The sequence below is a fragment of the Shewanella sp. MBTL60-112-B2 genome, assembly GCF_019655055.1.
Taxonomy (GTDB): Bacteria; Pseudomonadota; Gammaproteobacteria; order Enterobacterales; family Shewanellaceae; genus Shewanella.
On sequence record NZ_BPFA01000009.1, the window covers coordinates 114,558 to 168,570 of the forward strand.

At 45.2% G+C, this 54,013-nt stretch carries 46 protein-coding genes and 1 rRNA gene (1 of these 47 running past the window's edge); 35 read left to right on the forward strand and 12 right to left on the reverse strand.

Annotated features, from left to right (window positions below; translation table 11 throughout):
* Window positions 1-107: the 5' portion of a 5'-methylthioadenosine/S-adenosylhomocysteine nucleosidase gene (locus tag K5Q73_RS07890; RefSeq protein ID WP_220760927.1), read on the reverse strand. 733 nt of this gene lie to the left of the window's left edge; only the first 107 of its 840 coding nucleotides appear in the window; it begins with the start codon at window positions 105-107; the stop codon falls past the left edge of the window.
* A 468-nt stretch (window positions 108-575) separates the two neighbouring features.
* Window positions 576-3,776 carry a DUF3427 domain-containing protein gene (locus K5Q73_RS07895; RefSeq protein WP_220760929.1) on the reverse strand — a complete coding sequence of 1,067 codons (3,201 nt, stop codon included), beginning with the start codon at window positions 3,774-3,776 and terminating at the stop codon, window positions 576-578.
* Window positions 3,777-4,295: 519 nt separating this feature from the next.
* On the opposite strand from K5Q73_RS07895, the gene K5Q73_RS07900 reads away from it, so the two are divergent.
* Complete coding sequence (locus K5Q73_RS07900; protein WP_220760931.1) at window positions 4,296-4,607, forward strand: helix-turn-helix domain-containing protein; 312 nt, start codon at window positions 4,296-4,298, stop codon at window positions 4,605-4,607.
* On the forward strand, window positions 4,604-5,860 hold the full coding sequence (locus tag K5Q73_RS07905; protein ID WP_220760933.1) for a type II toxin-antitoxin system HipA family toxin: 1,257 nt from the start codon (window positions 4,604-4,606) through the stop codon (window positions 5,858-5,860). Before K5Q73_RS07900 ends, K5Q73_RS07905 begins: the two co-directional genes overlap by 4 nt.
* 166 nt (window positions 5,861-6,026) lie before the next feature.
* Here the strand turns inward: K5Q73_RS07905 and K5Q73_RS07910 are convergent, their stop codons facing one another.
* Window positions 6,027-6,890: a YicC/YloC family endoribonuclease gene (locus K5Q73_RS07910; protein ID WP_220760935.1), complete on the reverse strand. Its 864-nt coding sequence runs from the start codon at window positions 6,888-6,890 to the stop codon at window positions 6,027-6,029.
* Between the two features lie 264 nt (window positions 6,891-7,154).
* On the opposite strand from K5Q73_RS07910, the gene rph reads away from it, so the two are divergent.
* Both rph and pyrE read left to right on the forward strand, forming a co-directional pair.
* The gene (gene rph / locus K5Q73_RS07915) at window positions 7,155-7,868 is read left to right on the forward strand and encodes a ribonuclease PH (RefSeq protein WP_012157036.1); all 714 of its coding nucleotides are present in this window, start codon (window positions 7,155-7,157) and stop codon (window positions 7,866-7,868) included.
* A gap of 109 nt (window positions 7,869-7,977) precedes the next feature.
* On the forward strand, window positions 7,978-8,619 hold the full coding sequence (pyrE, locus tag K5Q73_RS07920; RefSeq protein WP_220760937.1) for an orotate phosphoribosyltransferase: 642 nt from the start codon (window positions 7,978-7,980) through the stop codon (window positions 8,617-8,619).
* Between the two features lie 189 nt (window positions 8,620-8,808).
* Here the strand turns inward: pyrE and folE are convergent, their stop codons facing one another.
* From folE to coaBC, 4 genes are all read right to left on the reverse strand, one after another.
* Window positions 8,809-9,468 (reverse strand): GTP cyclohydrolase I FolE, encoded by a 660-nt coding sequence (gene folE, locus K5Q73_RS07925; RefSeq protein ID WP_220760939.1) that lies wholly within the window; start codon window positions 9,466-9,468, stop codon window positions 8,809-8,811.
* 284 nt (window positions 9,469-9,752) lie between these two features.
* Window positions 9,753-10,346: a nucleoid occlusion factor SlmA gene (slmA, locus tag K5Q73_RS07930; protein ID WP_220760941.1), complete on the reverse strand. Its 594-nt coding sequence runs from the start codon at window positions 10,344-10,346 to the stop codon at window positions 9,753-9,755.
* A 99-nt stretch (window positions 10,347-10,445) separates the two neighbouring features.
* On the reverse strand, window positions 10,446-10,904 hold the full coding sequence (gene dut, locus K5Q73_RS07935; RefSeq protein WP_012275556.1) for a dUTP diphosphatase: 459 nt from the start codon (window positions 10,902-10,904) through the stop codon (window positions 10,446-10,448).
* Window positions 10,904-12,097: a bifunctional phosphopantothenoylcysteine decarboxylase/phosphopantothenate--cysteine ligase CoaBC gene (coaBC, locus tag K5Q73_RS07940; RefSeq protein WP_220760943.1), complete on the reverse strand. Its 1,194-nt coding sequence runs from the start codon at window positions 12,095-12,097 to the stop codon at window positions 10,904-10,906. The genes dut and coaBC overlap by 1 nt, the downstream gene beginning before the upstream one ends.
* A 151-nt stretch (window positions 12,098-12,248) precedes the next feature.
* Here coaBC and radC point away from each other — a divergent pair, with 151 nt between their 5' ends.
* The 5 genes from radC (at window position 12,249) to K5Q73_RS07965 (ending at window position 15,701) form a co-directional block, all read left to right on the forward strand.
* Window positions 12,249-12,926 carry a DNA repair protein RadC gene (radC, locus tag K5Q73_RS07945; protein WP_220760944.1) on the forward strand — a complete coding sequence of 226 codons (678 nt, stop codon included), beginning with the start codon at window positions 12,249-12,251 and terminating at the stop codon, window positions 12,924-12,926.
* 125 nt (window positions 12,927-13,051) lie between these two features.
* Window positions 13,052-13,288: a 50S ribosomal protein L28 gene (gene rpmB, locus K5Q73_RS07950; protein WP_012275559.1), complete on the forward strand. Its 237-nt coding sequence runs from the start codon at window positions 13,052-13,054 to the stop codon at window positions 13,286-13,288.
* A 6-nt stretch (window positions 13,289-13,294) separates the two neighbouring features.
* Window positions 13,295-13,468 (forward strand): 50S ribosomal protein L33, encoded by a 174-nt coding sequence (gene rpmG / locus K5Q73_RS07955; RefSeq protein WP_012275560.1) that lies wholly within the window; start codon window positions 13,295-13,297, stop codon window positions 13,466-13,468.
* 324 nt (window positions 13,469-13,792) lie between these two features.
* Window positions 13,793-15,112: an amino-acid N-acetyltransferase gene (gene argA / locus K5Q73_RS07960; protein WP_220760946.1), complete on the forward strand. Its 1,320-nt coding sequence runs from the start codon at window positions 13,793-13,795 to the stop codon at window positions 15,110-15,112.
* A 79-nt stretch (window positions 15,113-15,191) separates the two neighbouring features.
* Window positions 15,192-15,701 carry a PH domain-containing protein gene (locus K5Q73_RS07965; RefSeq protein ID WP_220760948.1) on the forward strand — a complete coding sequence of 170 codons (510 nt, stop codon included), beginning with the start codon at window positions 15,192-15,194 and terminating at the stop codon, window positions 15,699-15,701.
* Between the two features lie 54 nt (window positions 15,702-15,755).
* Here K5Q73_RS07965 and rarD read toward each other — a convergent pair whose 3' ends face one another.
* A complete protein-coding gene (gene rarD / locus K5Q73_RS07970) occupies window positions 15,756-16,643 on the reverse strand; it encodes an EamA family transporter RarD (protein WP_220760950.1) in 888 nt (295 codons plus the stop codon).
* Between the two features lie 166 nt (window positions 16,644-16,809).
* Window positions 16,810-17,274, reverse strand: a complete 465-nt coding sequence (locus tag K5Q73_RS07975) for a thioesterase family protein (RefSeq protein WP_220760952.1) — start codon at window positions 17,272-17,274, stop codon at window positions 16,810-16,812.
* Between the two features lie 172 nt (window positions 17,275-17,446).
* Between K5Q73_RS07975 and recQ the strand changes: the two genes are divergently transcribed.
* On the forward strand, window positions 17,447-19,270 hold the full coding sequence (gene recQ / locus K5Q73_RS07980; RefSeq protein ID WP_220760954.1) for a DNA helicase RecQ: 1,824 nt from the start codon (window positions 17,447-17,449) through the stop codon (window positions 19,268-19,270).
* A gap of 54 nt (window positions 19,271-19,324) precedes the next feature.
* On the opposite strand, the gene K5Q73_RS07985 is transcribed toward recQ, so the two are convergent.
* A complete protein-coding gene (locus K5Q73_RS07985) occupies window positions 19,325-21,118 on the reverse strand; it encodes a histidine kinase (RefSeq protein WP_220760956.1) in 1,794 nt (597 codons plus the stop codon).
* A gap of 523 nt (window positions 21,119-21,641) precedes the next feature.
* Here K5Q73_RS07985 and leuA point away from each other — a divergent pair.
* The 7 genes from leuA to glpK all read left to right on the forward strand — a co-directional run bounded on the left by leuA (window position 21,642) and on the right by glpK (window position 30,663).
* Complete coding sequence (gene leuA / locus K5Q73_RS07990; RefSeq protein ID WP_220760958.1) at window positions 21,642-23,213, forward strand: 2-isopropylmalate synthase; 1,572 nt, start codon at window positions 21,642-21,644, stop codon at window positions 23,211-23,213.
* A 97-nt stretch (window positions 23,214-23,310) separates the two neighbouring features.
* Window positions 23,311-24,405, forward strand: a complete 1,095-nt coding sequence (gene leuB / locus K5Q73_RS07995) for a 3-isopropylmalate dehydrogenase (protein WP_220760960.1) — start codon at window positions 23,311-23,313, stop codon at window positions 24,403-24,405.
* Window positions 24,406-24,407: 2 nt separating this feature from the next.
* On the forward strand, window positions 24,408-25,808 hold the full coding sequence (gene leuC, locus K5Q73_RS08000) for a 3-isopropylmalate dehydratase large subunit (protein WP_220760962.1): 1,401 nt from the start codon (window positions 24,408-24,410) through the stop codon (window positions 25,806-25,808).
* Between the two features lie 9 nt (window positions 25,809-25,817).
* Window positions 25,818-26,423, forward strand: a complete 606-nt coding sequence (gene leuD / locus K5Q73_RS08005; RefSeq protein WP_220760964.1) for a 3-isopropylmalate dehydratase small subunit — start codon at window positions 25,818-25,820, stop codon at window positions 26,421-26,423.
* A gap of 513 nt (window positions 26,424-26,936) precedes the next feature.
* Window positions 26,937-28,322, forward strand: a complete 1,386-nt coding sequence (locus K5Q73_RS08010; protein WP_220760966.1) for an outer membrane protein transport protein — start codon at window positions 26,937-26,939, stop codon at window positions 28,320-28,322.
* Between the two features lie 272 nt (window positions 28,323-28,594).
* The gene (locus tag K5Q73_RS08015; protein ID WP_220760968.1) at window positions 28,595-29,170 is read left to right on the forward strand and encodes a nuclear transport factor 2 family protein; all 576 of its coding nucleotides are present in this window, start codon (window positions 28,595-28,597) and stop codon (window positions 29,168-29,170) included.
* 11 nt (window positions 29,171-29,181) lie between these two features.
* Complete coding sequence (gene glpK / locus K5Q73_RS08020) at window positions 29,182-30,663, forward strand: glycerol kinase GlpK (RefSeq protein ID WP_220760970.1); 1,482 nt, start codon at window positions 29,182-29,184, stop codon at window positions 30,661-30,663.
* Window positions 30,664-30,685: 22 nt separating this feature from the next.
* Here the strand turns inward: glpK and K5Q73_RS08025 are convergent, their stop codons facing one another.
* The gene (locus tag K5Q73_RS08025; protein WP_220760971.1) at window positions 30,686-31,030 is read right to left on the reverse strand and encodes a hypothetical protein; all 345 of its coding nucleotides are present in this window, start codon (window positions 31,028-31,030) and stop codon (window positions 30,686-30,688) included.
* A gap of 499 nt (window positions 31,031-31,529) precedes the next feature.
* Here K5Q73_RS08025 and mraZ point away from each other — a divergent pair, with 499 nt between their 5' ends.
* The 15 genes from mraZ (at window position 31,530) to lpxC (ending at window position 48,537) form a co-directional block, all read left to right on the forward strand.
* The gene (gene mraZ, locus K5Q73_RS08030; protein WP_220760973.1) at window positions 31,530-31,988 is read left to right on the forward strand and encodes a division/cell wall cluster transcriptional repressor MraZ; all 459 of its coding nucleotides are present in this window, start codon (window positions 31,530-31,532) and stop codon (window positions 31,986-31,988) included.
* 30 nt (window positions 31,989-32,018) lie between these two features.
* A complete protein-coding gene (rsmH, locus tag K5Q73_RS08035; RefSeq protein ID WP_220760975.1) occupies window positions 32,019-32,966 on the forward strand; it encodes a 16S rRNA (cytosine(1402)-N(4))-methyltransferase RsmH in 948 nt (315 codons plus the stop codon).
* A gap of 15 nt (window positions 32,967-32,981) precedes the next feature.
* Window positions 32,982-33,296: a cell division protein FtsL gene (ftsL, locus tag K5Q73_RS08040; protein ID WP_220760977.1), complete on the forward strand. Its 315-nt coding sequence runs from the start codon at window positions 32,982-32,984 to the stop codon at window positions 33,294-33,296.
* Window positions 33,293-35,029 (forward strand): penicillin-binding protein 2, encoded by a 1,737-nt coding sequence (locus tag K5Q73_RS08045; protein ID WP_220760979.1) that lies wholly within the window; start codon window positions 33,293-33,295, stop codon window positions 35,027-35,029. The genes ftsL and K5Q73_RS08045 overlap by 4 nt, the downstream gene beginning before the upstream one ends.
* Complete coding sequence (gene murE / locus K5Q73_RS08050; protein ID WP_220760981.1) at window positions 35,029-36,495, forward strand: UDP-N-acetylmuramoyl-L-alanyl-D-glutamate--2,6-diaminopimelate ligase; 1,467 nt, start codon at window positions 35,029-35,031, stop codon at window positions 36,493-36,495. Before K5Q73_RS08045 ends, murE begins: the two co-directional genes overlap by 1 nt.
* Complete coding sequence (murF, locus tag K5Q73_RS08055; protein WP_220760983.1) at window positions 36,492-37,871, forward strand: UDP-N-acetylmuramoyl-tripeptide--D-alanyl-D-alanine ligase; 1,380 nt, start codon at window positions 36,492-36,494, stop codon at window positions 37,869-37,871. The genes murE and murF overlap by 4 nt, the downstream gene beginning before the upstream one ends.
* The gene (gene mraY / locus K5Q73_RS08060) at window positions 37,871-38,953 is read left to right on the forward strand and encodes a phospho-N-acetylmuramoyl-pentapeptide-transferase (protein ID WP_220760985.1); all 1,083 of its coding nucleotides are present in this window, start codon (window positions 37,871-37,873) and stop codon (window positions 38,951-38,953) included. Before murF ends, mraY begins: the two co-directional genes overlap by 1 nt.
* Window positions 38,954-39,003: 50 nt before the next feature.
* Window positions 39,004-40,323, forward strand: a complete 1,320-nt coding sequence (murD, locus tag K5Q73_RS08065; protein ID WP_220760987.1) for a UDP-N-acetylmuramoyl-L-alanine--D-glutamate ligase — start codon at window positions 39,004-39,006, stop codon at window positions 40,321-40,323.
* Window positions 40,313-41,527: a cell division protein FtsW gene (ftsW, locus tag K5Q73_RS08070; RefSeq protein WP_220760988.1), complete on the forward strand. Its 1,215-nt coding sequence runs from the start codon at window positions 40,313-40,315 to the stop codon at window positions 41,525-41,527. The genes murD and ftsW overlap by 11 nt, the downstream gene beginning before the upstream one ends.
* Window positions 41,528-41,541: 14 nt before the next feature.
* Window positions 41,542-42,639 carry an undecaprenyldiphospho-muramoylpentapeptide beta-N-acetylglucosaminyltransferase gene (gene murG, locus K5Q73_RS08075; protein ID WP_220760990.1) on the forward strand — a complete coding sequence of 366 codons (1,098 nt, stop codon included), beginning with the start codon at window positions 41,542-41,544 and terminating at the stop codon, window positions 42,637-42,639.
* A 1-nt stretch (window position 42,640) separates the two neighbouring features.
* On the forward strand, window positions 42,641-44,110 hold the full coding sequence (murC, locus tag K5Q73_RS08080) for a UDP-N-acetylmuramate--L-alanine ligase (RefSeq protein ID WP_220760992.1): 1,470 nt from the start codon (window positions 42,641-42,643) through the stop codon (window positions 44,108-44,110).
* Window positions 44,111-44,215: 105 nt separating this feature from the next.
* Window positions 44,216-44,980, forward strand: a complete 765-nt coding sequence (locus tag K5Q73_RS08085; RefSeq protein ID WP_220760994.1) for a cell division protein FtsQ/DivIB — start codon at window positions 44,216-44,218, stop codon at window positions 44,978-44,980.
* A gap of 3 nt (window positions 44,981-44,983) precedes the next feature.
* Window positions 44,984-46,219: a cell division protein FtsA gene (gene ftsA, locus K5Q73_RS08090; protein ID WP_220760996.1), complete on the forward strand. Its 1,236-nt coding sequence runs from the start codon at window positions 44,984-44,986 to the stop codon at window positions 46,217-46,219.
* A gap of 31 nt (window positions 46,220-46,250) precedes the next feature.
* Complete coding sequence (gene ftsZ / locus K5Q73_RS08095) at window positions 46,251-47,438, forward strand: cell division protein FtsZ (RefSeq protein ID WP_220760998.1); 1,188 nt, start codon at window positions 46,251-46,253, stop codon at window positions 47,436-47,438.
* Between the two features lie 178 nt (window positions 47,439-47,616).
* Complete coding sequence (lpxC, locus tag K5Q73_RS08100; protein WP_220760999.1) at window positions 47,617-48,537, forward strand: UDP-3-O-acyl-N-acetylglucosamine deacetylase; 921 nt, start codon at window positions 47,617-47,619, stop codon at window positions 48,535-48,537.
* A 7-nt stretch (window positions 48,538-48,544) separates the two neighbouring features.
* On the opposite strand, the gene K5Q73_RS08105 is transcribed toward lpxC, so the two are convergent.
* On the reverse strand, window positions 48,545-48,997 hold the full coding sequence (locus K5Q73_RS08105; protein ID WP_220761001.1) for a DUF721 domain-containing protein: 453 nt from the start codon (window positions 48,995-48,997) through the stop codon (window positions 48,545-48,547).
* 27 nt (window positions 48,998-49,024) lie between these two features.
* Here K5Q73_RS08105 and K5Q73_RS08110 point away from each other — a divergent pair, with 27 nt between their 5' ends.
* The 3 genes from K5Q73_RS08110 to K5Q73_RS08120 all read left to right on the forward strand — a co-directional run.
* Window positions 49,025-49,924 carry a M23 family metallopeptidase gene (locus K5Q73_RS08110; protein WP_220761003.1) on the forward strand — a complete coding sequence of 300 codons (900 nt, stop codon included), beginning with the start codon at window positions 49,025-49,027 and terminating at the stop codon, window positions 49,922-49,924.
* 60 nt (window positions 49,925-49,984) lie between these two features.
* Complete coding sequence (gene secA, locus K5Q73_RS08115; RefSeq protein ID WP_220761005.1) at window positions 49,985-52,708, forward strand: preprotein translocase subunit SecA; 2,724 nt, start codon at window positions 49,985-49,987, stop codon at window positions 52,706-52,708.
* 1,093 nt (window positions 52,709-53,801) lie between these two features.
* Window positions 53,802-54,013 (forward strand): 16S ribosomal RNA (locus tag K5Q73_RS08120); the annotation flags it as partial.

A 54,013-nucleotide genomic window follows, 5' to 3' on the forward strand; every position in this document is an offset into this window, starting at 1 on the left:
AAGATAGGATTTAGCATTTTTGAGGGTAACTTTTCATTGTGTGGCTGTTCAGAGTTTACGTGTTCAGGGTCTAACTTTTCAGCTGTTGGCTGCTCGCAAGTTGGCATGACAAATAACTTCGAATGGAAAGTGCGCGGATGGTAGCAACGAGATTTAGGCTAAACAACGAAATGAAAAGTAAAATACTTGTTGCGGTTTCGGTGGCCTATAAAACGCACAACTTTTGGCTTGGGCAGCTAATTTTTTGGAGCTGTAACCACTTATTTTGTAAGGATATTTCAAAAGGCGTTTATTTGTTGAACACGACAAGAGATTCAATGACTTTAAATTAGAAAACAGTGTTTAAAAAAACACGCTAGTTAGCAGGGCTGGATTGGGGCTGAGCTGGAGCCGAATTGGATCTGAGTAGAGATTTTAACGGGATAAGAGCAAGGCTTTAGCAGAACAAGAGCAGGGCTGTAGCGTGGCGAAATAGCGCTTGCTCAGATGAGCGAATGGCGCACTTCTACTTTGAGAAAGGGCCACTCATTTTATCATTGGGAATAGGCTGGTGGTGTGTTTAGCTAAGCTACCTATCAACCAACAGCGAGCTTAGCTGTGTCATGCCACATATATGCAGGCATAGCTTGTTTTAGCTTCCATGTAATATTCATTGGTTGAGAGCCTTCATACTTAACAAAGTCTACGGGACCAAAATTGACAAATCCCATGGTTTTCCCATATTCATCTTTAGCTTGTTCTCTAACAAATAAGATGAACGTCTTGTTGTTTTCTTGCTGCGTTATATAGCCTAATCCTCTACCTGAGGTTGGCTTAGCACTGTTCTGGGTTTGCCAATGAAATAGCGTGGGGCTGATCGCGTAGTCATGGTACATGGTTGTTGCTGAAAATTGCTTTTCGCATTTATCTAAGGTAACAAATAGCAGTTCAGTATTGGCACCTGCAATATTAAGTACACCTTCTCTACTGGATGATTTCTTATCAAATGTACTATCACCAAACGCGACCAATATGTGTTCTTTGGGATAACGTACATGCATCTTCAATGGCGAGTTATCCACTACTGCATTGCTAACTGCAGACATCTTAAATTCTTGTGTGGTTAAGCGTTCAATAAGCAGTGAAATAACGTCATTAAGCTCGTCTTGTAGTTTCTTATGTTTTAGCGCAAGTAAGCTCTGCTCAATGGTATCAAATCCGGCTTGCTTACCCGTTTTATCCCAAAAGTCATAATGACACATGGTTGAGAAAAGCACATTGTGTTGTTCTGCATCAGACCCTACAGCAGCTTGAGTTGGCAATGAGAAGTTGCTTTCACATAATGCTTTGATGAACCGCAAATAAGAGATAGAAGTGCAGTTTAATAAGCGATTGTTGATAGCACGATAGTAAGCAGCATAAATGTCTAGCTGGTTCTGTTGTATTTCTTCACCATCGCTTGTTTCTACAAGTGCTCGCCAACCACCAAACTTACCTACTTTTACTTTATAGATATCCTCTAATGACAAGTCAGGATAGATATGCAGAAAGTTTGCTAGCGTAAGAGGTAAATCTGTCACGTTAGGGTAGTTTGAAATTAAGCCAAGCAGTCTGTTTTTGTTTAAGGTTGCTAGTGATATGTTCCTTAAGATCATTTGCTGCGTTTTTTCTTGCAGTTCTATTCGGCAGCCTAAAGGCAAATGTGGAAACCCTTGTTTGATCTCCTTTGAAATAGATTGGTTGGTTTTGCCGATAAGCGCTCTAAACTTATGCGAAAAATCATACTCAGGACGAGAGTTACCAACGAAATCAATGACGGTGCAGCACTCTTTATCTTTAGTCAGTCGTAAGCCGCGACCTAATTGTTGAAGAAAGATAGTCAGACTTTCTGTTGGTCTTAAAAATAGTAATGTGTCCAGTTCTGGAATATCGATACCTTCGTTGAATATATCAACCACAAACAAAACGTTAATTTCTTTCGATTTTAAACGTTGCAGCTGAATGTCTCGTTCTTTTGAATTGTCACTGGTGAGTACGCCGCAAGGGATATTGCTTAAAGTGAATTTTTTCGCCGTGAAGTTAGCGTGATCTTTGCTTACGCAAAACGCCAATGCGCGCATCTGCGATATGTCTGTGACAATTTCTTCTAAGCTTTGCAGTATTCGAAAGACCCTTTGGTCATTGTAAGTATAGAGCTTGGTCAGCTCGGCGATATCATAACGGCCTTTTGCCCATGAAACCTTTGTGAGATCGGTGTCATCATCAACTGCGAAGTATTGGAATGGTGATAAATGACGTTGATTAATAGCTTCAGGTAATCTGATTTCAGCTGCAATGACGTTACAAAAATCTTTAAGAATATCTGCTCCATCATGGCGTTCTGGTGTAGCAGTTAAACCGAGTAAAACTTGTGGCGTAAAGTGTTGCAGAATCGCGCGATAACTGTTTGCTGCTATGTGATGGACTTCATCGATAACAATGTAATCGAAGTAATCTTCGGTTAATTGAATGGTCGCTAGCTGATTGTTTAAGCTTTGGATTGACGCGAATAACTGATTAAACCTTTGTGGTTTATTTTGTCCTACGAGTAATTCGCCAAACTGGTTATTTTTTAAAACGCCGCGATACGCACTTCTCGCTTGTTTTAAGATTTCCTCTCTATGCGCTAAAAATAAAAATTTAGCTTCAGGATTCTCTGCATAAAACTCAGCGAAATCAAACGCTGAAATGATAGTTTTTCCTGTGCCTGTCGCTGCAACAACAAGATTTCTATATCTGCCATGTAGCTCACGCTCTACTTTTAGCTTGTCTAAAATGGCTCGCTGATGGGAATGAGGTTTAATGTCAAAGTAAAAGCGAGGTTCAGCTGTGTTATATGTTCCTTTCGCTTCTTGCAAGGCGTTAACTAAGCGTTCTTTGCTTTGGGTCTTACCATCAAAATATTCAAAATCAGCTGACTCCCAATAGGTTTCAAATGTACTGAGAGATTTTTCAATAATATGTGGGATCTCTTGTGAGGTGATCTTTAAGTTCCACTCTAAGCCACTAGTTAAAGCTGAATGTGACAGATTGGATGAACCGATATAACCAGTATGAAAGCTCGAGTTACGCATGAACAAATAGGATTTTGCGTGTAAGCGTTCTCTATTGGTGTTGTAGCTTAGCTTCACTTGTGTGTTTGGTAGAAATGCTAAAAACTCAACGGCTTTAGCATCAGTTGCGCCCATATAGGATGTGGTTATAACCTTTAGCTGTTTACCGCTGCGAGTAAATTCTTCAAGCTCTTTTTTAAAGATCCTGATCCCAGCCCATTTGATAAATGAGACTAGCCAATAGATTTTATCGGATGACTGGATCTCCCGTTTAATCTCAGTTTCAAGAGATACGCCTGCATTGCTTCCACAAAATAACTCGCTCTGAGTGAGTCCTGTTAGTGGCATGATGCCTTCAATATACTTTGGGAAATCTGAGGATATTGGGTTTTGCTTATCTAGCAATGCTGTCAGGATCTTGCCTTGGCTATCAATCAGATTTTCGGTGATGAGCTCACTATCGCCAATATTAGCACTAAGCCATTCAATGACTTTATTGGCTAAACCAATTTGCTCAAAAACGCGATCATTGCCATTAGGTACAGAGTCTATTGCTATTTCGATAATTCGAGTCAAAAAGCGAGAGAGCCAAGAAGCGGCTTCACCATTTTCTAATGAACGTTCGCCAACATAGAAAGCTTTGCGATCTAATTTCTGTTCGACCAATTGAGTTATTAGTTGCTCGTATATGCCGGTTTGGTTCATGAAAAATGCTTTTATCATTTGAAGTTAGCTAAGAGTAACCGAATTGATTAATAGAAATAAGTAGTGATATTCAAACTTATCAATTGAATTATTAATACTGATTAACACCCAGCAAAAAGCCCAGCATTTAGCTGGGCTCTCTTATATTTTACTGCTTGTCTTTTACAGCGACTTTTCCAAACGAAGAAAGCTTATTCTACGTTCTGGATCTGTTTGTAGGGCGCAGGTGTACGACTCGTCACTTATCAGTCTATTACTGTTTTATTTGGAGGTGAATTTTAGTTTTACCCACCGATACCGTCCCCACTAGGTTTATCTGTGAAGGATCACTTGCTTCATTTCATCATTGAGCTAGTCAAAGTTTATGAGCTCTGACTATCGATCCTTCAAGCCAAATTACAACTATTGAGTTGTATTTTCGGCTTGATACATCAGATAAGTTGTTTACAGCTGGTTTTACAACTAATATGTTGTTTATAGGTTTGTGTACAACTTTTCTATTATTTGAGGTTGGGTGTGATGACGATTGAGCAAATTTCCAAACTACTTTCATCTCGACGTAAACAGCTCCAGATGGAACAAAAAGATATGTATATGCGTATCGGTATGAAGCAGCAGCAATATCAGCGTATCGAAGCTGGTAGCGATATGAAGTTGTCTACTCTATTACGTGTTCTAGATGGCTTAAATATGGAATTATCTATTACCCCTAAGGGAAGCAATATTGATCAACCTAGATTAGAAGTCGCTTCAAGTGATGCCTGTGTTGAATCGCTAGAAGATGATTCGGATGATTTAGGGTTTTGGTTTGGATCTGAGGATCAGAAATGAGCAAACAAATAGAGCAAGTAGAAGGATTGAATATTCAGCTACACGGTATCGATATTGGCGTTGTTGCTCATTATGCTGGCGGGAAGAACATACTTAGTTTTAACCCTGAATATATTGCAATGCCCAAGCATGAAAGACCTGTGCTTACACTTAGACAGCTTCAAGATCCTAGTTATTTCTCTAAGCCTCAAATCCGCAGTGACAAAATACCCCCTGTATTATCTAATTTATTACCAGAAGGGATCTTAAGGGATATTGTGGCGAAAGCGCTTCAATGTCACGTAAATAACGAGTTCTCGATTTTGGCCTATTTGGGGACTAATTTGCCTGGTGCATTGGTGGCGACGCCTATCAGAGCAGGTAATATGCCAGCTTGGGCGTTAGAACAACGTTTAGTGACCGAACCACAGCAGATTAACGTTAAACATGCAGATACTAAATTTTCGCTTGCTGGTGTACAGATGAAATTCTCATCTTCTCATGTAGATGGTCGCTATCACATTGATCAGGAAATTTCTGAAGATATGTGGATTATTAAAACGCCTTCAACAGTGCATAAAGGTGTGTCTGTCAATGAATATACCTGTATGAAGTTGGCCGAAGCGGCAGGCGCAAAAATCCCAGATATACGCTTAATCAAACTCAATGAGTTGGAGGGATTACCAAATATCAGACTCCCCTATGAAACATATGCTTATGGTATAAAACGTTTTGATCGTACTCATGAAGGCCGAGTGCATACTGAAGACTTTGCTCAAATCTTTGGCCTATATCCTACAGATAAATATCAGAAAGTTAACTATGAACAATTAGGGCAGGTACTATTCCGTACAAGTTATGATCGCTTGGGTGATGTACAGCAAATGGCGAGAAGATTACTGATTAATATACTGTTAGGTAATGGTGATGCTCACCTTAAGAATTGGACCATCATCTACCAAGATCAGCGCACTCCTCGTTTGTCACCGCTTTATGATGTGGTGTTCACTGCTCCTTACATACAAGATGACAGCCTTGCTTTGAATATGGCCAAGTCTAAACAGTGGTATGAAATAACGTTACAGCATTTTGAGAAGTGGTCAAATACGGTAGGTGTTCCATGGGTGGCAATTAAACCACATCTTCTCGATACGATAGTGAAGGCTCGCTCTATGTGGCCAGAGATGCTCGAAGCACTGCCTATGCTAGATGAGCATAAAGAAGCTTTGCAAAGTCATTGGCAAACGTTATCACCAGAGTTTCAGGTTCGTTAGCTGTATGTCGATAAAATCAGGTTTTATCGACATAAATTACGAGTACTGAGTGCATATGTAGATAGTATCGACATATGTTGAGCTGACATCCATAACGACAGACGAAAGGCAAACAAAAGCCCAGCGATAAACTGGGCTTAAAACGCTAATTCAAATCGATAGAGACTTACTCTACGTTCTGAATTTGCTCACGCATTTGCTCGATAAGTACTTTAAGCTCTACCGCTGCTGCGGTAACGTCGTTGCTGATTGACTTAGACGCTAGGGTATTTGACTCACGGTTAAACTCTTGCATCATAAAGTCTAGACGGCGACCTTGTGCGCCACCTTTCTTAAGAATACGGCGCGTTTCTGCTACGTGAGCGTCAAGACGGTCCATCTCTTCGGCAACGTCCATCTTCTGCGCTAGCAGAACCATCTCTTGCTCCATACGAGCAGGGTCAAGTTCACCGGTGATTTCAGCTAAACGGTTAGTTAGCTTGTCACGCTGCCATTGCATAACGGTTGGCATGTGGCCACGTACAACTGCTACTTGCTCAACGATTTGGTCAAGGCGCGTTTGTAGCATGGTGTTGATTGCATCACCTTCACGGCCACGGGCTTCGATAAACTGATCGATTGCTTCATCAAAAGCCACTAACAACTCTTTGCCTAGTACGTCCATGTCTTGCTCTGAGCCAGACATCACACCTGGCCAGCGTAATACGTCAACCACGTTTAGCTCGCCTTGGCCTGCTTCGTTTTTAACCCAGTTAGCGGCATTGATGATCTGCTTGGCTAGGTCTTGGTTTAGTTGTAGTTCGCTGTCGTTCTTTTCGTTTAGGTCATAACGAAGGTTTACTTCGATTTTACCGCGGTTTAAACGTTTACGTAGACGATCTCTAAGAACAGGCTCCAAGCTGCGGAAATGTTCTGGTAGGCGCAGGTAAGTTTCTAGGTAGCGCTGGTTAACTGAACGGATTTCCCAAGAGGCGGTGCCCCAATCTGCTTTGTGCTCAATGCGAGCGTAGGCTGTCATGCTTTGGATCATTGATGATTTCCAGTGTGATTCGTCTAAGTGAGTTGTGATTATATACCCAAACAAATTGTAGGTGCATTTAATTTGCTCATGCTGCCGCTTTGTAAAAGAGTGCTTTAGGGCTTTCATTGTGTCGATTGTCGTTATTGCGGGCTAATGTGCAAACTCAGCAGGTTGTTTTCTGCTGAGTTTACGGATTCAGATAGCATAGTGGCGCACATGTCCCTATAATATGCAGCCAAATTACCCCCATGCCCTTAAATACAGGAATTCATCATGCGCCCAAGCAACAGAACTCCAGCACAGTCTCGCCCTGTGACTATTACTCGCCAGTTTACTGCTCATGCCGAAGGTTCGGTTTTAGTAGAATTTGGTGACACCAAAGTACTGTGTACCGCTAGTTTTGAAGAAGGCGTACCGCGTTTCCTTAAAGGCCAAGGCCAAGGTTGGGTAACTGCTGAATATGGCATGTTGCCACGTTCTACTCATAGCCGTATGCAGCGTGAAGCCGCTCGCGGTAAGCAGTCAGGTCGTACTCAAGAAATCCAGCGTCTAATTGGCCGTTCACTACGTGCAGCGGTAGACATGAAGCTGCTAGGCGAAAACACTATCGTTATCGACTGTGACGTGATCCAAGCGGACGGTGGTACTCGTACTGCTGCGATTACTGGCGCCTGTGTTGCGTTAGTTGACGCGCTAAACTGGGCTCGTGGTAAAGGGATCTTGAAGACTAACCCGCTTAAGTTCCTTATTGCTGCGGTAAGTGTTGGTATTTATAAAGGCGAGCCAATCTGCGATTTAGAATATATCGAAGACAGCGCTGCTGAAACTGACATGAACGTGGTAATGACTGAGACCGGTAAGATCATCGAGATCCAAGGTACTGCAGAAGGTGAGCCATTTAGCCATGAAGAGCTATTGAGCCTACTTGATTTGGCTAAGCACGGTATTCGCGAAATCGTTGATATCCAGAAAGCTTCGTTAAGCTAATTATCGTTTTTGTTATTAGGGCCCTACGGGGTCCTTTTTGTAAGTAAAGAAAACCAAATAATATTAAATAATACGCAGAGTATTACCCCTACATTTTTAAGGAGAGATTGTGAAAGCCTATCAACGTGAGTTTATTGAATTTGCCCTAGAACGTCAGGTACTTCGATTTGGCGAATTTACGTTAAAGTCAGGCCGCACTAGCCCTTATTTCTTTAACGCTGGCTTGTTTAATACTGGCCGTGACTTAGCGCGTCTAGGTCGTTTTTATGCTGCGGCGCTAGTTGACTCAGGTATTGAGTATGACTTGCTATTTGGCCCTGCATACAAAGGTATTCCAATCGCGACTACTACTGCAGTTGCTCTGTGCGATCACCACGATATCGACATGCCTTACTGCTTTAACCGTAAAGAGAAGAAAGATCACGGTGAAGGTGGCAGCTTGGTGGGTAGTGAGCTGCAAGGCCGCGTAATGCTAGTTGATGACGTGATCACCGCAGGTACTGCGATCCGTGAATCAATGGAAATCATTGAAGCGCATAAAGCAGCATTGGCTGGTGTGTTGATTGCACTAGACCGCCAAGAGAAGGGCAAGGGTGAGCTTTCTGCGATTCAAGAAGTTGAGCGCGACTTTGGTTGTGACATCGTGTCTATCATCAAGCTTGAAGACTTGATTAACTACTTGTCTGAAAAGTCAGGTATGGAAGCAGAGCTTGCAACTGTAAGCGCTTACCGCGACCAGTACGGGATTTAAGGCTTTAGGATGACGGAACGCTGCGCTCACGGATAACCGAACGCTGCGCTTACGGATAGCGGAAAAGATAAATGCCGCGATTACAGTTAAATGTAATCGCGGCATTTTTTTATGATTTTACCGTAAGGCCGAAGGCCGTTCCGTTATCTGTTAACGAGCTTGCGAGTGTTCCGTTTTCGGTCTTTTACCTTAATTACTTAAGAATTCAGCTCTGGTCGCTGGGTTCGACTTAAATTTGCCGCCAAGTGCGGTTGTGGTGGTTGAGCTGGTCGAGTCCATCACGCCACGTGATTTCACGCAGTAATGCACGGCGTCCATCTTAACTGCTACATCTTGAGTGCCTAATAGCGCCTGTAGCGCCACTAAAACCTGCTGGGTCAGACGCTCTTGCACCTGAGGGCGCTGGGCAAAGAAACGCACGATACGGTTAATCTTAGACAGACCAATGATGTTCTCACGTGGTAGGTAAGCCACGGTAGCCACACCGTCGATGGTGACTAAGTGATGCTCACAAGTACTGGTTAAGCTGATGTCGTTAACCTTAACCATTTCATCAAAGCCCATCTTGTTTTCAATGACGGTGATCTTTGGGAAGTTGGCGTAGTCTAGACCTGAAAATATTTCATCAACATACATCTTGGCGATACGGCGCGGGGTATCCGCTAGGCTGTCATCGCTTAAGTCCAGTGACATTAAGGTCAAGATCTCACGCATATGGTGTTCAATCTTGTCTTTGCGTACTTCAGCGCTTAGCTCACTAGGTAGCATTGGCGTTTCAAGGCCGCGCTCGATGAGTGCAGACTTTACGATTTGAGCAGATTCACTGAGGATTGCTTCTTTTGATGTCATAAGTTCCTCCATCACCATAAGTAGTCAGTGGTGAGTTTCGTATCCTGTGTACTAGGGCCGTCATGCTCGCTGGAGACTAGGTTATTTATAAAAACAGCTATCTCATAAAATGAAAACTATAGCGGTAGCTATTTGCATTGTATTTAGCGAGGACGGGAGGATACCGCTATTTGCTGTAAATATACACCGAAAACCGCATTGAAGATAAGAAAAACCGACTAAATTAGTCGGTTTTTCTATTTGAGACATTGTAATGCTAGAGCTGCAGTGGCTTTTAAGCTGCGTTAGCTTTGAAGCAGTTGCTGTTGGATAAATGTCCACTGCTCATTGAAATGTTTGGTTGGCTTGAGTTTAAACTCGCTACGAACAAACTGAGCGATGCGGCCTTCGGCTACGGCAAGCAGTAAGTTAGCTAATACGGCTTCATCAAGCTCAAAGCCTTTACCTTCACGTAGACTCTTCTCGCGTAGAATTTGCTTTAAATGGGTCTCGATCTTCGAGAATAGCTGACTAATACGGCTGCGTAAGCGTTCATTCTCACCTAGCAGTGCATCACCATTTAATACCCGCGAGATCCCAGGGTTGCGCTCGGCAAATACCAGTAGCAATTGTAGCAATTGCTGGCAACGCTTCATGGTGTCTTTCTCTTCGTCCATGATAAGGTTGATGCGAGAGAGCAACGACTCTTCGATAAATTCGATGAGGCCTTCAAACATGCGCGCCTTACTTGGGAAGTGGCGATAAAGTGCCGCTTCTGACACGCCAACTTCAGCGGCTAATTTTGCTGTGGTGATGCGTTGTCCTGGGCTTGTTTCTAGCATAGTCGCTAAGCATTGGAGGATATGCTCACGACGATTTATTTTTGGGCTTGCAGCCATTTATCTGTCCTTCACTCGATTACTACTGAGCGAGACGGCAAGGAAACATTGCTCCATGCTATCCATTAAAATTGATTACATTAAATTTATGTAAGTCAGTTATTTGGTTCCTGAGTGGCCAAATCCACCTGTGCCGCGATCCGACTGGTTAAACTCATCTACAAGTTTAAATTCAGCCTGAACAACGGGTACAAATACCAATTGCGCGAGTCTGTCACCGATTTCGATTGTAAAAGGCTCACTGCCACGGTTCCAACAAGACACCATTAATGGTCCTTGATAATCAGAATCGATAAGTCCAACTAAGTTACCTAGTACGATGCCGTGCTTATGACCTAATCCTGAGCGCGGTAAAATAATTGCCGCTAGGCTAGGATCTGCAACGTGAATGGCAATTCCCGTTGGGATAAGTACAGTTTCACCCGGTTGGATAACAAGCTGGGTATCTGTGATGGCGCGAAGATCCATGCCTGCACTGCCAGGTGTGGCGTAAGCTGGCAGAGGAAATTCAGTACCGATGCGTGAGTCTAAAATCTTTAATTCGATTGGTGTTTTCATCAGTTTTTTATTTTGTTCGCTATTAGAGTAAGCAATTGCTTGGCTAAAGTGTCTTTATCAACAGCAGGTAAATCGGTGCTGCCGTCACTCCAAAATACGCTCAGGGCGTTGGAGTTACTGTTAAAGCCAATGGCGCTATTTGATACGTCATTAGCGGCAATCATATCGAGCTTCTTACGAGTGAGTTTTCCTCGTGCATATTGCTCTAGATCATTGGTTTCAGCGGCAAATCCCACGGTAAATGGCCGTGCGACATGGCTGGCAACGCTGGCTAAGATATCAGGATTTCGCACTAGCGCAAGTTGCATTTGCTCTGCCGATTTCTTGATTTTACTGTCGGCGACTTCTGCAATGCGGTAATCGGCAACAGCGGCGCAGCCGATAAATATTTGGTGTTTCTCTACCTGTGGCATCACAGCGTCTAGCATCTCTTGTGCCGACTCTACATCGACTCGGATGACACCTGCAGGCGTAGCTAGGTTGACGGGGCCGGCCACTAAGGTGACTTCAGCACCCATCTGTGCTGCAGCTTTTGCAAGGGCAAAGCCCATTTTGCCAGAGCTATGGTTAGAGATATAACGCACTGGGTCAATTGCTTCGCGAGTTGGGCCAGCGGTTAACAGTAGCGACATGCCTTGTAGCAGCTTAGGGCCGAAGAACTCAACGGCTTTTTCTGCTATTGCTACAGGCTCAAGCATTCTACCCGGGCCGACTTCACCACAAGCTTGCGAGCCTGAATCTGGCCCCCAGATGTGGATACCGCGCTCGGCGACTTGCTTCAAGTTAGCTTGAGTGGCGGCGTTGCGGTACATCTGTTGGTTCATTGCAGGGCAAATCACAACCGGGGCTTCGGTGGCTAAGCAGGTGGTGGTAATTAACTCATCTGCCATACCTGCATTAACCCGAGCGATAAGGTTAGCAGTGGCTGGAGCTATGATGACTAAGTCAGCCCAGCGCGCGAGCTCGATGTGCCCCATAGAGGCTTCGGCAGTAGGATCAAGCAGATCGGTCGCCACTGGATAACCAGAAAGTGCCTGCAAAGTTAGCGGAGTAATAAATTCCTGTGCACTTTGACTCATAACAACACGGACGTCAGCGCCGCGTTCTTTTAACTTGCGTACTAGGTCGGCCGACTTGTATGCGGCAATGCCACCGCCAATACCTAGTAATACTTTTTTGTTATCGAGACCCATAGTTAACTCTATTTTGATAATCGCCTAGTGGACCAATTTTATGTCGCACAGCAGAAGTTGGCCTAAGATATCACAAACCTCTAAATGGTGATGAACAACTTCAGAAAATCTAGACCATACTCAAACATAATAAAACAACAGGGAGGTTGTGATGGCGATAAAGGATTGGCCAGAAGGAGAGGCTCCAAGAGAAAAATTGTTGAGCCAAGGCGTAAAGCAATTATCGGATGCTGAATTATTAGCAGTCCTGCTTAGGGTGGGTTTAAAAGGCTTAAGTGCTGTTGAGCTTGCCAAGGTGATGATAAATGAGTTTGGTGGTCTTAGAAGCTTGCTTAGTGCGTCTCAGGCACAAGTTTGTCGTTTAGATGGAATTGGGCCGGTAAAATTTGCTCAAATGCAGGCCGCAGTCGAATTAGGTGCACGAATTTCGCAAGAAAACTTAAAAAGAGGTAAAATTTTATCTGATCCTGATTTAACTCGGGACTATTTAATGAGACAATTGTCTGATCGTGCCTACGAAGTGTTCGCTATTTTATTACTAGATAGTCAACATAGGGTAATTCAATTCGTTGAGTTATTTAGAGGTACAATCAATTCAGCGTCAGTTTATCCGCGTGAAGTGGTAAGTTTGGTGCTTGAAAAAAAGGCTGCGGCTGTGATCGTGTGTCACAATCATCCTTCTGGAATTGCAGAACCAAGTACAGCCGATAGACGAATTACTGAGCGATTGAAACAAGCCCTACAAACTATTGATGTTTCCTTACTGGATCACATGGTTGTGGGCGATCGAGAGATAGTTTCTTTCGCTGAAAGGGGATGGATTGATTAATCTATTCCTTGACCTTTGTTTTTAGATCCTGTATAAAATGCGCCCTCTGTTGTGTGCCTCAGGCGACGGCCGTGTTCGAGGTGCATTAATGCTCGAGCGTTAAATATTGTTTTGGAGAGATTGACATGTCAAGAGTATGCCAAGTAACTGGCAAGCGACCAATGGTTGGTAACAACCGTTCGCACGCGAAGAACGCAACGCGTCGTCGTTTTTTACCTAACCTACAGAACCACCGTTTCTGGTTAGAAAACGAAAAGCGTTTCGTACAGCTACGTATATCTACTAAAGGTATGCGTATCATCGATAAGAAAGGTATTGAAGTTGTTATTGCTGAACTTCGTGCCCGCGGCGAGAAGGTGTAATAAACCATGGCTAAAGCTAAAGGTAATCGTGAGAAGATCAAGCTAGTTTCTAGCGCTAACACTGGTCACTTCTATACGACTGAAAAAAACAAACGTAACATGCCTGAAAAAATGGAAATCAAGAAATTTGATCCAGTTGTTCGTCAGCACGTTATGTACAAAGAAGCTAAAATCAAGTAATTACTTGTTTAAGCATCTTGGAAAAAGCCTCTATTTATAGGGGCTTTTTTTTTGCATAAAATTTAGTGCTTCTGCGCAGCTCTTCTTTTTGCCACTGTAAATTCACCCACATCGCTAACTCCTCACTTGCTCAATTCTAACTGGCCCGGTAATAAGAAACCCCACAGCCTTGCTGCTCAGCGTATAGCTAAAATATAAATTAATAAAATGAGAATAAATGCTTTTTAATTGAATTTAAATGCAATATCATCTTTTGAGTTGCCTGCTATATATGTAATAGTTGGCAGCTTGGTGAATATCTATTTACTTTAAGGTGATTCTAACGTGCGTACTACTGAACTTGTTGATGGATTTCGTCATTCCGCCTCCTATGTCAATGCCCATAGGGGCAAGACCTTTGTTGTGATGCTAGGCGGCGAAGCACTCGCGCAGAAACAGTTTCGCGCGATTATTAATGATATTGCGCTATTGCATAGCCTAGGGATAAAAATTGTTCTTGTTCACGGTGCTAGGCCGCAAATTGATGAGGCGCTGGCGCAGCATAGTCTGGCAGCCGAATATTACAAAGGTGTGAGGGTAACAGAAGAAGACGCCCTCAAAGTGATAAAGCAAGTGGTTGGCGCCTTACAGATAGATATCACAGCAAGATTGTCGATGAGTCTCAGTAATACTCCAATGCAAGGGGCTCAAATTAACGTAGTGAGTGGTAATTTCGTGATCGCCCAGCCGTTAGGGGTTGAGGATGGCATCGATTATTGCCTCAGCGGTAAGGTGCGTCGAGTCGATGGTCAAGGTTTACAGCGTCAGCTAGATAGTGGTGGTATCGTTTTGTTAGGTCCTGTAGCGGCCTCTGTGACGGGTGAGAGTTTCAATTTGACTGCGGAGGAGGTTGCTACTCAAATTGCAATAAAACTCAAAGCAGACAAGATGATAGGCTTTAGCGCTCAGAAAGGTATTTTGGATAGTGACGGACAGGCAGTGGCGGAGCTGATGCCTACCGAAGCGCAAAAAATCTTAAATGACTTCCCCGAGGTTTCACCTTTGTGTGTGGGCACTAAGGCCTTCTTAGAGGCCAGTATTGATGCTTGCCGCAATGGGGTAAGTCGTTGTCACTTTGTCAGTTATCTTGATGATGGTGCGCTGCTACAAGAGCTTTTCTCCCGCGATGGCATTGGTACCCAGATTGTTACCGAAAGTGCTGAGCGCTTACGTAGGGCATCGATTAGAGATATTGGTGGCATCTTAGATCTTATTCGTCCGCTGGAGCAAAAAGGCATTTTAGTACGGCGCTCCCGTGAACAACTTGAGATGGAGATAGAGCAGTTTATGTTGATTGAGCGCGATAGCTTAGTCATCGGCTGCGCGGCATTTTATCCATTTGAAGAGGACAACGCGGGGGAGTTTGCCTGTTTGGTGGTGCACCCTGAATATCGTGATGCAGATAGAGGCAGCTTGTTACTGCAAAATATTATCGGTCAAGCTAGGGTACGGGGTTACTCACGCTTATTTGCGTTAACCACTCGTAGCATTCACTGGTTCCTAGAGCATGGCTTTAATATGGTCGAGGTTGACGAGCTACCAGAGAAGAAAAAACAGCTGTATAACTATCAACGTAAGTCTAAGATTTTAGCACTAGATCTATAACGGCTGTGATTGGTGCTAGATGTTGACATATTATGTCGCTGTGAAACAATGGGAAACTCTTAGACGATAAGGAACTTCTATGTCTCAGGTATACACATTGTCGCCATTAACAACCACAGGGCACTGGAGTTTTGTGGCCTTGATAGCCATCTTAATCGGTTTGGCGGTGTTTATTTACTTTAAGCAGATGCCTAAGACCAGTAAGGCTGTCAGCATAGGAATATTATTACCTATGGTGCTGGCTTTCAGTTGGATGTTCTATAAGGTCAATGATTCCAAATTGATCCTGAGTTCGGAAACCTTAACCTTAGATGTTCCTTTCTACGGTTTTAGTCTGCCCATTGCTGACATTGATAGCGCTGGCATTACACTACTCGATTGGGGTAAAGAGCCTGGTTTGAAGCCCGATATCCGCGCTAATGGCATCGGAATACCTGGGTTTCAGCTAGGTTGGTTTCGACTTGCTAATGGACAGAAAGCTTTTGTCGCCAGCACCAATACAGACAAGTTAGTGCTGATCCCTACTCTGCAAAATTACCCGTTAATATTGAGCCTGCAACAACCTGAAGGCCTACTGGTTACAGATTAATTTAATAATAAAAAAGCGAACCATAGGGTTCGCTTTTTTATTGGGGTAAGTCAGCTACTTCTTAGCTTTGCGCTTATAAAGCATGTCCAGTGTAAAGAGGAACAATGCGGCCCAAATAAAGGCGAAGGTAATGCCTTTTTCGGCATCAAAAGGCTCATTGAAGAGCGCAATTGCCAATACAAACATAATACTTGGGCCTATGTATTGGAAAAATCCGAGCATTGAAAACGGAATTCTCACTGCGGCTGAAGCAAAACACAATAATGGCACCGTAGTAACAATACCTGCGGCGACCAGCAGTAAATTGGACTGCAGGGCATTATTCAACACGTGAGTGAGTGAGTCATCAACGTTGGCAAACAAGTAAACCAGTGCGATAGGCAGCAAAATAGCGGTTTCAACCAATAGACCTGTTTTAGCGTCGACATTAACTTTTTTGCGCAGTAAACCGTAAAAAGCGAACGAGCAGGCAAGCCCTAGCGATACTAATGGAATAGAACCAAACGAGATCAGCTGGATCATCACGCCTGTTGCTGCCAATGCAACTGCAGCCCACTGGAGTTTACGTAGGCGCTCACCGAGAAATATCATGGCTAGGCTTACATTTACCAATGGGTTGATGAAATAGCCTAAGCTGGCATCAAGCATATGGTCGTTGTTGACCGCCCAGATAAACAGTAACCAGTTACCGGCAATCAATACCGATGTTACGCACAATACGGCCAATTGCTTAGGCTGTTTGAGGAGATGACGCAAACGTGCAAATCCGCCAAACATGGCGATTAAAATCGTCACAAAGAAAAATGACCAAATCACTCGATGTAGCAGGATCTCGGCGGCAGGTACGTTGTCGAGTAACTTAAAATAAATTGGGGCAAATCCCCAAAGGGTATAGGCGCAAACGGCGTACAGTATGCCTTTACGGTATTCAATCTCTTGCATTGGAATGTGCTAAATAGGGAAGTAGCTGAGGATTGTAGTCTTGCTGAGGCTTAGACTCAAGTTGGTGGCAGTTTTAAAAAAGCGAGTCGCTGTTATGCCAAACTGACACAGAGGAAAGTATTACTGCCACAGGCTTGAGCGACCGAGTTACCGACTTTGTCGTTTATTAGCCAACCATATAAGTGCCTGTGCCAAAAGCAATATGGTCGCCTTTTTCATTGTGTAGCTCCATTCGCGATACCGATACTCGGTTACCTGAGCGGATCACTGTTCCTGTACCTGTAAAAATTTCGCCACGGCCAGGTCGTAAATAATCGACTCGCATATCTATGGTGCCTAGTGTTCTAATGCGGCTTTCTAGCTCTTCTAGGCTCCAATCATCGCGGCTGGCAACTAAGCCAGAGAAAGCGGTAAGGCCACCCACCACATCGAGTACTGTTGCCGTGACGCCACCATGAAGGATTTGTTGATGAATATTACCAATCAACTCGGGTTTCATGGTCACTTGAACTTCAACCCCCTCCAAATCATAGCGTTTGATATCCATACCAAGTAGATTGTGAAACGGCACCTGCTTATCAAAAATCTCGGCGACTCTGCGTAGGGTTTCTTGTTGAATAAGCTGACTCATCTCGCTTCCTTTTCTTCGATTAGTGATCTTATGCTTCGCTTTAGAGTATTTAATCTATCGCTAATGGTTAGCGGTGTGCAAGCTTAAATTTTATCCACTAACGACAATCGAGAGAGACAATGTCGCTCGCCTCAATTAGAATAGTCGACCCTATTTTAAACACAGGTTCATTATGGATCAGGCGGCGCTCGATACTTCAGTCGATCAGTTATCTTCCACCCTTCAGTCGGTATTTGGCTACCGAACTTTCAGAGAGGGGCAGAGGGAGGTCATTGAGCAGATCTGCGCAGGACAAGATTGCCTGGTTATCATGCCGACAGGTGGTGGTAAAAGCCTGTGTTATCAATTACCCGCTCTAGTATTACCCGGTTTAACCGTGGTGGTTTCTCCCTTGATCTCACTGATGAAAGATCAAGTCGATAGCCTTATTCAGACCGGAGTGTCAGCGGCTTATTTAAACTCCTCTCAGCCAAGAGAAGAGAGTTTACAAGTGTTGCAGAAGATGCGTTATGGCGAGCTTAAGCTGTTGTATGTGTCGCCTGAGCGTCTGTTACAAGCGAGTTTTATCGATAGGCTGCACGAACTGAATGTATCTTTGTTTGCTATCGATGAGGCGCACTGTATTTCGCAGTGGGGCCATGACTTTAGACCTGAATACGCAGCGTTAGGTCGTCTTCGTCAGCAGTTCCCTCAAGTGCCGATTATGGCGTTAACGGCTACGGCTGATAAAGCCACTCGCGCGGATATTTGCGAGCGACTTACAATTACACCGCACTCGCTGCTTACCAGTTTTGATAGGCCTAATATTCGCTATACCGTGGCAGAAAAGCTCAATGCTGCCAACCAGTTGCGCCAGTTCGTTGATGCACAAAATGGTACTAGCGGTATTGTGTATTGCAGTAGCCGCCGCCGTGTTGATGAAGTTGCCGAACGGCTTCGTCTGCAAGGGCATCAAGCTGAAGCTTATCATGCTGGTAAGACTCAAGAAGAGCGCGCTGATGTTCAAGATAGATTCTTAAAAGATCAGCTCGATATCGTCGTCGCGACAGTGGCATTTGGTATGGGAATTAACAAGTCGAATGTGCGCTATGTGGTGCATTACGATATTCCCAAGAGTGTTGAGTCCTATTACCAAGAAACCGGCCGCGCAGGACGAGATGGCTTGGACTCCGAGGCGCTAATGTTGTTCGACCCTGCCGATATCGGCCGAGTCAGACACTTAATCGAACAGTCCGAGCCGGGACCGCAGCAACAAGTTGAGTTTCATAAGCTTAATACCATGGCTGCTTTTGCTGAAGCGCAGACTTGCCGTCGCCAAGTGCTGCTGCACTATTTCGACGAACCTGCGCTACAAGCCTGTGGTAACTGCGATATTTGCCTAGATCCGCCTAAGAAATATAACGGTATTCAAGATGCACAAAAGGTACTGTCTTGTATCTATCGTATTGGGCAACGCTTTGGTATTAATCATCTTATTGAAGTGTTGCGTGGTTCAAAGTCGGCTAGCGTGATTGAGCGTGGGCATGACAAGCTGTCTACGTGGGGCATTGGTAAAGAGAAAAGCCACGAGCATTGGTTAAGCGTGATCCGTCAGTTGATCCATTTGGGCCTTGCCAATCAAGATATCACCCGTGGGTCTTCGGTCACCTTGAATCCTTCTGCGCGAGCAGTGTTAAAGGGTGAGGTGGAGTTATTACTCGCTGAGCCAAGAATCGTTATTCAAACCACTAAGCGACGCAGTACCAATACTCGCGCACCACTCAATTACGATCGTAAGCTGTTTGCTAGGCTTAAACTGCTGCGCCGTACGCTGGCTGAAGAGTTAGATGTACCACCTTATTTGGTATTTAACGATGCGACGTTAGCTGAGATGGCCGCCATATTGCCTACTAGCCCAGGTGAAATGCTCGCGGTAAACGGTGTCGGTGAGCGTAAGCTAGAACGTTTCGGTGGTGAATTCCTCGACGAGATCGCTGATTATCTAGCTGAAGGTTAATCTAAAAAACTAATCTAGATAAAACTCGATATAGGCCAGCGTTCAAGTGGCTATTTAGGTTCCAGATCTTCTGGTTGCTTGTTGATAGTGCCGATTTTGGCTAACAGGTTTTAATCGTCTGAGCTGACTGACGTTGGCTCGCTTTATCATAGATTGTAAATTATCAAACTGCTGCATACTCGCAAGGCCAATGTTGACCTTGCTGTCGTTTTGCCACTCTGCCACTGTATCCGATAATTGCTCGATAACATTGAGCGCAGCAGCCTCAGAGGTGTGCGGCAGCATGATTAATAATTGGTGTTTTTCCTGCAGGAATAACAGATCTTGATCTCTTAGCTTCGTCTTCAGTTGCTCAATCATCTGTGGGATCTGACTGCTCACGACTCCGCTTGGATCAAGCACTAATAATGACAGAGGGTAATGCGCGTGTTTACTCACGGTAAGCATATCTTCTAGTTTTTGCTTACCCGTCGCATTGGGCTTTATCGGCATCGGCTCTTTAATTTCAAGCGCAGATTTTGCTGGTTGTCTGTTATACCAGGCGATAAAAATAATTAAGCTGATCAGAATAAACAATACTGGTAACAATTCACTGGGAATAAGCTGACTAGGTAGCGTTGCAACGCTGGTACTTTGCTGTTTGTTTGAGACTTGTTGTTGACGGCTTAAGCCTGATTTTAAATGAGATAGCCAGATCTTCTGGATCGATAGCGCTTCTTTCTCTGCGGCTTGAAATTGCTTGAGTTGGTAATCATAGGCTAAGGCGAAATTTTGCTTCTGTGCAAAGTAATTGGCAAGCACGGCGTAGCAAAGTTTAAGGTCCGTATAGCGCTTCTTTAGTTTCGCAGTGGTTACCGCTTCATTCATTAGCTCTAGGCCTGATTTCTCTTTACCTTGAGCTAGCTTGACTTGCGCTAGTAGGTGTAAGGCGCTGATGGTTGCGCTGGCGTTTGTTTCTTTCTTAAAAGTATTAATGCTTAAGTTGAGCAGTTGCTCCGCACTACTATATTTGCCGCTACTAAAATCAATAAAGGCTATTTGCTTATAAGCGATGGCTAACTCAAAGGGGCTGCCAAGCTCTGCCAGCTTACTTCTGGCTATTTGAATATAGTGATCCCTTAACTTAGATTGACTATTCGCTTGAGCTATGTTGGCGGCATCAATAGATAAGTTAAGTGCAATTTTCCCTGCCGAATCTTCGTCTCTAAGGGCTTTATCTAAAAAGAGTCTGGCTTCGTTAGGCTCATTCACGTCCATCAGCAATTTAGCCATAGAAGCATTTAAGTACGCAATAGGAGTTAATAGCCACTGTGCATCATGTCTTCTAACTTGCGGATAAAGGTCTAGCGCGAGGCGTAGGTCTTCGATGGCAGTGTCGTTATGCTGCACCTTTGCATCTAGCTGGCTTCGTAGCCATAGGCCATTGATCAATGCCTGGGGCTGTTCTAAACGACGAGACATGGCAATAGATGAGTGAATTAAGGGTAACGCCTGTTGGTAATTCCCGTAATTAACATAGGCCTGAGCCATACAATTAAGAAAGTAAGGTCTAGCTTCATCTAACTTCAATTGTTTGGCTCTTGCTTCATTAAGCCTGGCGACGTTTATGGCGGCGGCATTCTCGCCTAGTTGAAGATAGGTTTCACACTTAAACGCGCTCATACGCAGTTGAAGCACTTTTGGGTCTAAGTAGGAGTGAAGGTTTTGTTCAATGTCATGAATGTTATTGAGGGCTTTACTGGGATACTGAAAGACTGAGGTATTGAGTTGATCAAGCTGTTCTAGAGTTAATGAATACGCAGGCGAAAGCCACAGCATTAAACTGAGAATGAAAATGCGTAAATCCATTTTTGAACGCTGCAGTGGGTAATCCTTATCCGCTTTCTTTCAATTTGAGCGGCATTATAACGAATCTAAATAAAATGTGCATAAAAAGCATGTTGCGAGAGAATATTGCGACATGTTGTAAATATGTACGTTGTTGAGACGTAAAATGGCGCTAAAGATTATTTTTGCGCCACAATTTATCTTTGCTGCGCTTTTTTAGAGCAATAATTAGCTTGAGAATAACTATTGTAAGCGAATTTATGGTTGACACTGGCAGCTGTGCAAGTTAAAAATTAATCGACTCAACGGCAGTGTTGAGCATATTTATCTATTTAGGTTGAATGAAAAGTGAAAAAATATAACGATGCATTACTAGGACTCCTTATTCTCATTCTCGCAGATCCTGCGCGGAGGACTTAGTGCTATACGCTTTCACATAAGCCTGCATTAATAGACCCCGCATAAGAGCGGGGTTTTTTGTATTTTTATCAAAACCAGCAAAGTGACCACACAACGGAACAGTGATGTTCAATGGAGAAGATAGATGTCTAACCGAGTGATTATATTTGACACCACCCTACGCGATGGTGAACAAGCATTAGCAGCAAGTTTAACGGTTAAGGAAAAACTTCAAATTGCACTCGCGTTAGAGCGTTTAGGTGTAGATGTGATGGAAGTTGGTTTTCCCGTTTCTTCTCCTGGTGACTTTGAATCAGTACAAACCATTGCTAGAACAGTTAAAAACAGCCGTGTTTGTGCGCTATCGCGTGCGCTTGAAAAGGATATCGACGCCGCTGCACAGGCCTTGTCGGTTGCGGAGCAGTTCCGTATTCATACCTTTATTTCAACTTCAACCATTCATGTCGAGAGTAAATTAAAGCGCTCATTTGATCAGGTATTAGAGATGGCAGTTGGCGCCGTTAAGTACGCCCGCCGTTTCACCGATGACGTGGAATTTTCTTGTGAAGATGCAGGCCGCACCCCTATCGACAACTTGTGCCGTATGGTGGAAGAGGCGATTAAAGCTGGTGCACGTACCATTAATATTCCCGACACAGTGGGTTATACGGTACCGAGTGAATTTGGCAGCATCATTCAGACGCTATTTAATCGAGTACCGAATATCGATCAGGCGGTGATCTCGGTGCATTGCCATGACGATTTAGGCTTGTCGGTTGCTAACTCTATTACTGCGGTGCAGCACGGTGCTCGCCAAATTGAATGTACAGTCAACGGTATTGGTGAGCGTGCGGGTAACTGCTCGCTAGAAGAGATCGCCATGATCCTATCAACTCGTAAGGGTGAGCTAGGGCTTGAGACAGGTATTAATGCCAAAGAGATCCACCGTACCTCTAGTTTAGTCAGTCAACTTTGCAATATGCCGGTGCAGGCGAATAAGGCCATTGTAGGTGCGAATGCGTTCACTCACTCATCGGGGATCCATCAAGATGGCATGCTTAAAGCGCAAAACACCTATGAGATTATGACGCCTGAGAGCATTGGACTAAATCGTAACAACTTGAATATGACCTCGCGTTCTGGTCGTCATGTGATCAAGCACCGCATGACAGAGTTAGGTTATGGCGAGCAAGATTACGATATGGATGTTTTGTACGAGGAGTTTTTGACTCTAGCCGATAAGAAGGGCCAAGTGTTTGATTATGACTTAGAAGCCTTAGCCTTTATGGAAGCCCAAGCCGAAACAGATGATCACTATAGGTTACAGCAGCTGGTGGTGCATTCAGATTCTACCGAAGGTAGTGCAACTGCCACGGTAAAAGTTGCGGTTAACGGTGAAATCATTACTGAAGCTGCGACGGGTAACGGCCCAGTCGATGCTGCTTATAAGGCTGTCGCTCGCGCCAGTGGTTGTGAAATCAATATTACTAGCTACCAGTTAAGCGCAAAAGGTGAGGGGCAAAATGCCTTAGGCCAAGTGGATATTACCGCCAAGTATCGAGAGCAAAACTTCCACGGTGTGGGTTTAGCCACTGACGTGGTTGAGGCGTCAGCTAAGGCTCTAGTCCATGTGATGAACCTAACTTGGCGCGCCGATAAAGTTGCCGATTGTAAACAGCGTATTCAGCAGAACAAGCGCGAGCTAGGTGGCGTGTAAGACGTTGACAGACACTAACGTGAATGTGCGCAAGTCCCTACGACAGAATAAGTTTAAAGAAAAAATTGAAGAATAAACCACAGGAGTGAGCCGAAGTATGAGTTATCAGATTGCAGTACTGGCCGGAGATGGCATTGGACCAGAGGTGATGGCTGAAGCACGTAAGGTGTTAAAAGCAGTTGAACAACGTTTTACACTTTCTATCGAATATTCCGAGTACGATGTTGGCGGCGCCGCTATCGATAATCATGGCTGCCCACTTCCTGATGCAACCTTAAAAGGCTGTGAAGCTGCTGATGCGATTCTGTTTGGCTCAGTAGGCGGCCCTAAATGGGAGCACTTAGCACCAAACGATCAACCAGAGCGTGGTGCCTTATTACCCCTTCGTGGCCACTTTGAGCTGTTCTGTAATATGCGTCCAGCCAAATTACACGCAGGCCTTGAGCATATGTCACCGCTACGCAGTGATATCTCTTCTCGCGGTTTTGATGTGGTTTGTGTTCGCGAGCTAACAAGCGGGATTTACTTTGGTAAGCCCAAGGGGCGCCAAGGTGAAGGCGAAAATGAAGAAGCCTTCGATACTATGCGCTACAGCCGTAAAGAGATCCGTCGTATCGCTAAAATTGCTTTCGAGACAGCCCAAGGCCGCCGTAAGAAGGTGACCTCTGTTGATAAAGCCAACGTACTTGCCTGTTCAGTGCTTTGGCGTGAAGTGGTGGAAGAGGTCGCTAAGGATTACCCTGATGTTGAGCTAGAGCATATCTATATCGATAACGCGACTATGCAGTTACTACGTCGTCCCGACGATTTCGATGTCATGCTGTGCTCGAACCTTTTCGGTGACATTATTTCAGATGAGATCGCCATGCTAACTGGCTCTATGGGATTACTGTCTTCAATCAGCATGAACAGCTCTGGTTTTGGTTTGTATGAACCTGCTGGTGGCAGTGCGCCAGATATCGCTGGCCAGGGCATTGCTAATCCGGTGGCACAAATTTTATCGGCAGCCTTGTTGCTGCGCCACAGTCTTAAGCTTGAGGATGCTGCTACAGCCATTGAAAATGCGGTAGCTAAAGCCTTGAGTGATGGCTACTTGACGGGAGAGTTGTTGCCAGCGGAGCAGCGTCACCAAGCAAAATCAACTAGCGAGATGGGTGATTACATTACACAGCTAGTAAGAGAGGGAGTGTAATCATGGCTAAAACGCTATATGAGAAAGTATGGGACAGCCATGTGGTTGTAGCTCCCGAAGGTGAAGCGCCAATTATCTATGTCGATAGGCATTTAGTGCATGAGGTGACCTCACCGCAAGCATTCAGTGGGGTAAAGGTTGCTGGCCGAAGGTTACGAGCACCACAGAAAACCTTTGCCACCATGGATCACAACACATCGACAACCAGTGCCAGCTTAGATGCACTTAGCCCTATGGCGCGTACTCAGGTTGAAACTCTTGAGCGTAACTGTAAAGAGTTCGGCGTGCGCCTCTATGATATCCACCATAAAAATCAAGGCATTGTCCATGTGATGGGGCCAGAACTTGGCATCACGTTACCGGGTACTGTTATTGTGTGTGGTGACTCACATACCGCCACACATGGCGCCTTTGGTGCACTGGCATTTGGTATCGGTACATCGGAAGTTGAGCATGTCATGGCGACGCAGACACTGCGCCAATTAAAAGCCAAGACTATGAAAATTGAAGTACGCGGCCATGTGGCTTCTGGGATCACCGCTAAAGATATCGTGCTTGCCATCATAGGTAAGATAGGCATGGATGGTGGAACAGGTTATGTGGTTGAGTTCTGTGGTGAAGCAATTGAAGCCTTAACGATGGAAGGCCGCATGACCGTGTGTAACATGGCCATTGAGATGGGCGCGAAAGCAGGCATGATAGCGCCAGATGCGACCACGGCTGAATATTTACAAGGCCGTGAATTCTCTCCAAAAGGCGAAAACTGGAATCAAGCTATTGCAGCTTGGGAGCAGTTAAAAACTGACGAAGGTGCAGTATTTGATGCCTGCGTGGTGCTAGATGCCAAAGATATCGCTCCACAATTAACTTGGGGAACTAACCCAGGCCAAGTGGTTGCAATCGATCAGCTGGTGCCTAATCCACTCGACGCGGCAAATTCAACCGTACGAAGCAGTATCGAGAAGGCGCTGGAGTACGTCGACCTATCAGCAGGCACCTTGATGACTGATGTGAGTATTAATAAGGTCTTTATCGGTTCTTGCACTAACTCTCGTATTGAAGATTTACGCGCCGCAGCGGTTCACGCTAAAGGGCGTAAGGTTGCTAATGGAGTAAAGGCGATTGTTGTTCCAGGCTCAGGTTTAGTTAAAGAGCAAGCTGAAGCGGAAGGTTTAGATAAAATCTTCCTAGAGGCGGGCTTTGAATGGCGCTTACCGGGTTGTTCAATGTGTCTAGCGATGAATGACGATAAACTGGAAGCGGGCGATCGCTGCGCCTCGACCAGTAATCGTAATTTTGAGGGCCGACAAGGGCGTGGCAGCCGCACTCACTTAGTGAGCCCTGCTATGGCCGCCGCTGCAGCGGTAGCTGGTCACTTCGTTGATATTCGCAAACCATACTAGGAGCACAGCATGCAACCATTTATCTCACACACTGGGCTTGCGGCTATCATAGATAGTGCAAACGTGGATACCGATCAGATCATCCCTAAACAGTTTCTATCTAAGGTGACTCGCGACGGCTTTGGGATTCACCTGTTTCACGACTGGCGTTACTTGGATGATGCTGGCGATCAGCCAAACCCAGAATTTAATCTAAATAAGCCCCGCTATAAGGGCGCTTCTATTTTAGTATCTCAAGAAAATTTTGGCTGCGGCTCGAGTCGTGAGCATGCGCCATGGGCACTAGCCGATTTTGGCCTAAAAGTGATTATTGCCCCAAGCTTTGCCGATATCTTTTATGGCAACTCAATCAATAATGGCTTGCTGCCTGTTAGGTTAACAGACGCTGAAGTGCAACAGATTATGGCAGAAGTCGAAGCAAAAGAAGGCGCTGAGATCAATGTCGATTTGCAAGCGCTAACAGTGACATCACCTTCGGGTAGCGTATTTAGCTTTGAAATTGCAGAGTCTGCGAGACATAACCTACTAAACGGGTTAGATGCGATTGGTTTGACACTGTCACACGCCGATACAATTGCTAACTATGAAGCCAGTATACCTACATGGAGAGGGTAAAGTAGCGCGGTTTAGCCAAATAATATTTGCGTACAGGCGTACCAACAATTAGTTTTAGCCAAGCCATTTAGATATTTGTCTAAATGGCTTTGTTTTATTTAGGTACTGCTAATTCAGTTTAGTTATTGTTTTTATTCGGTTTGATGTTTTTTGTTGCTATATATCTTAATCGATAAAATAAAGGCTAGTGATTTATGCTGTAATCGTGCTGTTTTTTGAGTGAACAGGTGTCATAGTTATTTTTATAGGTTTGCCGTTGTTTTTAATGTATTTTATCTATCTTATTGCTGTTGTTGTGTAACTCTTCAGCGACGTTTTTGTTTAGTTTGTGCGTGTTTTCACTGTTTTAAAATGTGATCCAGTCTATTAATTCTCTATTTTCGCCTTGTTGCGGTAGTGTTTTGTGCTGTTTTTTATAAAGTACTTGTAAAGATATTCTGCAGTTGTAAAATCGCCGCCATTAAAAAGTGGAGTTAATACTCTACTTCTTGTTAACATAATTAGAGATTACCAATGAATAAGCGTTTAATTACTCTTGCTGTGAGTACAGCACTTTTGGGGACAGTTACACAGGTTCAAGCTGCTGGTTTTCAATTAGCTGAATACTCTGCAACAGGATTAGGCCGTGCATATGCGGGTGAAGCTGCAATGGCTGATAATGCTGCAGTGCAAAACCGTAATCCGGCGATGCTGACTTATCTTCAAGGTACGCAAATGACAACGGGCGCGATTTTGGTTATGCCAAATATCGATATCAATGGCGAAGTGACATACGTTGATGGCGTTAACGCTACTTCAGCAAAAGATATTGCTGGCGATGCGGTAGTGCCTAACTTTTATGTGTCACATCAGTTAAACGAACAGTGGTTCCTAGGTCTAGGTATTGGTAGTAACTTCGGTATGGCGACTGAGCTAGATGATAGCTTCCGTGGTACACAGTTCGGTAATGAAGCATCGGTAACAACTGTTGAAATCAATCCTAACGTTGCTTACCGTATTAATGAGCAGTTTAGTGTTGGTGCCGGTGTACGTTTCGTCTTAGGTGAAGGTAGCATCGGTGCTAAGAGCTCTGCAGATACAATGATCCCATTATCAGATTTGGGGATTAATCAAGGTATACCCGTTGCTAAAGGCACTACCCTTAAATATATGGAAGGTGATGACACTTCTTGGGGTTGGCAGCTTGGTGCAGCTTGGCAGATTAACGCTAATAACCGAATTGGTGTGAACTTCCGTTCAGAAGTTAAGCAAACACTTTCTGGTGAAGCAAATGGTGTAGCGTTTAACCTTTATGATCCAGAGGTAATCGGTGCTGCAGTAGGTTCAATTATGGCTGGCCAGACGCCAGAGCTCGCGCCAGAGAAAAAATACGACGGTTCGATGGATTTAACACTTCCAGCGACAGCTGAGATTGCTTCTTTTCATCAGTTAACAGACAAGCTTGCTCTTCATGCAAGTGTTAACTGGACCGATTGGAGTTCGTTTGAAAAATTAGAAGCGTATATTCCAGAACTAACTAATCCAACGCAGTTGGTTAAGCAGGAAAACTGGGAAGACAGTTATCGCTTTGCAGTAGGTACCACTTATCAGTTAAATGAAAAGATGTCTTTGCGCGGTGGTGTGGCTTATGACATGTCAGCGGTATCTGATGCTAACCGTACTCTGACTATCCCTGAAATGGATCGCTTATGGTTAAGTGTTGGTATGGGTTACGCCTTCAGCGAGAACTTCGACATGGATCTAGGCTTTACATACATTTTTGCTGACGAGTCTCCGGTAGTTGAGCCGCGTCCAGGTATCGAGTCAGATAATTCATCAGCACTATTTGGTGGTACTTTCTCTGGCACAACTAGCGGTAACATAGCGCTACTTGGTGTTCAAGCAACTTACCGATTCTAAACTCAGCGCTAGGGTATGGAGCTAATCTTAGCTAAAGCCAAGCAGCTTCAGTCTTAACAGCTGTTATTAAAGCCTCGCATCTGCGGGGCTTTTTGCATTATAAATCTAGGCTTAAACGGTGCTGGAATTGGATTGGAAGTTTATTTTCATGGTAAAAAAGCAATAACTAGTTAACTTGTAGAGATAACGCTTGCGTTATTGTGTGTGCTATTACTATCTATTAGCGTTATCTATTGATGCTTAAATCCATCAAAATAAACAAGAGGTTCACCATGAAACCCAAAATTTGGTTAGTCACTATTGGTTCGGCAATTTTGTCTCTATCATCGGTCAATGCAGCAGAGCCTATGTCTCTCAAAGAACTATCTCTCAAAGAACTGCCGCAAAAAGAACAACCCCTCCAAGAACAGCCTAAATCTGTGCAAGTGGTGAAACAGTTTATTCAAGGCTTTAATAACCACAGTGTGGAACAACTGCTGCAACAAACAACCGAAAACGTGCATTGGTTTAATTTGTCTGGGGCGAAAATGGAAATTGAAACCGCTAGTCAAAATGAACTTGCCGCGGCAATGACCGACTACTTTGCTAGCCTCAATGATGCCAAAGCAACCTTGCGGCAAATTATCGTGTCTGCAAATTATGTTAGCACCGTAGAGGAAGTGACTTGGAGTCATGATGGCGATCAAAGTAGCCAGTGTAGTCTCGGTGTTTATCAGTTAAATGGGGATAAAATTAGTGCCGTATGGTACTACCCAAGCCATGCCTGCGATGAGGCGCCCTGGATAGAAGTGGCAGCTCCGGAAATTGTTCAGCCAGAAATTGGGTTATTAAAAGAAACGCGCCAATAAGGAAAGCATAAGTGTCAAAGAAATACATCATAGCACTGGATCAGGGGACGACAAGCACCAGAGCAATAGTGTTCGATCATGATACCAAGATGGTTGCTAGCTCGCAGCGTGAGTTTAGCCAAATATATCCTCAGCCGGGATGGGTTGAGCATGACGCGATGGAGATCTGGGCATCTCAAAGCTCGACTCTTATTGAGGTGTTAGCGCGGGCTGATATTCACAGTGAAGATGTGGCAGCTATCGGTATTACCAACCAGAGAGAAACAACTGTCGTCTGGGACAAGGTAACGGGTAAGCCGGTTTACAACGCAATCGTGTGGCAGTGCCGACGCAGTAAAGATATTTGTGACGAGCTCAAGGCGCAAGGGCTGGAAGATTACATTAAGCAGACCACAGGCTTAGTGCTCGACCCTTATTTCTCAGGCAGCAAGATTAAGTGGATTTTGGATAACGTTGAAGGCGTGCGGGAACGAGCAGAGAAAGGTGAGCTTCTGTTTGGCACCATAGATACTTGGCTTGTTTGGAAGCTTACTGAGGGCAAGGTACATGTTACCGATCCGACCAATGCTTCACGAACCATGTTATTCAATATTCATACTCATGAGTGGGATAACAAGCTACTAGAGGCGTTTGATATTCCTTGCTCGATTCTGCCAGAGGTTAAACCATCGTCGGCTATCTATGGTTATACCCGTATAGCGGGAGAAGGGAGTAACATTGCCATCGCAGGCATGGCGGGTGATCAGCAATCTGCGTTATTTGGTCAACTCTGTATCGAAGAGGGGATGGCGAAAAATACCTATGGCACAGGTTGCTTCTTGCTAATGAATACAGGTGTAGAAGCCGTTCAGTCGCAGCATGGATTATTAACCACCATTGCGATTGGAGCAGACGGTGGGATTAACTATGCACTAGAGGGCTCGGTATTTATGGGCGGAGCTACGGTGCAGTGGCTGAGGGATGAGCTGGGGCTTATTCGTGATGCACAAGATACCGAATACTTCGCTAAAAAAGTTGAAGATACTAATGGTGTGTATCTGATCCCTGCATTCGTTGGGTTAGGTGCTCCCTATTGGGACCCTGATGCGAGAGGGGCGTTAGTAGGCTTAACCCGAGGCGCGAATCGTAACCATATTATTCGAGCCGCATTGGAGGCGATTGCCTACCAGAGCCGCGATCTTTTGGATGCCATGTCTAAAGATAGTCGTGTCGAACTGAAACAGATTAAGGTCGACGGTGGTGCGGTGGCGAATGACTTCTTGATGCAGTTTCAGGCCGACATCACTAACGTTGAGGTTTTGCGCCCAGAGCTGACCGAAACTACTGCATTGGGAGCTGCATTTCTTGCAGGTCTTGCCGTGGGCTTTTGGGACTCAACCGATGAGCTAAAGAATAAGGCTGGGATTGAGCGTAATTTCACTCCACAAATCAGCATGCAAAAACGCGATAGCTTATATCAGGGCTGGTTAAATGCGGTCACTCGGACACGTTAAAAGCGAGTGACACCCGCTTAGACTATACATCGATGTCGATCCGAGTGTGGGTCGACTCAGGAGTTTGTTTACTTGTTTGTTCTAGCGATGACTCTTGCTCATTGTTCTTTTGTTCGGACTTATCCCGCCTAGGGCCTTTTCTTCTCTCTAGGTTTGGATCGAGTTGGTAGGCTATCTGTTGATTTTTACGCCTATCATCGGTAGAGGTGCGCCTCTCTAAGTGAGGCGGCAGTTGTGCCTGAGGTGCTTCATGGCTGTCAGGTGCGATAGCTGCGCTGTTATCAATTTTCTTAACTTGCTGTTTTGTTTTAAGCTTTGAGGTCGCTGGCTTAGCAAGCATGGCGTATACACTATCTAGGCTAATCATTGCTTATTCCTCATTTTCAATGTGAGTTAATATTATATCGGCAATGATTGGTTAAAATTTAGTCTTGTTTTTTTGTCTGGCAAGTTTAACTCAGTGAATTGAGAGCACAAAGGTCATTCGGTTAATTATGTTTAATATTTCCTGCATTTATACCGCAGCTTTTGCGGAGTTATAGCCTTATATGGGCAAACTCGCTCTTAGTTAAAGCAAGCTTTATGGGAAAAAATCCCACTAAATGGCATTGCTTGTTGTGATTAACCCCACTCTTCTGCCTGTTTTTCCTACTTTTTAGAGGAAGAACACTATTAAATCCCCACATAAATCCCCAACACTCGCTTTGGATAAAGTTAATCTAAATTCGCTGCTAACCCGCTTGGTTACTGGATTTTTAAATCTGCGCTTTCCTTGACAAGTCTTGCGTTCTATCCCTAAACTTAGCTGTTGTGGGGAAATGTGGATATTTGTGGGATATTTTATAGAACAACAGGGATGACATAAGGTGTTTTCTGGGGCTAGCGCTATAAATCTTGATGCAAAAGGCCGGATCGCGATTCCAAAGCGATACCGTGAGTCGCTGCATGCCCGTCATAATAACCAACTTGTGATCACTGTAGATATTCAATCCTCTTGTTTATTGCTGTACCCCATTCATGAATGGGAACAAGTTGCAGCTAAACTCGCATCTCTTTCCGACACACAACCTACCGAACGAGCAATGAAGAGATTGTTGCTCGGATACGCCCATGAATGTGAATTGGATGGTAATGGCCGAATGTTGTTACCACCGCCACTACGCCAATATGCCAACTTAGATAAGCGGGCAATGTTAGTGGGGCAGCTCAATAAGTTTGAGCTATGGGACGAAGCTGCATGGCAGCAACAGATTGAACAGAGTCGGACAGCGATTCTTAATGAAGACTTGGCTGCCAATGAGCGTTTGGCAAATTTTTCACTTTAGTCAGTGATACTTAAATAGTAGAAGAAACCCATGACACAAGAATTTGAACACCTATCAGTACTGCTAGCGGAAACCGTTGCAGGCTTAAACATTAGACCCGATGGTATCTACATCGATGGTACTTTCGGTCGTGGTGGTCATTCTAGAAAAGTTCTTGAGGAACTTGGACCGAATGGAAGACTGATTGCTATCGACCGTGATCCGCAGGCTATCGCCGCGGCAGAGCAGTTTAAAGACGACAGCCGCTTTCAGATCGTTCATGGTGGTTTCGGTCAGTTAGCTGACTATGTCGAAGATTTAGGCTTAAAAGGCCAAATCGATGGTGTATTGCTGGATTTTGGCGTGTCGTCGCCGCAGCTAGATGACGCCGAACGTGGCTTTAGCTTCTTGCGTGATGGCCCGTTAGATATGCGTATGGATAACTCTCAAGGCGAGACCGCTGCTCAGTGGCTTGCTCGCGCTGAAATTGAAGATATGGCATGGGTATTTAAAACCTATGGCGAAGAGAAAAATTCTCGTCATATTGCGCGCTGTATTGCTGCAGATCGTGACAAGACCCCGTTCTTGCGTACCAAAGATTTGGCAGATTTGATTGCCCGCATTACCAAGAATAAGGAGCGAAATAAGCATCCTGCAACACGCGTATTCCAGGCTATTCGTATCTACATCAATAGCGAACTAGAGCAGATTGATCAAGCCCTAGAAGGTGCATTAACAGTGTTAGCGCCAGAAGGCCGCTTATCTGTGATTAGCTTCCATTCACTGGAAGACCGTATGGTGAAGCGCTTTATTCGCCGTAATAGCCAAGGTGAGAGTGTACCTCATGGTTTGCCTATTACAGAGGCTGAGATTAATAAGTCACGCAAATTAAAGGCGATGGGTAAAGCGATTAAGCCGTCGGTTGAAGAGGTAGAGCGTAACGCCAGAGCTCGTAGCTCAGTGCTACGTATCGCCGAGCGCTTACCTTACGAAGCATAAACGATTAGAAAATAAGTGAGTAAAGCTCAATTGAATTTAACCCGCATAGTGCTGCTCGATCTATGGCATCACAAATGGATCATGATACTCGCGCTGCTTGTCATGATAAATGCGATTGCGGTGGTGTATACCAGCTATGAAGGCAGGAAATACACCAGTCAATGGGAGCAATTGTTACAAGAGCGAGACCGGCTAGATATCGAGTGGCGTAATTTGCTGCTCGAAGAGCAGTCTCGGTCGGAACATAGCCGAATAACTCGGATTGCGACTAAAGAGCTGAATATGAACCGTCCATTACCAAAAGAAGAGGTTGTGGTAAGAGTCCCATGAGCAAACAGGCGAAACGTAAGCAAAAACCACAACTAATCCAATGGCGTCTATACGTCGTTGTGGCGTTTGTTTGCCTAATGTTTACCAGTCTTGTTGGGCGTGCGGCATATATTCAACTGGTTGAGCCTGAAATGCTGCGTCACCAAAGCGATATGCGTACCTTGCGCACAACCAGTCGTGAAGTGCAGCGCGGGCTTATTACCGATCGCAATGGCGAGATGCTCGCGGTCAGTGTGCCAGTTAAAGCTGTATATGCTGACCCTAAAGTGGTGCACGACAAAAATGGCTTTGCCGATATGCGCCGCTGGCAAGCATTAGCTGATGTGTTACATGAACCCAAAGAAGATATTTTAAAACGGGTGCAGGCTAATCCGCGTAAACGTTTTACCTATCTGAAGCGTCAAGTCACTCCAGCGGTTGCTGACTATATTCGACAGCTAAAATTACCCGGTGTTTATCTTAAGCCAGAGTCCCGCCGGTATTACCCAACCGGTGAGATCTCAGCGCAGTTAGTCGGTATCACGAATATCGACGACAAAGGTATTGAGGGGATTGAAAACACCTATAACGATTGGCTTACAGGTACACCAAGCAAACAAAAAGTGCGTAAGTCTCGTGATGGTCACGTTGTTGAGCGACTCGATATGGTGCAAGAGGGCGAGAGCCCAAATGATTTAGTGTTAAGCATCGATCAGCGTATTCAGCAGCTTGCCTACCGAGAGCTAAAAAAAGCCACCGAAATTAATCAAGCAACGTCTGGCTCAATCGTGGTGCTAGATGTGCACACGGGCGAAGTGTTAGCGATGGCAAACACTCCGTCTTATAACCCTAATTCCCGTGATAGCCTGCAAAGCTATCGCATGCGAAACCGAGCGTTAACGGATTCATACGAACCCGGCTCGACTATCAAGCCTTTTGTGGTCGCCGCAGCACTTGAAGCTGGCACCATTAAAGCGGATCAAATTATTAAGACCAACCCAGGTCGCATGCGCATTGGTGGTAAAATTGTCCGCGATGGCCGTAACTATGGTGACCTTTCTCTGAGTGGAATTTTGGTGCATTCGAGTAACGTAGGCATGACCAAAATTGCTTTATCTATGCCAGTACAAGAGTTATTGGGCGCCTACCAAACCATGGGCTTGGGCAATTACTCAGGTATTAATTTAGAGGGTGAAAGCGCCGGACTTATTCATGATAGACGCCGCTGGTCTGAATTTGAGCGAGCCACGCTATCATTTGGTTATGGCTTAATGGCCACACCGCTGCAGCTCGCCAGACTGTACTCGATTTTGGGTAATAAGGGCGTACTGTATCCCGTTTCGATTTTAAAACTTAAACAAAAGCCTGAAGGTACCCAAGTGCTTTCTCCTGAAGTGGCACAAGGCGTGATGGAGATGCTGGTGGGGGTTACCGAGAAAGGTGGCACCGCGCTTAAAGCACATATCGAAGGTTACCCTGTAGCAGGTAAAACCGGTACCGCGCGTAAAGCTGTTGCGGGTGGTTATGGTGAAGACTATGTTGCCCAGTTTGCCGGGGTCGCACCCGTGCATAACCCTAGGTTAGCCATTGCTGTGGTAGTGAATGAGCCTAAAGGCGATAGATATTACGGTGGTGATGTCGCGGCGCCTGTGTTTGCCGCAGTCATGTCTGGTGCGTTACAAATGCTAAACGTTGAACCTATTTCAAATCGTGAGAAGGTCCGTTTAGCTGCAAATTCTAGGAGTGTTGAATAATGCTAATACGCGATCTATTAGCGCCATGGTTCCATTATTCGGGAGCCGAAGACTTCTCGGAGATCACTTTAGATAGCCGTGCTGTGCAAGCTGGCTATCTGTTTGTTGCTATTCCAGGCTATCAAGTCGATGGTCGCAAGTTTATAACAGCTGCTTTTGAACGCGGCGCTAACGCTGCATTAGTGCATACGGATTCTCCCGAAAAGCACGGCACAGTGGTTAACGATGGTGGATTACAGATCCTGTTTTTCCAACTGAATCGGCAAATTTCAGCTTTAGCTGCACAGGCTTATCCTATGTCGCAAACGCGCCCGCAAATTGTTGGTGTGACCGGGACTAATGGTAAAACCTCAGTGACTCAATTGATCGCTCAGTTGCAGTTATTACAAGGTAAGCGAACCGCGGTAATGGGCACTCTAGGCAACGGCCTATGGGGTGAGCTTGTTGATAGTGGCAACACCACTGCGGACCCGGTCACTTTGATCAAGCAGTTGCAGGAATTTGAACAAAAGGGCGCGAATACCTGTGCGATGGAAGTCTCTAGCCACGGTCTAGTACAAGGTAGAGTCGAGGCCGTTCCCTTTGATGTGGCTGTATTTACCAACTTAAGTCGTGATCATCTCGATTATCATCATACGATGGAAGAATATGGAATTGCCAAAAAGCGCCTTTTCCAATTCGCCAATTTACGCGGTGGTTTAATTAATATCGATGATCCTGTCGGTCGTGAATGGCTGATTGATTTAGCATCTGACAAGTTATTAGGCTTTAGTGTTAAAGGTAACGCTAGCGCTGAAATTTATACTAAAGACAATCATTTTCATGATGGCGGCGTATCTTGCACTTTAGTGTGGCCGACTGGCGAAGCTGAGCTTAGCTCACCGTTATTGGGTGATTTTAACCTATCAAACTTGGTTGCTGCTCTCGGTGCTCTTTACCTGCTGGGTGAAGATATGCGCGTGCTTGTCGCCCTAGCTGCTCAGCTTGAGCCTGTTGCAGGACGAATGGAACGCTTCACGAGTCAAGAGGGTGTGACCCTTGTTGTCGACTACGCTCATACGCCGGATGCTATCGAGCAGGCGTTAAAAGCGCTACGAGTACATTGTAAAGGCCAGCTTTGGTGTTTGTTCGGTTGCGGTGGCGATAGAGATAAAGGTAAACGGCCAATGATGGCGGCGAGCGCAGAGCAGTTTGCCGATCGGGTTATGGTAACTAGCGATAACTGTCGCAGTGAAGACCCCAACGCCATTATTAGCGATATTTTGGCCGGATTGCAGCATCCACAGCAGGCGCTTTCACAAGTAGACCGTCAAGCTGCAATCAAGCAGATCGTCGCGCAAGCGGCTTCTGGCGATATGGTACTTTTGGCTGGTAAAGGCCATGAAACTTACCAAGAAGTAGATGGTAAAAAACTAAATTACGATGAAAGAGCATTTGCGAAAGCGATTGCCGAAGGTAACGCATGATTAGGGTTTCTTTAGCCGAACTGGCGACACGCCTAAATGGCAAGTTGGTTGGTGATGACTTGCCAATCGATAGCGTCTCTAGCGACAGTCGAGCGGTAGATAGCAAGACGCTTTTTGTTGCGTTAAAAGGCGATAACTTTGATGGCCATAACTTTGCTCAGGCGGCGGTTGATGCTGGCGCGAATGCATTGTTAGTAGAAAGAAAGCTGCCTATTAACGCCGCACAAATTATCGTGGCAAACAGCCAACGTGCTATGGGCGAAATCGGTGCCTATGTACGTGAACAGCTTGGACTAACTTGTGTCGCTTTAACCGGATCAAATGGCAAAACCAGCGTAAAAGAGATGATAGCGACTATCTTGTCGCAAAAACATCAAGTGCTCTATACCGCGGGTAACTTCAATAACGAAATTGGCGTTCCGTTAACTTTGCTGAGATTAGTGCAAGGTGATGAGTTTGGCGTATTTGAGCTTGGTGCTAACCACTCAGGTGAAATTGATTATACCTCGGGTTTAGTTAAGCCGAGTGTAGCCATGGTGAATAACGTTGCCTCGGCTCATCTTGAGGGTTTTGGTTCTTTAGAGGGCGTAGCCAAAGCTAAGTCAGAGATTTTTAACCATATTAGCATTGGCGGCACGGCTGTGATTAATGCCGATGATGCCTTTGCTGATGTCATGCTTCAGGCGTCTAGTCACGTTAAGCAGTTATGTTTTGGTATTAAAAATGAAACCTCGAGAGATCTTGATGTTTTTGCAGCTGACTTGATTGCGGATGCTTATGGACGTTATGCCTTTAGCCTTTGCTATGCAGCGGAGGTCTCTAGAGTAGAGCTACCGCTTGCAGGCCGTCACCAAGTGTCTAATGCGTTAGCGGCAACCAGTATTTGTTTGGCGCTAGGTTTATCTTTGGCTGATATCTGTCAGGGACTTAGTCTGCTGCAGCCAGTCAAAGGGCGCATGCTTCCGAGTCAGCTTGGGCGGGTCACAGTTATTGATGATAGTTACAATGCAAATCCTGCTTCGGTGGGCGCGGCTATTGACTGGCTTCAAGAAATTAAAGGAAATCGCTGTTTAGTGCTGGGCGATTTGGGCGAATTAGGCGACAATGCCGCCCTTTTGCATCGTGAGCTTGGAACATTGGCCAAGACAAAAGGCGTTAATGCGCTGTTTTGTGTCGGCACACTAAGCGCAGGTGCGAGTCATGCTTTTGGTTCCAAACACTACCAAGATATCGATGATTTAGTCGCTGGATTAATTCAATATATTAATGGATTACCAGCTGAAATCACCGTGTTAGTGAAAGGTTCTCGCAGTGCGAGAATGGAACGTGTAGTAGAAGCTTTAACAACGGCCTTTGGTCGCGGGGAGTTTGTTTAATGCTGGTTTACCTGGCTGAGTATTTAACCCAATTTTACACTGGGTTTAATGTATTTTCTTACGTTACCTTCCGAGCCATTCTTGGTTTGATGACGGCAATGATATTAAGTCTTTGGTTAGGTCCAAAGATGATAGCGCGTTTGCAATTAATGCAAATTGGTCAAGTCGTGCGTAACGATGGCCCTGAGTCACACTTTAGTAAGCGTGGAACGCCTACTATGGGTGGGCTTTTGATCCTTGCCGGTGTGTTTATCAGTGTATTGCTTTGGGGCGATCTTGGCAGCCGTTATGTATGGGTCGTACTATTCGTGCTGGGTAGTTTTGGCTTGATTGGCTTTATCGATGACTACCGTAAAGTGGTCCGAAAAGACACTAAGGGCTTGATTGCTCGCTGGAAATACTTTTGGCAATCGGCGGCAGCATTAACAATAGCGGTTTACCTGTATGCATCGGCGGCAAGTCCAGGTGAAACTCAACTCGTTGTGCCTTTCTTTAAAGATATTATGCCGCAGCTTGGTGGCTTCTTTATTGTATTGGTTTACTTCACCATTGTGGGCTCAAGTAACGCGGTTAACTTAACTGATGGTCTAGATGGTTTGGCGATTATGCCGACAGTAATGGTTGCAGCAGCATTTGCCTTGATTGCTTACCTTTCTGGCCATGTTCAGTTTGCTAACTATTTGCACCTACCTTACTTGCCAGGCGCAGGTGAGCTGGTGATTGTGTGTACCGCGATTGTCGGTGCAGGTCTTGGCTTCTTATGGTTTAACACCTATCCAGCACAAGTGTTTATGGGCGATGTTGGCTCGTTAGCCCTTGGCGCGGCACTCGGTGCCATTGCGGTATTAGTCCGTCAAGAGATCTTATTAGTGATTATGGGCGGTGTCTTCGTGATGGAGACTGTGTCGGTGATCTTGCAGGTAGGTTCTTATAAGCTACGTGGTCAGCGCATCTTCCGTATGGCACCTATTCATCATCATTATGAGTTGAAGGGATGGCCGGAGCCGCGAGTCATTGTACGTTTTTGGATTATCTCTTTGTTCCTAGTGTTGCTTGGTTTAGCAACCTTGAAACTTAGATAGCAGATTGAGTTTAACTAACTCATTTAACTTAGATACTAGATAGGTCTGATATGGCGCAGCAATATTCACACATAGTTTTAGGTTTAGGTGCGACAGGTTTGTCTGTTGTACGTTACCTGTGTGCGCAAGGGATTGTTCCTTTAGTCATGGACAGCCGAACTCAGCCTCCGGGAGCTGATAGCTTGGCGGCGGAATTTCCTCAAGTTGAGCTAGTCACTGGTGGTTTTGATTGCCGCTATCTAGTACAGGCACAGCAGATCGTCATCAGTCCAGGTATTGCCTGCGAAACGCCGGAAGTGCGAGTCGCGTTTGATATGGGGATTGAGGTGATTGGCGATGTTGAGCTTTTCGCTAGAGAAGTGAGTAAAACATCAGCCAAGGTTATAGGTATAACAGGCTCAAACGGCAAGACTACTGTAACGACCTTAGTCGGTGAAATGGCTAAGGCTAGTGGCAGCTCTTACGCCGTGGGTGGCAACATTGGTGTGCCAGCTCTTGACCTATTGCTCGAGCCTAAAGATCTGTATGTGCTGGAGTTGTCGAGTTTCCAGTTAGAGACAACCTATAGCTTGCACTGTGTGGCGGCGACTTGCCTTAACATTAGCGAAGATCATATGGATCGCTATAGCGATCTAGAGTCTTACCGTCAAGCGAAGCTTAAGCTTTACGAGCAGAGCAAGATGGCGGTGTTTAATCGTGAAGATGCGTTAACGCTACCTAACAACCCAACTAACCAGCAAAGCTTTGGTTTAGATGCGCCAGAGGGCGATGACTGGGGTGTTTTAGGCGGCATGATAGTGCAAGGTAGCAGTCAGATTATGCCTGTCAGTGATGTAGCGTTAGTGGGTAGCCACAACCTTGCCAATATCATTGCTGCAATGGCGCTAGCTACTGCGGCCGGTATTAAGCGTGAGTGTCAAATTGAGGTGGCTAAGACGTTCTTGGGTCTTGCTCATCGTTGTGAAGTGATTGCAGATATTGACGGTGTGACTTATGTCAACGACTCGAAGGCTACCAATATCGGTGCTACCGTTGCAGCTATAGATGGCTTGAGTGAGCACTTAGGTGAGTTGATCTTGATCGCAGGAGGCGATGGCAAAGGCGCAGACTTTAAGCCGTTGGAACCCGTGCTCGATAAGGTCAGCCAATTAATCGTTTTAGGTAAAGATGGCGACAAAATCGCAGCAATGAAACCTGAGGCGATAAAAGTAACCAACATGGCTGAAGCGATAGCGACAGCGCAGAAGCTAGCCACTGCTGGCGACATTGTTATTTTGTCACCTGCTTGTTCAAGCTTAGATATGTACCCTAACTTTATGGCTCGCGGAGATGAATTCCGTAACCTAGTTGAAGCACTCCATGGCGAGTAGCGAGAAGCAGTTAAGTTTATTTGGCAATCGCTTAAATTGGTCGTTGCCGAATCTGTTTAGCGACAACTCATCCCCTGGGATGCAGCTGTACGATAGAGCATTGTTATTTGCTGTTTTGTCGTTGATTTGTTTTGGCTTTGTTATGGTGATGTCAGCCTCTATGCCTGAAGCGCAAACTTTAACGGGAAACCCGTTTCATTTTGTTTGGCGTCATGGTGCTTACCTTGTGGGCTGTGTAATTATTGCTGCAGTGGTATTACAAGTTGAGGTAAGCATTTGGCAAAGGTATAGCGTGCTTTTGCTATTTGTGGTCGGGGCAATGCTCGTAGCTGTACTTCTTGTGGGTACAACGGTAAATGGGGCGACCCGTTGGCTGTCTATCGGGCCTATTCGTATTCAGGTGGCCGAGATTGCTAAGTTTGCTTTCGCCATCTATATGGCAGGTTACTTGGTACGTCGCCACCAAGAGATTAGAGAGAATGCTAAAGGCTTCTATAAGCCGATTGGTGTGTTTGCAGTATATGCTTTCTTGATTTTGATGCAGCCTGACTTAGGTACGGTTGTAGTGCTATTTGTTGGCACGGTTGGTTTACTGTTTTTAGCGGGTGCGCGATTACTGGATTTCTTCGCGCTGATCTTAACCGGCATTTTGGCATTTGTGGCGCTGGTGTTACTTGAGCCGTATCGTATGCGACGAGTGACCTCGTTTCTTGACCCATGGCAAGACCCGTTTGGTAGCGGTTATCAGCTGACTCAGTCGTTAATGGCCTATGGTCGCGGAGACTGGTTTGGTCAGGGCTTAGGTAACAGTATTCAGAAGTTGGAGTATCTGCCAGAGGCGCATACCGACTTTATCTTCGCGGTGATTGGCGAAGAGCTCGGCTTTATCGGCATTGTCGCAGTATTAGCCGTGCTGCTATTTGTGGCACTGCGAGCGATAAAGCTAGGCAACATGTGTTTGGCTCTTGAGCGTGCATTCGAAGGCTATTTGGCCTACGGCATCGGGATTTGGATCTGTTTCCAAACCGTGGTTAATGTCGGCGCGAGTATCGGCATGTTGCCAACTAAAGGATTAACCCTGCCATTTATTAGTTATGGCGGTAGTAGTTTATGGGTGATGACGGCAGCAGTAATGATGCTTATCCGAATTGACCATGAAAGAAGATTGAGTGTTATCCAGGCCGTTGAAGGCCGGACAAACTAATAATGAGTGAGATAATGACTAACCAAGCTGAAGAAAAACGCATTTTAATCATGGCAGGCGGTACCGGCGGCCATGTGTTTCCTGCGTTAGCGGTAGCTAAGTATTTAAGCCAGCAAGGCTGGAAAGTGCGTTGGTTAGGCACGGCTGAGCGAATGGAAGCGAGGCTTGTGCCTCAGCATGGCTTCGATATCGATTTTATCGATATTAAAGGGGTACGTGGTAACGGCTTGATGCGTAAATTGGCGGCGCCTTTTAAAATCTTGCGCTCGGTGATGCAGGCGCGCGCTGTGATTAAAAGCTTTAAGCCTGATGTTGTAATGGGCATGGGCGGCTTTGCTAGTGGTCCAGGTGGCGTAGCGGCAAAATTATGCGGTATTCCATTAGTACTCCATGAGCAAAATGCCATACCAGGCATGACTAATAGATTGCTATCGCGTATTGCTTCGGAAGTGTTATGCGCCTTTGAAGGCACCTTTAGCGATATCAAGGCTGAAACTGTGGGTAACCCTATCCGTAAAGAGCTGATTGCTCTTGGCGATAAGCGCGAAGCATGTTGTGACGATGATTCACTCAAAGTGCTGGTTGTTGGCGGCAGTTTAGGCGCCAAGATCTTTAACGACGTGATGCCGAGCGTTTTAGAAGGGGTGAGCAAAACTCATTCTATGACAGTTTGGCATCAAGTTGGCCGCGATAATTTGGCTAGCGTGAAAGCTGAATATCAGCGTTTAGGCCAAGATGGAAGCGTGAGTGTTGCTGAGTTTATCGATGATATGGAAGCGGCGTATCGCTGGGCCGATGTGGTGGTTTGCCGCTCTGGTGCTTTAACCGTATCTGAGCTGGCGGCAGTAGGCTTACCGAGTTTATTAGTGCCATACCCACATGCAGTTGACGACCATCAAACTAAAAACGCCAAAGTGTTAGTTAATGCTGGGGCAGCTTTTTTGCTGCCACAGCCTATCGTCGATACCAGTAAGCTGATGACAAAACTGTCGATGCTGGCATCCGATAAACAAGAATTATGTAATATGGGCCAGCGTGCTCGAGACGTAGCCATTTTAGATGCGACAGAGCGTGTAGCTAATGTCTGTATTCGATTAGCTGAGAAGGGTTGAGATGAGTAACAAAGCAGAGAAGTATTCGCAGCTAAGATCCATGATCCCTGAAATGCGTAGGGTTAAGCACATCTATTTCGTTGGAATAGGTGGCGCGGGTATGGGCGGCATAGCGGAAGTGCTTGTTAATGAAGGTTACAAGTTAAGTGGTTCTGATATTGCCCAGAGTGCGGTAACAGAGCGATTAACTCAACTTGGCGCGATTATCTACATTGGCCACGACGCAAGTCAGATAAAAGATGTCGATGTAGTTGTGGTATCTACAGCTATTAGCGCAGATAACCCAGAGCTAGTTGCAGCAAAAGAATTGCGTATTCCAGTGGTGCGCCGTGCAGAAATGCTAGCAGAGCTGATGCGTTATCGCCATGGCGTTGCCGTGGCAGGTACTCACGGCAAGACCACGACGACCAGCCTAATTGCTAGCGTTTATGGTGAAGCCGAACGCGATCCAACATTTGTGATTGGTGGTTTACTAAATAGTGCCGGTACTAACGCAAGATTAGGCCATAGTCGTTACCTTATCGCCGAGGCAGATGAGAGTGATGCAAGCTTCTTGCACCTGCAGCCAATGGTAAGTGTGGTGACCAATATTGAAGCCGATCATATGGACACCTATGAAGGCGATCTAGAGAAGCTGAAAACCACGTTTGTCGACTTCTTGCATAACTTACCTTTCTATGGCGTCGCGGTTGTCTGTATCGATGACCCTATCGTACGTGAGCTTATCCCACGTATCGGACGTAGAGTGGTAACTTATGGTTTCAGTGAAGACGCAGATGTTCGCGCATTAGATTTTAAGCAGACTGGTTATAGCTGTGAATTTACGGTTAGACGTGCCGGGATGGATGACTTGCAGTTATCGGTTAACCTGCCGGGTGAGCACAATGTCTTAAACTCATTGGCTGCTATTGCGGTAGCGACTGAAGATGAGATTGAAGATGAGGCGATTATTACTGCCTTAGCCGAGTTTCAGGGCATTGGTCGTCGCTTCCAGCAAGTTGGTGAATTTACTACGGCCAAAGGCGAGATTAAGTTGGTCGATGATTATGGTCATCACCCAAGCGAAGTCGCAGCAACGATTAAGGCGGCAAGACTCGGTTGGCCTGAGCGTCGCTTAGTCATGATCTATCAGCCACACCGTTATAGCCGTACTCGTGATCTGTATGAAGACTTTGTGGAAGTCTTATCGCAAGTGGATTGCTTGTTGATGCTTGATGTTTATGCCGCAGGTGAAGCGCCGATCCCTGGTGCCGATAGCCGTGCATTATGCCGCTCGATTCGAGTGCGTGGACAAGTTGAGCCTGTATTCGTGGCAAGTACTGAGCAACTCGAAACCGTGTTACCAGAGATCTTACAAGATGGTGACCTACTGTTGACGCAAGGAGCCGGCAGTATTGGTTTGTTGTCTCGCAGCCTAGCCGAGTCGAACCTTGGTTTTAATGCTGCAGCAACAGATGACAAAAATGCGTAAATTAGAGCGATATAGCTTAACTTACTCATCTAATTTTGACGCTTGGAATAAGGGCTATATAATGGCCGATTTTCCGGGGTTATGGTTGCAAAAGGAAGCCTAAAGGTGTCTTGGCGCGAGAAAGGTCAGCGTGTTCGAGTTTTGCTTTCGCAAGCCGATTGGTATTTATGTTTCGGTTTAGCATTTTTACTGTGCGTATTGATCGGTTTATCGATGGCAGTAATGAAGCTAGATTCGGTACTAAACGATGCCGATGCGTTACCTATTGAAGCGGTTGCGATTAACGGAAAGCGGTTGTATACCGATGACAAAGAGATCCAAGTAGCACTACAGGATTTAATGCAGCGAAGCTTTTTTTCTGCCGATGTTAATCAGGTGCAAGATGCATTGGAAGCCTTACCTTGGGTGTATCAGGCCTCAGTTAGGCGCGAGTGGCCGGCTAAATTGAAGGTCTATCTGGTTGAACAAAAACCAGTTGCGCATTGGAATGGTGATGCTTGGCTCAATATTTATGGCGAAGTATTTGATGCACCGGCGAAAGAAGGTATACCTAACTTACCTTTCTTGACCGGACCTGAAGAGCAAGGTAAGTCGGTACTAACTACTTACCAGCAGCTAGGTGAACTATTAAGAATTAATGGCTTTAACTTACAGAGTTTAAGTTTAAGCCCAAGACATGCTTGGCACGCAGAGCTGAATACTGGCATTAAGCTGGAGCTCGGACGCGAAGACAAGATGGCAAGGATACAAAGATTTATCCACGTCTACCCTCAGCTTGCCAAGCAAGACAAGAAGGTAGCAATTGTGGATTTGCGCTACGACACAGGTTTGGCCGTAGGTTGGGATGATGCACAGAAAGAGAGCCGTTAATTAATGACCAAGAATCTGGATAGAAATCTGATCGTGGGATTGGACATAGGGACATCAAAGGTCGCTGTCATCATTGGTGAAGTGTTACCTGACGGTGAGATCAGTATTGTCGGCCTTGGTAACCATCCTTCAAGAGGTATGGATAAAGGCGGCGTTAACGACCTCGACTCTATCGTTCGAAGTGTACAAAGAGCACTGGATCAAGCTGAACTAATGGCTGACTGCCAAGTATCATCGGTTTACTTGAGTATTTCGGGTAAACATATCGAATGCCAGAATGAAAACGGCATGGTATCGATTAATGACGAAGAGGTGACTCAGGAAGATGTCGACAACGTGATCCATACCGCGCGTTCGGTAAAGATCCCAACGGAGCGTCGTATCTTACATGTGTTACCGCAAGAGTACGCTATCGACATCCAAGACGGCATTAAGAGCCCGATAGGCATGTCTGGTATGCGTATGGAAGCCAAGGTGCATATCGTTACTTGCGCCAATGATATGGCTAAGAATATCACCAAGAGCGTAGAACGCTGTGGTTTGAAGGTCGATGATCTGGTGTTCTCTGCGATTGCTTCAGCCGACTCAGTGCTGACAGATGACGAGAAAGACTTAGGTGTGTGCTTAGTCGATATCGGCGGCGGCACAACAGATATCGCTGTTTATACCAATGGTGCATTGCGTCATTGTGCAGTGGTTCCGGTTGCGGGTAATCAGGTGACTAACGATATCGCTAAGATATTCCGTACACCGTTATCTCACGCGGAGCAGATTAAAGTACAGCACGCTAGCGCGCGTAGCGCGATGGTGAGTCGTGAAGACAGTATTGAAGTTCCATCAGTCGGTGGTCGTCCTTCACGTAGTATGTCGCGTCATACGTTAGCGGAAGTGGTTGAACCTAGATACCAAGAATTATTTGAACTGATCTTAAAGCAGCTACGCGATAGTGGGCTCGAAGATCAGGTCGCAGCAGGTATTGTTATCACAGGTGGCACAGCATCGATTGAAGGTGCGGTGGATATCGCTGAGGCAACATTTGGCATGCCAGTAAGAATGGCACAGCCGCTACCTGTTAAAGGTTTATATGAATATGTGGATCAACCTATTTACTCTACCGGAGTCGGGTTGCTTCATTATGGTGCGCGCAGAGTCATCGAACGTCAGTTCGAGCGTCCTGAGCGACAAGGGGTTACCAGTCTTTGGAATCGGGTCCAGAGTTGGTTTAAAGGCGAGTTTTAGTTAATAACGCAGGCAGAACGGAGAAAAGACCATGTTTGAGATCATGGATAGTCATTCAGACGAGGCGGTGATTAAGGTCATCGGCGTCGGTGGCGGCGGTGGTAACGCTGTCGAGCATATGGTTAAACACAACATCGAAGGTGTTGAGTTTGTGGCAACAAATACTGACGCACAAGCGCTGCGTAAGTCTGCTGCATCAACCACAATTCAATTAGGTCGTGATGTGACCAAAGGTTTGGGCGCTGGCGCAAACCCTGAAATTGGTCGCTTAGCGGCAGAAGAAGATAGAGAAAACATCCGTAATGCGATTAAGGGATCGGATATGATCTTTATCGCTGCGGGTATGGGCGGTGGTACTGGTACAGGTGCTGCTCCTGTAGTTGCAGAAATTGCACGTGAAGAAGGAATTCTTACCGTTGCTGTTGTGACTAAGCCTTTCCCATTTGAAGGTAAGAAGCGTATGACCTACGCGGATCAAGGTATTGAGCAGCTTGCTAAGCATGTTGACTCATTGATCACTATTCCAAATGAAAAGCTGCTTAAAGTACTAGGCCGTGGCACTTCTTTATTAGATGCATTTGCTGCTGCTAACAACGTACTACTAGGCGCGGTTCAAGGTATTGCCGAGCTAATTACTCGTCCAGGTCTAATCAACGTCGATTTCGCCGACGTGAAAACCGTTATGTCTGAAATGGGTAATGCCATGATGGGTACCGGTGTAGCAAGTGGTGAAGATCGTGCTGAAGAAGCTGCCGAAGCAGCTGTTGCTAGTCCATTGCTAGAAGATATCGATCTTGCTGGCGCTCGTGGTGTTCTTGTGAACATTACAGCTGGTATGGATATGAGCATTGAAGAGTTCGAGACTGTGGGTAACCACGTTAAGGCTTATGCGTCTGATAACGCAACTGTCGTAGTGGGTGCGGTTATTGATCCAGAGATGTCTGATGAGCTACGCGTAACTGTAGTTGCTACTGGTATCGGGGCAGAGAAGAAGCCTGATATTCAGCTTGTTTCTAAGCCTGCTCCACGTCCAGAGCCAATCGTACCGGCTGAGCCTCGTGCTGAGAATATCGTACCGGAAGATACGATTGCACCGGCTATGTCACACGGCAATACAGCTACTGCAGCTCAACCACAAGTGGCAACACCTGTGACAGAGAAAAAGAACGAACTTGATTACTTGGATATTCCAGCATTTTTGCGTAAGCAAGCTGATTAATTCAAGTGTTAATAAATAGTTAACAAATATAAGGCAATACTAAAGTGTTGTCTAAAAGCTGAGTGAATTTTGGTGAATTTGCAAAGATATGCTAAGATATCCGACCAGCATAGCCTACACACGACTAAAAAGTGTGTGGTTAGTGCTCTTTATGTTGAGATAATAAACGGGTAAATACATGATTTTTCAAAGAACTGTCAAAGAAATGGTTAAGACTACTGGTGTTGGATTGCATTCCGGCAACAAGGTGACTTTGATCATTAAACCCGCACCAGTTAATACCGGCATTAAACTTGTTCGTACCGACTTGTCACCTGCAGTGGAAATTCCAGCTGTAGCAGATCAAGTACGTGAAACAACAATGTGTACTGCTTTGGTTAATGACGATGGTGTTCGTATCTCAACAATTGAGCATCTATTCGCTGCGCTAGCCGGATTAGGTATCGATAACGCAGTTATCGAAGTTGACGCGCCTGAAATTCCAATTATGGATGGCAGTGCGAGTCCTTTTGTTTTCCTATTGCAATCAGTAGGCATCCAAGAGCAAAACGCAGCTAAGAAATATATCAAAATCACTAAACCTATTCGTGTAGAAGACGGTGACAAGTGGGCAGAGTTAAAGCCGTTTAAAGGCTTCCGAGTCGATTTTGCAATTGACTTTAACCACCCAGAGATCGCTCGTAGTCAACAGCATATGGTTATGGATTTTTCATCATCTGCTTTTGTTAAAGATATCAGCCGTGCTAGAACCTTTGGTTTTATGCGAGATATCGAGTACCTAAGAGCCAATAATCTTGCACTAGGCGGCAGCATGGAAAATGCTGTTGTACTTGACGAATATCGCGTCCTCAACCCCGATGGCCTGCGTTATGAGGACGAGTTCGTTAAACACAAGATCCTTGATGCTTTTGGTGATTTGTATGTGGCGGGTCACGCGATAGTTGGTGAGTTTTGCGCATATAAAACAGGACACGCACTTAACAACCAGTTAGTGCGTGCCATGCTTGCACAGCAAGATGCTTGGGAAATCGTGAGCTTTGAAAAAGAAGCCGATGCACCTGTCAGCTTCTCAGTACCATCTGGTGCTGTATTCGCTTAATCGCGAACTAAGATTGCCTTGAACGGCTGGCTAATGCAGCCAGCCGTTTTAATTTTACCGCTAATGTCCCCTCTGTATGTTCAGCTAAAGCTTCGATGTGAGCGGCGGCGTTTTCACTAATTAGGTTGTGAGCAGGCTTACGTTTTGTTTCATACATTAACAAGCTTGGGTTGACTTTAACCTCGATTGCGGTAAGCATGGGTAACGTTTCGGCTTGTAGCAATTGTAGTATTTTGGGTTTTTGGAAGTTAATTCTTGCCGCCCAAGCAGCCGTGGTTGTTTCAATCACCAAGATCCCTTGGCGTAAATTGGCAACCTTTAGTTGCTCTGTCACTGGACCAGTCAGCACTTGTTTCACATAGTGATCTAAGTGTAATAACAGTTCTGCTTTTTCAGCGAGATTAGGCATAGTGCCTTGCTGATGCAGTAATTGACTGAGATCCTGAGGGGGCTTTTTCATATGATAATAAAATGGCTTAATTAGGCTATGAGTGTAACAGTTTTTATTCAAGGTCGAAATGGTGCCACACGCTGGCAACCAGGAAAGCGTTGGCTGCTATTGCCGATACTGCTGATTGCAGCAGGTACGGGCCTTTATCAGCACAATGCTAAGCAACTTACACAGCAACAAGCTAATGTCGATAGCGAGCGTATGGCTCGTGAAGAGCAAAAGGATGAGTTAATCGCGTTAAAGAGCGCGACAGAAACTCAACTTTCGATGTTGGTTGCCCACGTTGCACGTATGCAAGCTAAACTCACGCGCTTAGAAGCCTTGGGCCAGCAAGTTGCTTTAAATAATCAATTAGAAGATCAGTTTGATTTCTCTTCAGAAGTCGGTGTTGGTGGTATCAGTGATTTAGGTACTAACATCGAACTCGATCAGCTTATCGCCGATATGGATGAGCTGGTATCTAGAATAGATAATAATAATGTTCAGCTTTCACTACTTGAAACGGTAGCATCTAATCTCCATATAGATGAAGAACGTTATATATCTGGGCGACCAATTCAGAAAGGTTGGTTATCTTCGCCCTACGGTTTACGTAATGATCCTTTTAACGGTAAACGCACGATGCATAAAGGTATCGACTTTGCCGGAAAAGAGGGCGTCGATGTAATCGCTACCGCAGGTGGTGTGGTTACATGGGCGGACAAGATGTTTGGCTATGGTAATTTAGTTGAAATTGATCATGGAAATGGTCTAAGTACACGCTATGGTCACAATAAAGCTTTGTCAGTAAATGTGGGTGATGTGGTCGCTAAAGGCGATAAAATCGCTGTTATGGGGAGTACTGGGCGCTCGACAGGGCCTCATGTGCATTATGAAGTGTTGCGCGGTGGACAGCAGATTGATCCGCAAAAATATGTCTACCGCAAGGCAGGGTAATCGTAAAATCGGCTTTCAGGCTCTAAAAGGGACTTGGCCAATAACATAGAAGTGGTTCAGATGTTTGGTAAATTACTGACAAAAGTATTTGGTAGTCGCAACGATCGTACACTTAAAGCATTTGGTAAAGTCGTTAATAAAGTTAACGCGCTAGAAGCTGAATACGAAAAGCTATCGGATGAAGAATTAAAAGCAAAAACAGCTCACTTCCGCGAGCGTCTAGACGGCGGTGAATCATTAGAAGGCGTTTTACCAGAAGCATTTGCTACTGTACGTGAAGCATCGAAGCGTGTATTTGATATGCGTCACTTCGATGTACAGCTAATCGGTGGCATGATTTTGGATAGTAACCGTATCGCAGAAATGCGTACCGGTGAAGGTAAGACCCTAACGGCAACTCTGCCAGCTTATCTTAATGGTCTAACAGGTAAAGGCGTACACGTTATCACAGTGAACGACTACCTAGCGGGTCGTGATGCTGAAAATAACCGTCCGCTTTTTGAATTCCTTGGCTTAACAGTTGGTATTAACGTTGCGGGTCTTGGTCAAGTCGAAAAGAAAGCGGCTTATGATGCCGATATTACTTACGGTACCAACAACGAATTCGGTTTCGATTACCTACGTGACAATATGGCGTTCTCGCCAAGCGAACGCGTACAACGTCCACTTCATTACGCCCTAATCGACGAAGTCGACTCGATTCTTATCGATGAAGCACGCACACCGTTAATTATTTCTGGTGCTGCAGAAGATAGCTCTGAGCTATACATCAAGATTAACACCCTAATCCCAAATCTTATCGCTCAAGATAAAGAAGATACTGAAGAGTATGTGGGTGAAGGCGACTACTCAGTTGATGAGAAGTCAAAGCAAGTTCATATGACAGAGCGCGGCCAAGAGAAGGTCGAGGTGCTGTTGACTGAGCGTGGTATGTTGGCAGAAGGTGATTCGCTGTATTCGGCAGCTAATATCTCTTTGCTGCATCATGTGAATGCCGCTCTACGTGCACACACACTATTTGAAAAAGACGTCGACTACATTGTTCAAGATAACGAAGTGGTTATTGTTGATGAACACACTGGCCGTACTATGCCTGGTCGTCGTTGGTCTGAAGGTCTGCATCAAGCGGTAGAAGCTAAAGAAGGCGTTCATATTCAAAATGAAAACCAAACTTTAGCATCGATTACTTTCCAGAACTTCTTCCGTCAGTACGAAAAACTTGCTGGTATGACAGGTACTGCTGACACTGAAGCGTTCGAATTCCAACACATCTACGGTCTAGACACCGTAGTGGTTCCGACTAACCGCCCGATGGTACGTAAAGACCATGCGGATCTGGTTTATCTAACCGCTGAAGAAAAGTATGCGGCTATCGTAAAAGATATCGTGGGTTGTCGTGAGCGTGGCCAGCCAGTATTGGTTGGTACTGTTTCGATTGAACAATCAGAACTACTGCACAGCTTATTAAAGAAAGAAAAGATCCCGCATGAGATCTTGAATGCTAAGTTCCATGAGCGTGAAGCGGATATTGTTGCTCAAGCTGGCCGTACAGGTGCGGTAACTGTGGCAACTAACATGGCGGGTCGTGGTACAGATATCGTGTTAGGCGGTAACTGGAACATGGAAATCGAAGCATTAGCTAATGCAACTGATGAACAGAAAGCTAAGATTAAGGCCGACTGGAAAATTCGTCATGACGAAGTAGTCGAAGCCGGTGGTCTACATATCCTAGGTACTGAGCGTCACGAATCGCGTCGTATCGATAACCAGCTACGTGGTCGTTCTGGACGTCAAGGTGACTCAGGTTCATCTCGTTTCTATCTATCTATGGAAGATAGCTTAATGCGTATCTTCGCTTCAGACCGTGTATCTTCAATGATGAAGAAGCTAGGTATGGAAGAAGGTGAAGCGATTGAGCATCCATGGGTATCACGCGCTATTGAAAACGCACAACGTAAAGTAGAAGCACGTAACTTCGATATCCGTAAGCAGCTACTGGAATTTGATGACGTAGCTAACGATCAGCGCCAAGTGGTTTACGCACAGCGTAACGAGTTGATGGATGCTGAAAGTATTCAAGACACCATTACCAACATTCAAGAAGACGTTGTAAATGGTTTAGTCGACCAATATATTCCGCGTCAGTCTGTTGAAGAGCTTTGGGATGTTGAAGGCTTAGAGAAGCGTCTACAACAAGAGTATGCAATGAGCCTTCCTATCCAAGAATGGTTAGATAAAGAAGACGACTTGCACGAAGAAACATTACGTGAGCGTATTGTTGAAACTTGGGTGAATGCATATAAAGCTAAAGAAGAGATGGTAGGCGAGCAAGTACTACGTCAATTCGAAAAAGCGGTAATGCTACAAACGTTAGATGGTTTATGGAAGGAACACCTTTCAGCGATGGACCACTTGCGTCAAGGTATCCACTTACGTGGCTATGCACAGAAAAATCCAAAGCAAGAATACAAGCGTGAATCGTTTGAGTTGTTCCAGCAAATGCTTGAGTCATTAAAGCATGACGTCATTAGTGTATTGTCAAAGGTACAAGTGCAAGCGCAATCTGATGTTGAAGAGATGGAGGAGCGTCGTCGTCAAGAAGATGCCAAGATCCGTCGTGACTATCAACATGCAGAAGCTGAAGCAATCGTAGGTGCAGAAGAAAGTGCTGCACTAGCTGCGACTCAGCCAACAGTACGTGACGGCGAAAAAGTGGGACGTAACGATCCATGCCCATGCGGCTCAGGCAAGAAGTATAAACAGTGTCACGGTAAGCTAAGCTAAACGCATAGACTTAATCGAAGAAAGGGTGCCTCATTTAGGCACCCTTTTTTATTTGTGGAAAACAAAGTAGTTTAAGATGGTCATCGCTATTCGAATGAGCGTGATTGGCAGATCTCATTAAGTTAGGCTATATATACTTGCTACATGATATTGGCTTAATACCAATCAGTATAAAGATTTGGTCGCTCAGCGAGAATTTAGCGGTTCTGAAGCGAGGCAACGAGTGAAGAGCATAGTTGTTCTACGGTTAAGCTCGTTAACAAAGCGTCAGATTCGCTAAAGCTCGCCATTCTGGAGCGTTTTTGGCTGCCTACTTCAGCGTTGAACAGCTTTACAAGTGAATAGCCATTCTTAAAGCTATTCGCCTTGAATTAGTTTGCCAAAAAACGCTCTGAGTAGATCAACTTCTTATACTGATTGGTATAAGAAGGCCTATAACAGTGTAATAGGACTACTTAGCTAATTCGATATGCTTGAGCATTAGCTAAGTAATGGTTGTCGCGCATATAAAACAAGCACTTTATCATCGAGCTGTGGATAACTCTGAGGGTAAGTGGTGACTAAATTGTGTCTAAATAAAAACATTGAAAAAAGTCACTTATTTTAAGAAAAAGCGCTTGCGCTCTTTTTGAATCTCCCTATAATGCGACCCCACTGACACGGTGAAGCAGGCAACTAGCCAAGCACACAGCGTTAGAGAGATTAACTTCTAAGGAAATTAACCTCAGGTGACAATCGCTTTAAGAGCTTCGAATGATGTGCCTTGTATAAAGAATCATCGCTTGAAAAACTTCTTAAAATAAGCGCTTGACGCCGACACTGGAGAGTGTAGAATACGCCTCCTCAGCCAAACGACCTAAGCGTCTAAGGCGCCATTTTGAAAGGCTTAGCCTTGATAGAAGTGGCACGCTCTTTAACAATATGACAAGCAAATCTGTGTGGACACTCACAGAGATTAAGTTATTCGAAATTACTTCTCACGAAGTAATCAAAAATTTACTTAATGAATGAGTGTTCATAGCAATATGTAATACAGAATTCGTTGAGCCGCTGATTTAGCCTTACTTGTAAGGTGGATGAAGCAAAAAAACTTTAATTGAAGAGTTTGATCATGGCTCAGATTGAACGCTGGCGGCAGGCCTAACACATGCAAGTCGAGCGGTAACACAAGGGAGCTTGCTCCTGAGGTGACGAGCGGCGGACGGGTGAGTAATGCCTAGGTATCTGCCCAGTCGAGGGGGATAACAGTTGGAAACGACTGCTAATACCGCATACGCCCTACGGGGGAAAGGAGGGGACCTTCGG

Coding starts and splice junctions, on each gene's coding strand:
- K5Q73_RS07895 (WP_220760929.1), bottom strand. CDS start 3,776: ATGAACCAAACCGGCATATACGAGCAACTAATAACTCAATTGGTCGAA.
- K5Q73_RS07900 (WP_220760931.1), top strand. CDS start 4,296: ATGACGATTGAGCAAATTTCCAAACTACTTTCATCTCGACGTAAACAG.
- K5Q73_RS07905 (WP_220760933.1), top strand. CDS start 4,604: ATGAGCAAACAAATAGAGCAAGTAGAAGGATTGAATATTCAGCTACAC.
- K5Q73_RS07910 (WP_220760935.1), bottom strand. CDS start 6,890: ATGATCCAAAGCATGACAGCCTACGCTCGCATTGAGCACAAAGCAGAT.
- rph (WP_012157036.1), top strand. CDS start 7,155: ATGCGCCCAAGCAACAGAACTCCAGCACAGTCTCGCCCTGTGACTATT.
- folE (WP_220760939.1), bottom strand. CDS start 9,468: ATGACATCAAAAGAAGCAATCCTCAGTGAATCTGCTCAAATCGTAAAG.
- slmA (WP_220760941.1), bottom strand. CDS start 10,346: ATGGCTGCAAGCCCAAAAATAAATCGTCGTGAGCATATCCTCCAATGC.
- dut (WP_012275556.1), bottom strand. CDS start 10,904: ATGAAAACACCAATCGAATTAAAGATTTTAGACTCACGCATCGGTACT.
- coaBC (WP_220760943.1), bottom strand. CDS start 12,097: ATGGGTCTCGATAACAAAAAAGTATTACTAGGTATTGGCGGTGGCATT.
- radC (WP_220760944.1), top strand. CDS start 12,249: ATGGCGATAAAGGATTGGCCAGAAGGAGAGGCTCCAAGAGAAAAATTG.
- rpmB (WP_012275559.1), top strand. CDS start 13,052: ATGTCAAGAGTATGCCAAGTAACTGGCAAGCGACCAATGGTTGGTAAC.
- rpmG (WP_012275560.1), top strand. CDS start 13,295: ATGGCTAAAGCTAAAGGTAATCGTGAGAAGATCAAGCTAGTTTCTAGC.
- K5Q73_RS07965 (WP_220760948.1), top strand. CDS start 15,192: ATGTCTCAGGTATACACATTGTCGCCATTAACAACCACAGGGCACTGG.
- rarD (WP_220760950.1), bottom strand. CDS start 16,643: ATGCAAGAGATTGAATACCGTAAAGGCATACTGTACGCCGTTTGCGCC.
- K5Q73_RS07975 (WP_220760952.1), bottom strand. CDS start 17,274: ATGAGTCAGCTTATTCAACAAGAAACCCTACGCAGAGTCGCCGAGATT.
- recQ (WP_220760954.1), top strand. CDS start 17,447: ATGGATCAGGCGGCGCTCGATACTTCAGTCGATCAGTTATCTTCCACC.
- K5Q73_RS07985 (WP_220760956.1), bottom strand. CDS start 21,118: ATGGATTTACGCATTTTCATTCTCAGTTTAATGCTGTGGCTTTCGCCT.
- leuA (WP_220760958.1), top strand. CDS start 21,642: ATGTCTAACCGAGTGATTATATTTGACACCACCCTACGCGATGGTGAA.
- leuB (WP_220760960.1), top strand. CDS start 23,311: ATGAGTTATCAGATTGCAGTACTGGCCGGAGATGGCATTGGACCAGAG.
- leuC (WP_220760962.1), top strand. CDS start 24,408: ATGGCTAAAACGCTATATGAGAAAGTATGGGACAGCCATGTGGTTGTA.
- leuD (WP_220760964.1), top strand. CDS start 25,818: ATGCAACCATTTATCTCACACACTGGGCTTGCGGCTATCATAGATAGT.
- K5Q73_RS08010 (WP_220760966.1), top strand. CDS start 26,937: ATGAATAAGCGTTTAATTACTCTTGCTGTGAGTACAGCACTTTTGGGG.
- K5Q73_RS08015 (WP_220760968.1), top strand. CDS start 28,595: ATGAAACCCAAAATTTGGTTAGTCACTATTGGTTCGGCAATTTTGTCT.
- K5Q73_RS08025 (WP_220760971.1), bottom strand. CDS start 31,030: ATGATTAGCCTAGATAGTGTATACGCCATGCTTGCTAAGCCAGCGACC.
- rsmH (WP_220760975.1), top strand. CDS start 32,019: ATGACACAAGAATTTGAACACCTATCAGTACTGCTAGCGGAAACCGTT.
- K5Q73_RS08045 (WP_220760979.1), top strand. CDS start 33,293: ATGAGCAAACAGGCGAAACGTAAGCAAAAACCACAACTAATCCAATGG.
- murE (WP_220760981.1), top strand. CDS start 35,029: ATGCTAATACGCGATCTATTAGCGCCATGGTTCCATTATTCGGGAGCC.
- murF (WP_220760983.1), top strand. CDS start 36,492: ATGATTAGGGTTTCTTTAGCCGAACTGGCGACACGCCTAAATGGCAAG.
- mraY (WP_220760985.1), top strand. CDS start 37,871: ATGCTGGTTTACCTGGCTGAGTATTTAACCCAATTTTACACTGGGTTT.
- murD (WP_220760987.1), top strand. CDS start 39,004: ATGGCGCAGCAATATTCACACATAGTTTTAGGTTTAGGTGCGACAGGT.
- ftsW (WP_220760988.1), top strand. CDS start 40,313: ATGGCGAGTAGCGAGAAGCAGTTAAGTTTATTTGGCAATCGCTTAAAT.
- murG (WP_220760990.1), top strand. CDS start 41,542: ATGACTAACCAAGCTGAAGAAAAACGCATTTTAATCATGGCAGGCGGT.
- murC (WP_220760992.1), top strand. CDS start 42,641: ATGAGTAACAAAGCAGAGAAGTATTCGCAGCTAAGATCCATGATCCCT.
- ftsA (WP_220760996.1), top strand. CDS start 44,984: ATGACCAAGAATCTGGATAGAAATCTGATCGTGGGATTGGACATAGGG.
- ftsZ (WP_220760998.1), top strand. CDS start 46,251: ATGTTTGAGATCATGGATAGTCATTCAGACGAGGCGGTGATTAAGGTC.
- lpxC (WP_220760999.1), top strand. CDS start 47,617: ATGATTTTTCAAAGAACTGTCAAAGAAATGGTTAAGACTACTGGTGTT.
- K5Q73_RS08105 (WP_220761001.1), bottom strand. CDS start 48,997: ATGAAAAAGCCCCCTCAGGATCTCAGTCAATTACTGCATCAGCAAGGC.
- K5Q73_RS08110 (WP_220761003.1), top strand. CDS start 49,025: ATGAGTGTAACAGTTTTTATTCAAGGTCGAAATGGTGCCACACGCTGG.
- secA (WP_220761005.1), top strand. CDS start 49,985: ATGTTTGGTAAATTACTGACAAAAGTATTTGGTAGTCGCAACGATCGT.